The organism is Nocardia sp., from assembly GCF_025465275.1.
Taxonomy (GTDB): Bacteria; Actinomycetota; Actinomycetes; order Mycobacteriales; family Mycobacteriaceae; genus Nocardia.
The window spans coordinates 1-56,321 of the sequence record NZ_JAODNK010000010.1 but is presented as its reverse complement, the minus strand read 5'-3'; the positions used below and the strand labels follow the sequence as shown (position 1 = coordinate 56,321).

The window sequence follows — 56,321 nt, the reverse complement described above, 5'->3', positions numbered from 1 at the left end:
GGCGTGGAGCATCTGCTGGCGGCCCTGCTTGCCGAGTTCGCTCAGCCCGGCGACGACGCTGAGCGCGCGCTGGTGCTCGCCACTCTTGCGCAGCTACGACGTCGAGACGGCAGCACGACCGATGCTGTAGCGCTACTCGAGCGGGCGCTGCGCGCCGACTACGCGGCAAGGGCGAGCAGCCAAGCGGCCCAAGATCACCACCAACTGGCGATCGCCTCGGCCGAGCTGGGGAAGCCGAAGGACGCGGCGTTGCATCTGTGCGCCGCGGCGATCATTCGCACCAGGGTGTCGAAGGGCTTGTTCCTGTTCGTTCAGCAGCCTCCGGTCCTCCTCTCGATATGGAGCCTCAAGCTGCTCGTCGCCCGCCGACCCGACCTCCTGCCCGACTCGTACGCGAGCCTTCGGACTCAACTTGCCGAGCTGCTCGGAAATGAGCTGGAGACATTGCTTTCCGACTCGCCGCGCTTCCCGCTGAGCATCACGACCGAAGGATTCTTGACGGTTGAATGGGGAGCACTTCCCGACAAGGTCGATGGGGACTCGCTCACCGACGTGCTGGCTCTCGCACACGCCAACCCGAGCCCCTCCCAACTGCTCGATGTGGAATACATTGCCAACCATTGGCAGGAGACCATCAGCGCCGTGGGAGCGCGGGACCGGGTTCAGGAGGCACAGCGGGGAATCGATGTTCTTCGGGCGGCGGGGTGGACGGAGTTGGCAGCGGCACTGCAGCGGGTCATTGCCGGCGCGGGGGCGGAGGTGCTGGAGGGGCTCGTGGGCATAGATTCGGAGATCGTCAGGCGGACGCTCGCGCAATCCCGGTACCGCGCACCATAGTTCGATCAGATCAGGCCCGGTTTCGGCCGGGCCCTTCTGCTGTTCCGGGCGTCTTGTCCCGTATCAGTGCGCGGAGAGACTGCTGAGTACCCCGCCGGCGTAGCCGCCGCCGAACGCGCTGCCGAGTGCGGCGGCCGTACTGCCGGTGTCCACCGAGCCGGTGCCGATCGCATTGCCCAGGTCTGCGGCAGAACCGGGGGTGATGTCCACCTCCTGGGCGGTGACCGGAATCCCTTCTGCGGCAGCCGTGCCGGCGGCACCACCGAGAAGGGCGAAGGCGGTGGCACCGATCAGAATCGTTCGTTTCATGAAGTTGTCCTCTTATCCGTTTGTAGAGGCAGGAGCAGTGTTCTCCCGCTCTGCCGGTGAGAGCATATGAAATATTATTGGTTCAGATGATCGTTTTGGAGCACCCGGAAATGGGGGCACCGTGGGATTGCCGAAAGCCTTTCTCGGCGTTCATAATTGGCGATCCGGCGGCGGCAGCCGGTGGGCTACGGCCGGGATGACGCCAGCAGGGCCGAGCGGGCGGCGTCCGGGGAGGACCGACGAGCCGCCCGCCGGATCACACCCGCAACCTCCCTGCGGGGCGCATAATGACGCGACAGTGTTGCATCGCTTGGCCGGAGAGTCCGCATGAATGCAGAATCCCATGGACGTTTGTCAACAATTCTTGCCATTTCGACATTGATTATCGCGTTTACGGCCGGTTGCTCGGCGAGTAGCTCAACTCCCAAGCCATCACTCACAGCATCGAGCAGTACCCCTGGGCCGACCTCAATTTCGGCCACGGCGACCGGTACTACTTCAGCGGTCCCGCCGGCGACATCAGGGATCCTCACACAAAGTTTCGTCGGCACCGGTTCTGTAGGGCACGTGAACTACGGATTCATCGATCCCGGCTCCGGAAAGTACTCTCAGGTCGCATCATTCGACGTCTCCACATGCGCGAATACCTGCGATACCGGCAATACCCTCTCCGTGTCGCCTGATCTCAAAAGGTTCGCATTCACGAAGAAGGTCGATGGGCATGACAGTGCTGGATGGATAGATGCCAGTGGGACATTCACCAATGTCACGCCCGCGTCCGCGCTCGGTCCATTCGGAGGTACGCAGCCGGATTTCGAGTCCATCGGATTCGATGGCGCGAGTAACTTCTACTACCGACAGCCCGGATCACCGGTAGACAATTACTACGAAATACCGGCTGGAGCGACGAGCAATCCGCAGGCCGTGGCGCACGGACACCTCGGCGGCCCTTACCTCAACTACGACGGCACCATCGTGTTCCCCACGGCAGACTGCGGAACGCTGATCTGGCTGGGTGGACCCAATAAAGTAATAGATGCCAAGGACACTCAGGTATACCGGTCCGACGTCGTCAAGGATCCGGCGACCAATTGCTTCACGGCCAGCAACCGGACCCCACTACTGCCCACGACGAACACCGCCGTCCTGACGAACCCCGTGAGCAATCACGACGGCACACAGATCGCCTTCAAGTACCTCGACCCCCAGGGCACCGGCCAAACCTCCGTCTACGTCATCACCGTCGACGGAAGCAGCCCCCCGAAAAAGCTGGACCTGCCAACGATCACCAACGCACAACTCTCGAGCATGACCCTCATGAAATGGCTGTAACCCAACACATTCCCCCCACCCCCGCCCGAATCCTCCCCTCGCACAACTGAAACGACATCCACCAGGAACTGGTGGCGGTAAACGCCGAGAAGGCCCCGCCACCAGTTCCTGGTCGAGGTGGCTCGACTGGAGTCGCCGGCGGACCTGGTGCAAGCGATCGAAACTGCGGGTGGTTCATATGCTCGAGTGATGGGCGAGCTTGTAGGAATCCGATGATCGCGAGCTATCGGTGGGCACGGAGGGCTGCGGATAGCCAGGCGAAGGCGGGGACCGCGGGTGGGGTCGGTGGGTGGCCGTTGATCAGGCCGAGTAGCTCCCAGTAGCGCTCCACTTCGGGTTCGGCCACTGCGTCGAGCCAAGCGACGAGCGCGGCGGTTTCCGTTGCGGGGAGATCCGGGGGAACGATTCGGCTCAGGATCGGCTCGGCTGCAAGCGATTCCGGTGGGATGCCCGTAGCTATTGCCGGGGCTGCGTGTTCGAGGATCAGGGGGCGGATGGTGAGGCCGAATTCGATGCGGTTGTCGGGGGTGCCGGTGAGGACCATTCGGCGGAGGGTTTGCTGGAGGGAAGTGTCGGATACCAACTCGGCCAGCTCGATCCAGGCGTCGACTTGGGCGGGGGTGGGGTCGTCGGGGAGGGTCGGGGGTAGGTCGCGCATGAGGTCGGCGATGGCTGTGCTGTCTTCGTCGGTGACGCCGGAGAAGGCTTTGTCGACAAAATCGTTGATGATCTGCTGACGTTCCTGGGCTGAGAGTGTGGCCAGTTTGTGCATCAATGTCAGTTCCTCGGTGGTGGATTCGCGTTTGGTTACGGTGCGGAGGACGGCGCAGCGGAGGCGGAGGGTGCGGATTTCGGCTTCCAGTGCGTGGACGTGGGTTTCGGCTACGTCGGACAGGGTGAGCTGGTTTCCCAGGATCTGGCGGACGGTTTCCAGGCCGAGGCCTAGTTCGCGAAGGGTGCGGACCAGGTCGAGACGGCCTACCGCCTCGGCGTCGTACAGGCGATAGCCGGCCGCGGAGCGGGTTGCGGGGGTGACCACGCCGGTGTCGGACCAGAAGCGGATGGTGCGGACCGGGAGGCCGGTGCGTTGGGCCAGCTCGCCGATCGTGTGGAGGTCGTCGGTCATGGCAATACGCTGCACCTTCCACCCACTGGAGACGCAAGTGGTTAAGTGATCGAGGTGTTCGATAGGCGGGTCTTCGGGGCGGCTGTGGGGTTGGTTGCCGGGGTCGGATTGTTGGCGGCCGCGACGCCGATTTCGGTCAGCCCGCGGGTGCGCCTGACGTTGCCGGGGCTCAGTGGGCGCTATCCGGTGGGCACGGTGGATCTGCATCTGGTGGATTCACGGCCGGATCCTTGGCAGCTGAGCGAACGGCGGGAGTTGATGGTTACCGTGACCTACCCCGCGCAAGGCGGAGGGGAACTCGCTGACTGGATGTCACCGCGGGTAGCGAGTGCGTTCGATCAGAGCGTGCCCGACCCGACATTTCTGGATATTCCTGCGGGCGTGGCTGATTGGGGTGGGACCAAGCGGCCGGCGATGGTGTCGGCCGGGGTGGATCGTACGCAGGAGATGTGGCCGGTGGTGTTGTTCTCGCACGGTCTCGGGATGCTGCGGGAACTCGATACGGTTCTCACCGATGATCTGGCGAGTCACGGCTATGTTGTTGTCTCCCTTTCGCATCCGCATGATTCGGCGGCGGTCGAGTTCCCCGACGGCCGGGTTGTCACCAGCAGTGCCGAGTCGAGTGTGGAATTCCTGCAGCGGACGATGGAAGCCCGCATTGCCGATACCCGATTCGTGCTGGATGAGCTGACGCGCTTGAATCGGGGTGACAACCCTGATGCCGAGAGACACCCGCTGCCCACGGGTCTGGTTGGGGCGCTGAAACTTTCGGTGATGGGCATGTTCGGCCACTCATTGGGTGGGTGCACGACAGCCGAGAGCATGTACTACGACCGGCGGATCGGTGCCGGGATCAACTTCGACGGTGGGATGTCGCCGGGGAAGGTCGGGGAAAGCGTGCAATACGGCTTGGATCGGCCGTTCCTGCTGGTGGGCTCCGACTTCGTGTACCCGGCGACAGGCGACACGCTCGAGCACTCGCACACGAGTACCGATATCGACCCGTCGTGGATGGAGTTCTGGACCTATCAGCGGGCATGGAAACGGGATCTGCACTTCGACGGCGCCGCGCACAATGGGTTCACCGACCTCCAGGTCGTGGTCCCGCAGCTCGCGCGGGTGCTGAAGCGGGGTGCGCAACAGCGGGAGATCGGGCGGATCGACCCCGAGCAGTCGGTGAGCGCCCAACGTGCCTATGTCGCAGCGTTTTTCGATCTGCATCTGAAGCACAGCGACAGCCACCTGTTCGACGGAGACAACCCGCTCTACCCGAACACGCGCTTCATTCCTTAGGGTTGAGATCTGCGCCCGGAGGGTTGAGATCTGCGCCGGGCGGGATCATTCGAGTGCGGTTGGCTTGCAACCGTTCACGGTCCGCCGGGGTCATTGCGGCGAAGGCATCCTCGCGGCGTTTCAACAGTGCCGCAAACTCTTCCGCGCTCAAACTCCGCGCGAATTCCGCACGCTGCCGGATCAGCCGGGCGAATTCCTCCGGGGTCAATGGTTGATTCATGGTGATGGTCTCCTCTATCAGTCGCAGGAACTCCGAGGTCGACGGCTCTACCGCTCGGTCAAGGGCTTCGAGTGCGTCGAGCAGGCGGTTTCGCAGCGCATCGGCTCGGGCGATGCGGTCTTCGACAAGCGTCAGCTGTTGCCGGATCAGGTCGCGGGGGTCCTGGTCGGGGTCGGCGTGCAGGAGGGCCGCGATGTCCTCGAGCGGAAATCCGAAGCCCCGCAATGCCACAATGCGGTGCAGGCGGTGGACGTCGGACTCGGTGTAGCTGCGGTGGCCGCCCGAGGTGCGCGATGAGGGCACCAATAGGCCGAGCTGGTCGTAATGGTGCAGCGCCCGGACTGTGACGCCGGTTTCGCGGGCCAGGCCTCCGACACGCCATACCTGTTCTGCCACTGTGCCCTCCTGTCGAATCAGCGGGTTGCGAGTATTGCGGCCATGCCCGTTCCGCTGCGCCAGGTGTTGTGCAGCGCCATTTCGGTCAGTTTCCACCCGTCGCCGGTACGCGTTGCGCGGACGTCGAATACACCGCCGGCGAGGAAATGGGTTTCCAGCGAGTGGGAATCGGACTCCTCCGGAGACCAGAGATGCATGGCGGTCAGGTTGGCTCGCATTCTTGCCGTGCCGCCGTCGATTTCGACAAGGTGGTCGCCGGTGACGTGGTGTGTCGCTCGAAAGCGGGCGAAACTCGCGGCCTGACTTTCGAGGATGTCCTCGTGTCCGATGAGAGCGGCCCCATTGGGGCGGACGATACGGCCGTCTGCGGCGAAGGTTGTGGTCACGACGGCGCGATCGAGCCGTTTGTCGTCGACTGCCGCCAAGTAGGCGCTCAGCAACTCGACGATCTCCGTGCGGTCGGCCAATTTCTGCAGGTCAGTGCTCATCTACTTCTCCTCATATCGATGTGCACCACCCACGCTAAAACCTAACGTTACGTCTGTTTCAAGGGTCAGCGGGATTTTGCTGTCAGCCGTTTTCCCGAACACCCCGTCGGGCCGAAATCGCCTGTCTCGCAACCGCACAGCCCACGTCACGCCCGCGCAGCCCACGTCTGGACGGGCGCAGCCCGTGCACGTGTTGTGCCGTGCGCAGACGGCTGTGGGATGCAGTGCGGAGACGCGTTGTGCGGAGGCTGGACGATAGGAAGGTATGCGGAGCGCGGCGGTTCGCGGTCAGAGTTCAGGGAGGTGACCGCAGTTTGCGGACCACACTGGGACCGCAGGATGTGCTCCCGGACGGCCGGGTGGCGGCTCGCGGCGGATCCCACGAACACATCCGGCTTGCCGGGCGTGAAATTGCCGCATATTCCTTGCGCGGCAAGCCAAGCCGTGCGCGGCAGGTCGAACCATGCGCGGCAGGTCGAACCATGCGCGGGAGGTTGAGCTGTGCGCGGGAGGTTGAGCTGTGCGCGGGAGGTTGATGTCCGGATCCGAGCTGGAATCGGATGGGCTGGTGGTGGGGCTGGTGCCTATGTCGGGGTGGTAGTTACTTTGGGGCTTGCAGTTTGACCATGTCGGGGGGGAAGGCTGTGGGGGATTGGTTTCTGTTGGTTTTGGAGGTTAGGTCGGGGAGTTGGAAGCGCCAGTCGTCGGCGGACCAGACGACGGTGAGGAGGGTGGCCAGGATGCTGTTGTCGGTGAGGGTGCTGTAGACGGTTAGGTCGGTGCGGGTGGAGGTGTAGGTGTTGATTTTGTAGCCGGCTATGTGGGCGGTTGCGGCGGGGTTTGCGGGGGCGGTGATCGAGATTTGGGCTCGGGCCAGGACCCAGGAGTCTTTGGCGGGGCCGGGCATCAGGGATTCGGCCGCTATGTCCGGCCACGCGCCGTCGGGGGCCAGGGTGAGGCGGACGTTCTGATTGATGGCGGCGAGGGCCGCGCCCTGCGGGGTGTGGGAGTAGCCGGCGGCGGTGGTGCTCAGTCGCGTCGGGCCGTCGTGTGCGCCGATCGGTAGCTGGAAGCCTTGGTATGCCTCCCAATGGATATCGACGGGCGGGCGCGCCGGATCGGGGGGTGCGATGGTGGTCGTCGAGGGAGTGGAGGTGAGGCCGCCGCCGCACGCTGTGAGAGTCAGGGCTGCCGCGAGAGTGAGCAGCAATAGCGAAAAGTGTGCTGCACGTAGACGCATGGAGCTTCCTTCCGAGAACCGGCGGACGCACGAGAGATAGTGCGGCGCAAGGTTCTTGCGGGGCGGAAGTGATCTTACGGTGCGATTCGGCGGGGCAGCGGAATTCGTTCCGACTGATTTATACAAGAATTCGTCCCGACTGACCCGTATCAGGTTGTGAGCGGCACGGTTACGGGTACGATCGACCCAGCAACATGATCATCGCACGGTGGTGGGGTTTCGTCATGGGTCAGCTGCGGTTCATGCGGCCGGAAGCGCGGAAAGCGCTGGTCGGTAGGGGGTTTCGGGCGGGTCGTCCCGCTGCCGACCGTTCTGATGAGGGGAATGGGCAATGAATTCCAAACGTACTTCGCTTGCATTATCGGTATTACCGATAATGCTGGTGGCCAGCCAGGGAGTCGCTTCGGCCGCTCCCGGGCAGCCGGGGCTGGCAGTGCCCGGCGAAGGCCAGCCGGGGTTGAGCACCACACCGCAGCCTCCCGCTGCCGCCGCCCCCAGCCCTGCGGATTTCATTCCGGATCCGCCTGCGCCGCCCGCGCGGCCGCGTCCTAAACAGCAGACCCAGCCGCCGATGAACACGCTGGTGCAGCCGGAGTCCACACCCGACGTCTCGGTACAGCCGGAAGCTTCGCAGCCGCAAGAGGCTAACAACCCAGCACCCGCAGTGGTGCCGGTAGATCCGCACTTGCTCCGGGTCGGCTCCAACGCCGTCCAGCTGCCTGATTTCGTCGATGTGAAGACACGAGACAAGGCACAGTCCTACGTCGACTACGCGGAGTGGCAGGTTGCCGCCACTTACGACCGCCTGGGTTTCCCGACAGACCAGTCGGATCGATTGGCCGCCTCGAGCTTTACGGGAGCCGGCATCGGCTTGGCCGCAGGTGGATTGGCAACTGTGGCTTTGGTGCCAGTGGGTTGTGCAATCGGAGCTGTTGTCGGAGGCGTCGCGGGCGGACTGATCGGCGGCGTGCCCACTGCTGGGGTCGGAGCTCCTGCGGGAATATTGGTCGGCGGTGTGACTGGATGTCTGGCAGGCGCTGCGATCGTCGGAGTTCCCGCGGTCGGCATCACCGGAACGCTGGCCGCAATAGTCGGTGGTGCACTGGGCGGGGGCAATGCGAACCAGCCCGCACCGCCTGCTCCGACTCTCATCGATCAGCCTGTCGCAGCTCCGGTTTCGGCCCCTGCTCCTGCGCCGATCATCCCCGCCATCGCTCCGATCGTTGCCCCGCAGCCCATCGCGGAAGCGGTCGCCCCGGTTGTCCAGCAGGTCAACACCGTTGTCGACCAATCAGTCAAACAGGTGTCGCAAGCCGTCGATCAGGTCAAACAGCAAGTCGATACCACCGTCGACTCGCTGCGCTCCGCCGTCGCCGCGATGCCTCCACTAACCCCCGAAACCTTCCTGGCGGCGCTAGCGCCAGCTCCAGGTGCCTGACGGAAAAGACATGGGTGACGCCGTGATCGAACAGGAAGACCTCACGGCGCAACGCCCCGCTATGCCCGCGTTGCCGCCGACCAATCCGGGCCGCCATCGTGCGGACGAGCCGGATACCACTCCTGCCTGGGCGCAGTGGCTCGATGAGGACCACACGCCGGACAGCGAGGCCACCACCCGAATCCGGCGGGTCACGTCCGCGGAAGCCGATCTGCTGTCGGATGATCCGATGGCGCCGCTGGTACTGGCGGCACGGGAGCGCGCGGCTCAGACGCGGCGGCGGCGCGAGGTGCGCGAACGTTCGGCACTGGCCGCCATCGTGGTGGCGGTGCTGGCCGTGATCGCACTGATCGTGTGGGTGAAGGTCACGCCGGACGATTCCGCGCCGCAGGCCCTACCCGCGCCGACACTGGTTCCGGCGGGGGCGAATCCGAGCCAGCCCGCAGCCCCGGGCGCATGGTGCCAGGCTGCCGAGTCCGCCGATCGGGTGAGTGGTTCCAGCTCAGGCAATCTCAATACCGCGCCCGGTGTCATCCTGCACCTGGAATACGCCTGGTATGTGCTGCGTGATGCCACCGTCGTGCGCAGCCTGCTCACCCCCGATGCCAAGGCCGCGCCGGAACAGGCCACCCGGGACGCGATTTCGGCCGTTCCGGCCGGAACCCAGCACTGCGTCACCATCTCCCGGCTGCCCGCCGATCACTGGGATGTGAATATCGATGAGCGCCGCCCGGACGGCACGAAGAACTCGTGGCAGCAAACCTTCACCACCACGACCGGCGGTGATGGCCGGGTACTGATCAGCTCGATCATTGCGTCAGGTGGGTGAGCGATGGTCGATATCGACGATCTCATCCGGCGCGTGACCGAGCCGCCCGCACCGGAACCCGTGCCGCACACCCCCACCGGATCGCCGACCGATCCGGTACCGCTGCACGGCGGACAGGGCCGCCTGGTGCGGGCCGTGCTGCCGTCGGTGCTGGTACTGGGCGGGTCCGGATCCGCGGGATCGTCGACCACCACACTGGGATTGGCCGCCGCGGCGGCCGTGGACGGTGAGGGTGAGATCTGGCCGGTAGCCGTGGACGCCACGCTCGGCGGCGGCGATCTCGGGCTGCGCGGCTGCGATGCCATGCCGGCGGTGAGCACCGTCCAGAACTGGCTCACCGCAGAGCATCCCGAACTGCCCTCCACCGTCGGCGCGTGCTCGGGTCAGACCACCACCGGAGTGCGGGTGCTGAGCCGCAGCCCGGATCCGATGCCGCGCCGGGAGACTCTGGTGTCGGTCGCGCGGCACCTCGAAACCGCCGGACTGCTGGCTGTTTTCGATGCGGGCGCACCGGTGACCAGCCGGCTGGCCGCTCCCCTGCTGTCGGATCCCCGCGTGGGACTGGTGATTACCGTCGCCGCACGACCGGATGCGATCAATCGGCTGCAACCCTCGCTGAGCTGGCTGGACGAGCACTTCAGCGAATTCGTCGTCGGCGATGCCGTGATCGTGCTGACCGAGCAGGTGCCCGACTCCGGCGCGGCCATACTCGAGCATGTGCGCGCCCATCTCGGCTCCTGGGTGCGCGCAGTCATGCTGGTCCCCTTCGATATTCACCTCGCCGGGGGCGGGCTCATCTCGTGGCATCGGCTCGCGGCCGAGACCCGCGATGCCTATCTCGCGCTCCTCGGGGAGCTGCGATGACAACCCTCAGCCTGCCGCCGGTGCCCATGTGGCATCGCGCCGTGCCGAATCGGCCCGACCGGCCGCCGCTGCTGTGGCTGGTCGGCGTGCACGGCGGTGCGGGCCTGAGCAGTCTGGCCGCCAGCATGAGCTGGGCCGGTGATGCCGGGCAGCGCTGGCCCGCACGCATAGGCATCGGCGCGGATATGGATTCGCCGCTCGTGATCCTCGTGGCCCGCACCCATATGCGCGGGCTGAACACGCTGCATCGCGCGCTGGTCTCGCACGAGCAGCAGGCCACTCCGGCGGGCAGTGAAGTCGTCGGCATCATCACCGTCGCCGATTCGGCACGGCCCCTGCCCATTCCCGCCGACGAACGCCGTCACGAAGCCGAGAACCTCGCGCACGAACTCGGTGCGGAGAGCTGGCGGCTGGGCTGGCTGGAACAGTGGCGCGCCCTCGAACCACACGATATGGCGGCGTGGAATCCCACCGTCACCAGCTCACCGCTGGATGACGGCGACCCCACACGCACACCACCACAACCGGTTCGGCTGCTGGCCGAGCAGATCCTCACGGCGGCCCGCACGGCCGGCGCGCGGATCACCGCACGCGCGCACCCAGGCGCGCAGACCGCGAGTCCATGATCTGAACGAGGTGCGGCGTGGTCCGGAAACTGCTGCTCATAACCACCAGCGTCTGCCTGTTCACGGCAGCGACCCTCAGCGTGGCCGACGCCGGCCCACCCGATACCAGCCTGGCCATCGACACCTGTCCGGCGCTGTACGCGCTCGGGATCCAGGGCACGGGTGAGTCCTCACCCGATGCGGCCGTCACCACCGATACCGGAATGCTCTCGACAGTGTTCCGGCCCATGATGTCCGAGGCCAGCGATGCCGGGCTGGTCGACCGGGCGTATGTGCCCTATGAGGCGTCGTTCGGCGGGGCTGTGTCCACCGATAAGACGACGTACTCGAAATCCATCGGCGACGGCCTGAGCACCTTGCGGTCCATGGCGAAACAGGTCACCGATCGCTGCCCCAATACTCGGCTGGCGATTGCCGGATATTCGCAGGGAGCGCATGTGGCCTCCTTGTTCGCGCAGGAGGTCGCCGGAGGGACCGGCGTGGTCACGGCCGATCGGATCGCTGCGGTCGCACTGTTCGGTGATCCGACGCGCCCCGCCGGGGCCGCGATGTTCCCCGGCAAGCCCGGGCAGAAGCAGCCCGATCCCGCCCCGGGCACCAATGGTGAAGCGGTGGCGAAACTTCCGCCGCCGCCGCAGTCCGATCAGCCTCCCGCCGGATCGGGAATGGGGACCGCTATCAGCAACAGCTCCATCAGCACGATCTCCAACACGCTCGGCACCGACGGGGGCACCGGTACGGGCAGCGCCAATTTCGGCAGCCTCAGCGGGCGGGTCGCGAGCTTCTGCGCCGACGGTGATCTCGCCTGCGACGCACCGGCCAATGCGCCGCTGCTGCGGGCGGTCGCCAATATTGCCGGGCAGGTGGAGATTTCGGGTGGTGATCCGATCGCCTCGCTGAAATCCATTGCCGAGGCGCTGGCCTACACATCCATCAAGACCGTCACCAATGTGGTGAACAACGATATCTCCGGCACCTCGCTCACGGATCTGTCGATCCAGCCGCAGAAGTCGCTGTCGCAGCGGATCGCCGAAGCCTCCGATCCGAACAATGCGGTCGATCTGCCGGGGGCCATGCAGGCGCTGGTCAAGGTGGGCACCATTGCCTTCAATTCCGTGGTGGCCGTGGTGAAGAACGTGCTCACCGCGACCAATATCGCCGAGATCGCGGCCGCTGGACTGGCCAATCCCATTGCCGGACTCGCGGTGCTCGGCACCAAACTCGTCGGGGCGGTGGCCGATCTGGTGCCGCCGACCACCATCAGCAATCTGACCACGTCGGCGTTCACCGCGCTGGTGCAGAACGTCACCGACAATAAGGATCTGCTGGACGTCACCACCTGGGTGCGGTACTGGAACACCGCGGCCAAACATGACTACACGCATGCGCAGGGCGGCGGATTCGGCGACAGTCCCACCCAATTCGTCGGGACGTGGTTCGCGGCGCTGGCGCACGACCTGTCCGGGGTGGCGGCGCCCGGCGCCACTCCGCGCGGCGGCAGTGACAAGCCCAGTTCCGGATTCGATTTCGCACCCTCCAGCACGGTGACCACCACCGTGCCGAACGGCGGCCAATTCCCGCTCGGCGGAGGCGATTCCACGGCGCCTACCACCAGTGGTGATGCGCCCCTGATCACCTCCGTCGCACCCACCAGTGCGGCACCGCTCATTCCGAACCTCTCACCGCAGGCGACGCCATGACCACCTACGACACCGAGGCCTCGACCGCACGCAATGACGGACCGCTGGGGCCGACCGAAGACGAGGACGAACACACCGGCAATTGGGCCGACTGGATCGCCAGCGCGCCCGCGCCGGAACCTGCCCGGTACGAGGAGGATTCGGGCTACGACGACTACTACGACGAGGACGAGGCGGACGGTTACACGCCGTCGCTGCGGCCGCATCTGGGGGCGGCACGGCATCGGCGGGCGACACTGCCGTCCAAGCCGCGGCGCGGATCGTATCCCGCTTGGGCGGCACCGTTATTGGGTGTGCTGGCGGTGCTCGTGGTGACTGCCGCCGTGGCGGTGCAGATCGCCAAGGTGAGTCCCGCCGATGACAAGCGGCCGATGCCGACTGTCGCCGCTCCACCGGTGGCGCCCACCTCGTCGGCGGTCGCGCCGGCGGCAGCCGATAATCCCGCGCTGTGCCCGAACGAGATGAACGGCACCACCGTCCGCGGCAACGGGCCCGGGAGTACTCGCACCGCGCCCGATGTAATCCTGGCGCTGCAGAATCGCTACTACGTGGAACGCAACGGTCAGCGTGTGCACGAGATGTTCGCGCCCGATGCCACCGCGCCCTCGGTGGCCGATATCCAGGCGGGTATCGACTCGATTCCGGCGGGGACCACCTACTGCGTGCAGATCATGCCGGGGCCGTTCGCGGGGCAGCAGATCATGGTTGTCAGCGAGACGCATCCGGACGCTTCGCGCAAGGTGTGGCCACCGCAATTGGTGCTGACGTCCACTGCCGGGGATCGCACGCTGGTTTCGTCGATCGTGCCGCTGCCGGAGGACACCACACCGCGTTAGAACCGGTGTGCGGAGCACAGGAAAGGGGGCAGTTTGGTGGTTCGGCAGCGCGTCGGCTAATGTCTTTTCTCGCACGCCGGACAGCGCCGCAAGGCTCCGAAGGACGCGCAAGCGGATGTAGCGCAGTGGTAGCGCATCACCTTGCCAAGGTGAGGGTCGCGAGTTCGAATCTCGTCATCCGCTCAACGAACGAAAGTTCAGCTCTTCCGGAACGCATGTTCCGCCTGCATCACTTCGATGTCTCTTATCGCTCATCAGCGTACAGTGCCCTTTTTGCACCGTACGAAAGTCCCTCCCGCGCAGTAGATCTCGCGCACATTCCCGCGCATGTCACCCGGTTTTCGGGGTAACGTCATGCGGGTGACTCCCATGCTCAGCGCCTTCCACGACACTGTGCTCGTTCATCTGAGCAGTCCCGTGCTGGCTCAGATCAGCAATCCGACGCCCGAGACGCCACCGGTGGCCGACAAGCTCATGAAGCTCGTACGGTATTTCACCTGGTTCGTGCTGCTTTCCGGGGTGCTGGGCATTACCTTCGCGGGCGGTCGCTTCGCCTGGGAGAAATGGTCCGGCAGCGGCCTCGCCTCGCCGAAGATGGTTGCGGGCGCCATGATCGGCGGCATCATCGCCACCAGCGCCGGAACCATTATGAACGCAGCCATCGGCTGAGTGTCGTCGCTCGAGCTGTCCAACGGCCATCGGCTGGAACAGCTTTCGCGGAGTATCCGACCGGCTCGGTGATCGGGCCGGTAATGCTGCGATAGTGGGCTGGTGCGCGTATACCTGCTCGGGCCACTGCTGCTGGATACGGGAAACGGTCCGGTGAATGTCGGCGGGCCACGGCTTCGGGCGCTGCTGGCTCGGCTCGCGCTGGATGCGGGGCGGGCCGTGCGGGCGGAGGTATTGGTCGAGGCGCTGCGCGACGATGAGCCGGCTACCGACGAGACCAATGCGCTCCAGTCGCTGGTGTCACGGTTGCGGCGGGTCCTGGGTGATCCTGTGCTGCTCACTTCCGGGCCGGGTGGGTACCAGTTGGCCGTCGAGGCGGACGTGGTTGATGCCGTGCGGTTCGAACAGCTCGCGCGGGTGGGGCGAGAGCTGCTTGTGCGGGGGCAGGCCGCGGAGGCTGCCGCCACGCTGCGGGAAGCGCTGAGTCTGTGGCGTGGGCCGGCACTGGTGGATGTGCGGGGCAACGGGTTCGCCGATGCCGCGGCACAGCGGCTCGAACGTACGCGAGTGACGGTGCTGGAGAACCGGATCGAGGCCGACCTCGAATTGGGTGGCTCGCATGAGTTGATCGCGGAGCTCGAGGCGCTCACCGGCGAACATCCGCTGCGAGAACGGTTGCACGCGCAGCTGATTCGGGTGCTGGCCGGATATGGGCGTGGGACCGAGGCGCTCGGGGTTTACGACGACGTGCGCGGGCGGCTGGCGGAGAAGTTCGGTAGCGACCCGGGGCCGGAGTTGAAGGCCGCGCACCTCGCGGTGCTGCGGGATGAGATACCACTCCGGCTGGAAATGCGGCCAATTCGATCGCGCCGGGCAGCAGGGAATGCTGCCGCAGCAGGTAACAGTGCCTTGGACGAGCACAGCGGAACCTTCGGCGAGCGCGGCCACACTCCGGGCGACAGTAGGTGGACCGTCGGCAAGCAGCACGGGAATTCGGGTGAGCGCAACGAGAATTCGGGTCAGCGGCGCGGGAATCTGGATGCGCCGCTGACCAGTTTCGTTGGGCGCGAGGACGATATCCGGCGGGTGGTGGCGCTGCTTGGATCGAACAGGCTCGTCACGCTGGTCGGGCCTGGTGGAGCTGGGAAGACTCGGCTGGCGAGTACCGCGGGGAGCGAACTCACGACTTCCGGCGGGGTGTGGTTGGTCGCGCTGGCGCCGGTCGGGGCTGAGGACGTGCCCGGGGCGGTGCTCGATGTGCTCCGGCGGCGCGGGATAGGGCTGCCTGCGCGCTCCCCCACGCCGAGTGGAACCGAGATTGTCGAGAGTTTGATCGGCGCGTTGATCGGCGACGATGTGGTCCTGGTGCTGGACAACTGTGAGCACGTCATCGATGCTGTTGCGGCGCTTGCCGAAACGCTGCTCACCCGGTGCCCCCAGCTGCGTGTCTTGGCTACCAGTCGTGAACCGCTGCGGATCGATGGGGAGGCCCTGCACTCGGTGCGGTCGCTGGATCTGCCCGCACCCGGTGCGACCGAGCAGCAGGCGCGCGATTGTTCGGCGATCCAATTGTTCTATGACAGAGCACGTTCGGTGCGGCCCGAGATCGCTGCCGACTCGGTAGCGGCAGTTGTCGAGATATGCCGGCGTCTGGATGGGCTCCCCCTCGCGATCGAACTTGCGGCGGCGCGGCTGCGCACACTGCCGATCGAGACGATCGCGGCCCGACTGGACGATCGATTCCGGCTGCTGACCCGAGGTAGCCGGACCGCGCTGCCTCGGCACCAAACGCTGCGGGCCGTAGTCGAGTGGAGTTGGCAGCTGCTCGATACCGACGAGCGGACGTTCCTCGAGCGACTGGCGGTGGTGCCCGACAGCATCACCGAGGCGGCCGCGCACGCTATCGGGCTCCCCGACTCCTTGCCAGGTGACCTGCCCAACTCCCAGCGCGGCGGTTTGCCGGATTCTCGGCCCGGCATCCTGTCACCCTCTCGGCACGACGCCCGGCCCGGCGACGTGTCACCGTCCCGGTGCGACTCCCGGCCCGGCGACCTCTTGTCGGCGCTCGTCGACAAGTCACTGCTGCATCTTGCTGGGGTCGACGAGGCGGGTGAACCGCGGTATCGGATGTTGGAGACGATTCGGGAGTACGGGCTCGAACGGCTTGCCGCGCGGGATGAGGTCGATTTCGGCCGGGCTCGGCATACTCGGTATCTGCTCGAGTTGGTCGAGACTGCGGAGCCGCGGTTGCGGACGGCTGATCAATTACTTTGGCTTGCCAGGATTTCGGCTGAGCGGGCGAATTTACTGGCGGCGATTCGAGGGGCCGTCGACGTGCGGGACGGCGATACCGCAGTTCGGTTCGGCATTGGGCTGTGCTGGTTCTGGTTCATGCGGGGAAATCCGCCGGAGTCGCAGGAACTGCTCGCTCGCATTGTCGAGGTGTCCGGAGCGGCAGCTCAGGCAGCTCAGGCGGATCGGGCGTTGATCGGCACGGCATATGCGCTGGCGATAGATGCGCTCGAACCTGGAAACGCTTACGCCGAACCGGTCGAGATCGCCTGCGGCATCGGCCCTTACGCACATCCGATGTTCGCATTAGCCCGACTGGGAGCCGCTCTCGCAGCGCCTCAGGTCGCGGCCGAGCTGTCGGAGTTCAGCGGTGTATCGGACGACGGGCGGCAGGATCCGTGGGATCGGGCGTTCGAGCTATTGCTTCGCGGGCTGTTCGCTATGAACACCGGAAACCTCACCGTGGCACAGGAATTACTGCTGCGTGCGGTGGCGGGTTTCGAGGAACTGGGCGAACGGTGGGGAATCGCAACGGCATTGAGCAGCCTCGGCGGGGCGTTGCGGCTGTCCGGCGATCAAAGCGGTGCACTCGCTATGAACGAGCGGGGGACGCAATACTTCCTCGAACTCGGTTTGCGGGACTACACGATCGAGAACGATGTGGGGGCCACGCTGACAAGAGCTCGGGGCGGGGACATCGACGGGGGCCGACTGCACCTGGAGGGTCTGCTGCAGAAGGCATCCCGGGTCGACTCCGCCGAGTGGACGGCACATGTGCGGCTCGGGCTCGCCCAATTGGAGTGCTGGGCCGGGCAATACGATCGAGCTCGAGAGCACGCGCTGGCCGGGCTGGCCGATCCGCCTGCCGGAGAGGCGATTCCAGTGCCCCTGACCGCACTATTGCTCGGTATGCTCGCGCAGGCCGACACTGCGGACGGCAATACGGAAGCCGCCCTGCGCAGCCTCGACCACCCAGCGGTGCATCTCGCCTCCACCTGGTACACACCGATCGCCGCCTCGATCGCGGTCGTCGTCGCCGGGATCGAATTGCGGCGGGACCATCCGACCGACGCGGCACGGCTACTCGGAACCGCCGCCGCGCTGCGCGGTGCGGATGACCCCGACGACATCGACGTGCGTCGAATCACGCAGCAGGCCAACGCAATTCTGAGGGAGTCCCCGTTCGCAACGGCGTACGACGACGGCGCGCGAATGCCACGTACCGAGGCCTGGAAGCTCATATTCGCAGTCATCGAGAGTCGACGTCGGAGTGCCGACACCTGACAAACGGTCAGCAACGCATCCGCTCGGCGGTCGGCCACGATGTCTCGTGTCTTGAAGGCCATTTCAGAAGACGAAGCCGCGCAGTGCCAGGAAGCGCAGGCCGCCGACCACCGCCATGACGACGATCATGGCGGTCGCCTGTGCGATCTCGCCGAGGCCGGGGGCCCAGAACTCCAGGCCGGCCAGGGCCGCTGTGCTGATCAGCAGGCCGATCATGGCCAGCGCGCCGCCTTCCCACTGTGCGCTGAACCAGCCGACCCGGCCGGACGCGCGGAAGGTGAGCCGGCGGTGCAGTTCGTTCGCGATCACCGTGCTGACGATCGAGCCTGCGATATTGGCGACCAGCGGGCTGACCCCGTTCATGGCCGTGAACAACACGACATAGGCGATATTGCTGGAGCCGCCGACCAGAGCGAAGCGGATCAGCTGGGCGAACGCGTGATCGCCGCGCAGATACTGCGCCACGCGGTCGAAGCGGGCGAGCCATTCCGTGCGCAGCATCGGGTAGCCGGCACCGATAGTCAGATCGATGCCGTCGAGGATCGAGGTGTCCGCGTAGGCGTTCCGCATCCCGGGAGCTGCAATTGCTGTGCTGTTCACAATGGATACTGTCGCCAGCCGGGCTTACACCGACCTGACGTCGCCCTGACACGGTCCTGGCGCGGCCCTGACGCACGAGATCAGCTGTCCGATTCCTGCAAGACTCAGGTCGGCGTGGGCAGCCATCCTGTACCGGGTGCATCCGGTTCGATGAGCCGAGCACGAGTCGATCGAAGACGTGGAGGAGGTCGATATGACGGCGAATATCGGGGCCGTGACGCTCGGGGTGCGGGATCTGGATCGATCGTTGCGGTTCTATCGGGAGGGGCTCGGGTTGAGCTCGCCCGGGATCATCGGCACCGAGTATGCCCGCGACGACGACAATCCCGGGGGCGCGGTCGCCATGTTCACCCTCGACAGTGGGCTCATTCTGTCGCTGTACTCGCGTGATGATCTGGCGAAGGATGCCGGCGTCCCCATCGAACGGGTCGCCGGGTCACCGATGAGCCTCGGTTACTTCGTGGACAGTCGCGAGGATGTGGACGGCGTTCTCCAGCGTGTTCTCGAGGCCGGCGGCACCGTGGTGCGCGCACCGCTCGAGCGGCCGTGGGGGATTTATGCCGGGTACTTCGGGGACCCCGACGGGCACCTCTGGGAGGTGGTCTATTTCCAGCCGGGCAATCGGCCAGGCTGATCGGCCGCCAGCGCGGACACTCCCCCGCTAAGAATTAGCTCGCGCGTTGATCTCGCGGGGCGTGAGCACGCGAGTGTCCGACCCGGAGGCCGCGACCGCGATCATGGCGCGGCCGATCTCCCGATTGTCATTGACCGCGTTCGGCGCCAGCCGTTTGAACAGCGGAATCAGCGGCCCGGTAACCGCATACGCGGCGCGATACAGCGGGGTCTTGGAGATGACGCCGTCCATCGGCTGCACAAATCCGGGCCGGAACATGTACGCCTGGAAGGGAAGTGCGAGCAGATCGTTCTCGGTCTTCCCCTTCACGCGCGCCCACATCGAGCGGCCCTGCTCGGTGCTGTCGGTGCCCTGCCCGGAGACATAGATGAACGTCAGCTTCGGGTTCGCGGCGGCCAGCGTGCGACCGGCCTGCAACGCGAGGTCGTAGGTGATGCGGCGGTAGGCGTCCTCCTTCATGCCGACGGAGGAGACGCCGAGGCAGAAGAAGCACGCATCGAACTCCGGCAGCTCACCGGCGATCGCGGAGAGATCGGTCGGATCGGGCTGGACCAGCTCACGCAGCTTGGGATTCTCGATCCCCAGCGAGCTGCGCCCAACGGCGAGGACCTGCTCGACCCGCTCGTCCCGGAGGCACTCATTGAGAACCCCCTGCCCAATCATGCCGGTCGCGCCGAAGAGGATTACCTTCATGCCACGCATCTTGCCTCAGCAGCAAGGGGATTGAGGGGATCTCGCGGATGAGTGTGCCGGTGAGGTGATTACGTCTGATCCGGCTCCGAATCGCCGTCGTGTCCGAAGATTCCCCGATAAATATCCAGGGCGTGGCTCGTGGTAGCAGGCGCACCGGTTTTCAGTCGAAAGGTTCGCGAACCATCGGGTAACCGCTCCGCACGAAGGAAGAGGTCGGTGGCTCGCTGACGGTCCGACAGCCCAGCCGCGAAATCGTACAAGTGTGTCACCACAATCACTTTCACGCCCGAGTCGAGCAGCGCCGCGGTGATCGGCGCCAGGATTTCGGTGGCCTCGCGCTCACTCGTCGAGGCAAACGGTTCGTTCCACAGCACCATGGACGCCGGCTTGATCCGATTCGTGAGGTCGCGCATCCGCACCAACTCCTCCTTCAACCTGCCGTAGGTCATCGAGGAGTCGTCTTGTAGACGAAAGTGGGTGAAAATTCCGTCCCTGATGTCTGCTTCATAGGCTTCCGCAACTACGAACATGCCCGCTTGCATCATGATCTGGGCTGCGCCGAGACTGCGGAGGAAGGTCGACTTCCCACCACTATTGGCGCCCGTGACGACCGTCAGCTGTCTGCCCCGGCCGTCGACCGAGTTCCCCTCGACTGCCGATACGCCGGACAGGCAGAGCGCCGGGTCTCGCAACGATCGAAAGCTGAAGGATGCGCCACTGCCCTGCGGCAACGGGTGTGGAAAGCACACCGCATACCCGTCACCCTGTAGGCGCTCGGAGAGGTTTACACAACCGACGAAGAAGGCCAGCTCCGTGCGTAGAGCTTGAAAGAAGTCGACGATCACATCGGTGACATGGGCGACCACGTCGGCAACACGATCGAGGCTCTTTCCGACAAGACGCCAGACGAACTGCTTGGCGCTCTCGTCGGTGTCGGTGACCTCTATTGTGTGACGCTCCCGCTGGCCGAATACCGATTGACGGCGTCGAGGTTGCGTCCGCGGTTCATGCAATACGGTGTTGGCAATCCCGCCCTCCGAACCGAGCTCTGCGCTGATCTCGAAACCGTGTTCGAACTGAAGGGCATCGAGGTAGCGCTCGAGTTCTGTCAGATATTCTTCTCCGAAGGTGCCGGCGAGCCTATCGGCCAATCCAGCCAATCCCTCCGATCGGAAGGACGAGGAATTCAGTTCGCATCTGGATCGCACCAGCCGCAAAAAGCCGATGAGCTTGGTGAGCGGCTCCAGGGATAAGTACAGCTTTCCACGCGCGCCACGATCGCGCCCGACCGTCCACCGTCGCGCGCCGACGGCGTCGGTCGCGATGGCATAGAGCTCCCGGACCAGCTTCGGATTCGCACAGCTGTCGATCACGACCCGCTGCCGGTATTCGATGGCATTCGGATCGGTCAATGATCTCGGAATTACATCAGCGACGACGGTGCGGATGAACTGGTCTGCACCTGCCATCACGCCGTACACAATGGACAGCTCGAGATCGTCGGCGACGGTTTTGCCGTTCTCCCCGACCTGGGACAGACCCCACCCGGCCGGCCCGAGGAGATTCACCCTCACCGTGCCACCCTCCCGACAATGGCGTCATAGGACAGGTCGAACTGATCTGCCAGGGCCACCGCATATGCCCGGCCATCCGCCGGTTTTCGTTCCAACCTGAACGTCCGGAGCGTCGGATCGTCGCCGATGCCGGCAACCATGCTCACGACGCCATCCAACCCCGATAGTTCGTCGAGAAATGTCACAAAAATTGCGATGGATTTACGCTCCGATATTTTTCTCAGGACTTTTTCCCCGATATGCTGCGCATCCACGGTGGTGGTCGAGCTGAAACTCTCGTTCAGGATGATGATTGTGCGGTCGGTCGAGTATTTGAGTGTTTCATTGATCGCCGTCAGCTCACTCTGAAGTTTGCCTGCCGCGTCGGACGATTCCTCACGCCTCTCGAAATGAGTATGTATTCCGTCGGCGAGCATTATTCTCGCTCGACGCGCCGGAACCGGACAGCCCAGAGCCGCAAGATAGGCCACCTGGCCGAACATTCGAGCGAAAGTACTCTTGCCGCCTTGGTTCGGGCCGGTAACCACGATGATGCGTTCACTGCCGGAAAGATGATAGTCATTGGCGACAGGCACCTCGCCTTCGTCGACACATTTCAAGGCGAGCGCCAAATCGTACGCGCCCTGCACTCGAATGCTGTCGAACGAATCGGTAACCTCGGGAAGGCAGAACTCCAAGCCGCGGGCAGACAATTTATCGACCAGATGGAGATACGAAAAGTAGAATTGAAGTTCATCATCGACCCGATCGATCACCGGATCCATGAATTCACCGCCGGACTCGGAGTGTTCGATCATCCGGCGAAACGGGCGCGGAAATATTTGAACAAGCTCGTCGAGAACACGCTCCTCGACCGGGTGCACGCTCGTGGACCACGGAATGCCGTCCAGACCGGCAGGCGCCCAGCCGCGCAGGAACGGCTCGAACACACGCTCGACTGCCGCGGCGTAATCGGGCGCGCCACTGGCCGCACCGATCACTATCCGATGATCGTCGATTCGCATCGAGTAACGGATTTCCCCGAGGCCGGCGAGTACCTCTTCACATCCCGATACGAGCTCTCCGAACTCGGCACGGGCGACATAGATATTCAAGTAATCTCGCCACGCCGCCAGCCCACGCGACTCGAGTACCACTCCATCCAGGCCCTGACGCAGGGTCAGCACGGTCTGGCAATAGGCATGCAAGACATCCAGGCGAAGCCGGCACCTGAGGACCGTGTGGCGGACCGTCGGCAATTCGGAAAGCTGCTGCCGGATATTCGACATCGACCGCGAAAACGCCTCGAGTTGCGCACGCAGGGCCAGCGATGAAAGGTCCTGGAAGACCTCCCGGCGGTACTCGACATCCTCGCTGTGCAGCAGTGGCGTGCGCAGGAGATGATCGACCGATTCGCTGCTACCCGGCCCCGCGATTTCGGCAAAGACGCGTTCGAGATTCAGGTCGGAAATCATGGCGGCATCGGGCTGCACGGTGATTCTGCGCTCGGCTTCACGCCACAGCACACTCGGCAACCGCATCATCGAACCCTCTCACCTCCGCTGCATCCAGCGGACGCACCTCTCAGTCCTTCGCCAGCCTACTGTTCGCCGATAATCACCCTCCGGCTACACGTCGCCTCTCCCCACCAACCCGGTGCGGCCGCCCCATCACGCCAGCGATCGATCGGCGGTCGCGGGAACGTAGCTCCAGACCCGTTGGGGCTCGGAACATCTGCTGCGACTGCGGGGCACGTGCGCTCGGGGCATGGCCGAAACATCTTGACGCACTAGGATTCACGGGTATGAGCTCTCGGGGGACCCGGTGGGTACGTTTGGTTGCCGGAGTCATATGTGCCGTACTGATGGCATTGTGCCTCTACTACGTTTTCACACGCGGGCTGGGCGATAGGACGTCGATTCACTATGCGCAGGCATGTGTTGGCGTTGCCTTCCTCTCCATAGCTTTGCGGGCTGTGTTGCGGAAGTAGGGTGGCAGTCTGCGGCTATATGCGTTGCGGGAGAAGCGAAGCGACGTCCCAGGCCGCCTCGATCATCCGGAAGATCTCGTCCACTGCGGCGTCCGGATCGGCCGCCTCACGGGCCAGCGAATGGGAGTCGACCACAAATCTCGCGATGGTCCGGCAGGCCGTTGTCGGCTCCGGCAGGTTCAGATCGGCGGCGATGGCTGTTGCCAGGGAGTCTGCGTGACGCAGCCGCATCGACTGCTCGTAGGTCCGCAGGGCAGGTGATTCGTCGATCATGCGCCAGATCGGGGCGGCGGTGTCCGATGCGCAGTGTCGCACCATGGCCTGGATCTCGTGGCGCAGGGCGGGGATGAGCGGCTCGTGCGGTGACCGGGCGGTGACCGCTTGCGCGAGGCGGTGCTCGAAGTCTTCGTCTCGCTCGAATATCAGGGCCTCTTTCGAGGCGAAGTGGGAGAAGAGCGTGGTGACGGCCACGTCGGCCTCGGCGGCCACGTCACGGATGCCCACCGCGTCGTACCCGCGTTCCAGGAAGAGCCGCAGGGCGGTGTCGGCGATGTTCTGGCGGGTCGCGGCCTTTTTGCGCTCACGACGGCCGGACGGCACGGTCATCGGTTGATGCTATCAGATACAAATCTGTAGCTGGTTCAAAACACTAACCGTTAGTGTTACCGTCGATCGTATGAAGAAGGTGAGCTTCGCCGAGTTCGGCGGTCCGGACGTTCTGCAACTCGTGGACGCCGAGGAGCCCCACGCGGGATCAGGTCAGGTACGCATCGCTGTGCGAGCGGCGGGCGTGAACCCCGTCGACTGGCGGATCCGTGAAGGCCAGTTCCAGAAAGTCCATCCGATCGAGTTGCCCGCCGGAGTCGGGCTGGACGCCTCGGGGGTGGTGGACGAGGTCGGTGCGGGCGTCGAAGGAATCGAGGTCGGCGACCACGTGTTCGGCGAAGGGTCGAGCACCTGTGCGGAGTTCGCCGTGCTGTCGGCCTGGGCCCGCATGCCCGAGGGGCTGACGTTCGAAGAGGCGGCCGGGTACCCCTCGGTGGTGGAGACCGCGCTGCGCATCATCGACCAGGTCGGTGTGCGGTCCGGGCAGACGCTGCTGGTCAGCGGTGCGGCCGGAGGGGTCGGATCGGCGGTGCTGCAGATCGCCCGCGATCGTGGCATCACGGTGATCGGGACGGCCGGGGCCGCGAACCAGGATTATCTGCGCAGCCTGGGTGCCGTTGCCACGACGTACGGCGAGGGCTGGGTCGAACGGGTGCGGCAATTCGGGCGGGTCGACGCGGCTCTCGATCTGGCCGGATCGGGCGTGATCCGCGAGCTCGTCGAGCTGACCGGGGATCCGCAGCAGGTGATCTCGATTGCCGATCTCGGTGCGCCGGAGCTCGGTGTCCGATTCTCCGGGGTGGCCGGGAGCGTCACGGACGCGCTCGTCGAGGCTGCCGACCTCATCTCGCGGGGGAAGCTCCACCTCCCGGTCGAGAAGTCGTACAGCCTCGCCGAGGCCGCGGCAGCGCACATCGACAGCCAGGCCGGCCACACGCGCGGACGGCGAGTTGTGATCGTCCGAGGCAGGTCATCAACCCCCTCGACCGTCGAATTGCAGTAGCGGACAACGGTTTCAGCGACGGTCGCCGCATCGTCTGCCGCGACCGGCCAGGAACGGCATGACCCGTTCCTCGGCCAAGGGCATATCGACAGGATGAAAGCTGATGCCGTAACCCATATTCGGCCCCCGTGGTGGCTGTTCTATGGCAGTCGATGTAGCCACCGTGACCGCCATGTTTCGGCGGCGACAGTTTCGGGACCCACCGATTCCGCGTGAACGCAGACCTGCATGATGGGCGCATGCTCCCCACCGACCATCTGGCCCAGGCAGACCGTCGCCCAGCGGTGATCGACACGCCCCTCGGCACCGTCGGGTTCTCCCTCACACTCGGATCGGACGCGCTACCGGCTGCGCCGAATACCTTGTGGCGCTTGCCGAATGGGTCGCATCTGCATCGGTGGCAGCATCGCACCGCAACGGTCGATCTGCTGATCGGAAGCATCGAGATACCGGCCTGGGACGGCGGCGCACCGGTCCCGGTGTGGGCCGGAATCTGGCAGGTGCAGGCGCGGGCCCGGGTGTCCGGACTGGTCGTCTCGGCCGAACTGACCGACCTGCCCGCCGATGCCTACGGCGGCCCGGACTCCGGGGAATGCCTTGCGGCCGTGAGTGTCGAGAACGAGCACTTCATGGTGTCGATCGGCGGACCGGATTCCGAACTGCTCGCCATGCAGGCCGTGGACGGGCGGCTCATGCCCACCAGCTGGGCGCGCCAGCTGCCGACCGGCGACGATGAATCCGAATACGGTGTGCGATACGCGGATCCGGCTCGAATCGCGTGGCATCTGCCCGGTCTGGCCACCACGGAAGTAGCCCGACTGTGCATCGCGACCGCCTGGTGCCCTCGCGATGACGATCGGCCCGCAGCGTGGTTCGCGGTCGACATTCCCCTCGACACCGCATACCTGCAGCTCATCGCCGATCCGGCCTGACTGGCAGACTGTCGTACGCACACCACCGCGATATCCCGAGTCGAGATCGGAGCGATTGATGAAGGCCGTCCGTTTCAGCCGGTTCGGGGGACCTGAAGTCCTCGAGATCGTCGAGCTTCCCGATCCGCATGCAGGTCCCGGCCAGGTCCGGATTGCGGTGCGCGCCGCCGGGATCAATCCGAGCGACTGGAAGAAGCGCAAGGGTCTGATGGATGAGGAGCTCCCGCAGACCCTGGGCTACGAAGCCGCGGGTGTTGTCGACGAGCTCGGCGCAGGCGTTGCGGATGTGGCCGTCGGCGATCGCGTGTTCGGTTTCTCCGACGAGGGCATGGCCCAGGCCGAGCTGGCGGTGCTGTCCCACTACGCACCGATTCCGCCGTCGCTCGACTTCGCCGGTGCTGCCGCGCTGCCCGCCGCTATCGAGACGGCCACGCGCGCGCTCGACCAGCTCGGTGTCAAGAGCGGCACGCTGCTTATCAACGGCGCCTCCGGAAGTGTTGGCAGCGCTGCGGTTCAGCTCGCGGTGGCACGTGGAGTGCGCGTGATCGGCACCGCCAGTGCGGCAAACCACGAGTACCTTCGCGCGCTGGGGGCCGTGCCCGTCGCCTATGGCGAGGGCCTCGTCGAGCGGGTTCGCGCGCTCGCGCCCGATGGTGTCGACACCGCGCTCGATGTCGCCGGGAGCGGCGTGCTACCCGAGCTCATCGGGCTCGCGGGCGGGCCGGAGCACGTGGTGACGATCGCCGACTTCGCCGGCGCGCAGGAGTACGGGGTGACGTTCAGTCGCGGAGATGGCGGGCGCGCGGTGCACGTGCTCGGCGAGATCGGCGAGTTGGTCGAGTCCGGGCACTTCTCGCTCCCGGTCGCGCAGATGTTCCCGCTGGCCGAGGTCGCGGAGGCGCAACGCGTCAGCGAGGACGGTCACGTGCGCGGGAAGCTCGTGCTGGTGGTCGACTCCCCCAGGTGACGCATGCGCACAGGACAATTGCGGCGAGGTAGGTGAGGGTGAGCTCGGTGTATCGGGTGGCCGGGGCGCGGCGCTAAATGTCGGCCCGATTCGGGCCGTGGCGTCACACTCTTGGCATGGAGATCACATCGGCCGTCGCGGCGATACTCGGCGCCTTCGGGCTCTCGGGGGCAGCGGGGCTCAATGCCTGGTTGCCGCTGCTGGTCGTGGGGGCCGCCGATCGGATCGGATGGATCGATCTGGGGAGCTCCTACGGCTGGCTGTCATCGACTCCGGCATTGATCGGGATCGGCGTGGTGTTCCTCCTCGACCTTGTCGGGGACAAGATTCCGGCGCTGGATTCGGTTCTGCACGGCATCGGAACTCTTGTCGCGCCGACCTCCGGGGCGATACTTTTCACGGCCGAGACCAGTCTGTCCTCGCATCTGTCGCCTGCCGTCGCCGCTGTGCTCGGGGCTGTCACTGCCGGCAGTGTGCATGTCGGGCGGTCGGTGGCGCGACCATTTGTCACGGGAACCACTGCAGGACTGGGGAATCCGGTGGTTTCCACCGCCGAGGACGGAACCTCGCTGGTGCTCACGATTCTGGCGCTGGTGGTGCCGGTGGTGGCGTTCATCGCGGTGCTGATCTTGCTGATCGGGCTGGGCTGGTTGGCCTTCCGGGCGGCTCGGTGGCTGCGCAGCAGACGAGGACGGCGCGCGGCCGAGCCGACGCGATAGTCCAATTGTGTGGGATTCACAGCAGATTGGCACCGAAGTTCGACCTTCCTCGCACCCTCGCCTGGTTGATTCGGGTTGAGGGTGCGCCGGTCCGCGGCGGCCCGGATGGTCGTAGGAGAGCTGTTGTCCACTTCACTCGTGCCCCGCTCCAGTCGAATTCTCGCCGCAGTTCTGATGGCCGGTGCGCTCGCATCAGCGCCGGCCGTCGCCGCCGCCGATGCGACCACCGGTGACCCGGGCGGCGGCGCATCCACTACACAACCGTTGTCGTTTCTGAGGCGATTCCGTAGACCTGAGCGGGCGGTAGAGCCCATGATCGGCGGGGACGGTCGGATGCTGTTGACAGGGTGAGGAGTAGAGATGGTCGAAGCGTGGAGCAGTCAGAGTGGGCGTGGCCCATTCAATGTCAAATTCGACGGCAGCGTCTACAGGAACCATTGGCGGGTGAAATCCAGCCATGGCCCCGGCCACGTGGCATCGGCCCCCGAAGGAAATCCGTGGCGCTTTCCGCGGGAGGCGACCACGGACGAGATGAACACCATCGGCAACCCGACGTCATGCGCTCCGGAAAAATCGCCGGACTGACGGCCGTTCCGGTCGAAAATAGCGATCCACGCTGTTCCGTGCAGGGTTCCGGTGAACCCCGCTATCTGGAATGTGCCGTAATGCACTGGAGGCCAGTGCATTACGGCACATTCGCTGTTTCTGCTACTCGGCGTAGCTTGCTCGAGCGGGCACCGGTGTTGACGTAGAGGGCGTTTGGGCACCAAGCCCAACGTCGGCGCACTCATCGTCCTGCTCGGGTGAGCTTCCGCTGACCGAGAGCGCGCCGACCACAACATCGCCGCGCCGGATCAGCCGAGAGCCCGCGCCGGCGATGATGGGCATCCCTGCTACCTGATCTATCTGCGCGAACACGACAGGCCACGCCTGCTGCATCCTCATCAGGTCAGCGCCGTCACGACGGAACAGCGCGACGCTTGACGCCTTGGCCGGAGCGACGCGAGCCGACAGCGGCGACGCCCCGTCCATGCGATCGAGAACCTGCAAGTGCCCGCCGCCGTCGACGACCGCGACCGTGACCTGCACACCGAGCGCTTCGGCATGCTCGCGCACACGAAGGCTGACTGCCCGAGCTTCGTTCAGAGTGAGTGACATATTTCCAACTTCCATTATCCTTGGATCAACCAAGCTTGGTTCGACCAAGGATAGCTGAATTAGTGGGAGCGACCAAGCGATTGGCTAGAATTCGTTCATGGAGATGGACGCCCCCACCCGACTGCGCAGCAAACCCAGCTGGCTGCTCAACAAGGCTTCGACAAGGGCACATCAGCTCGTCAAAGAAGCGATGGCCACTGCGGGCGCCCACGCCTACCACTTCGCGATCCTCGCCGCGGTGGAGGAGTTCGGCCCGAGCAGTCAAGTGCAGATCGGCCAGCGGTGTGGAATCGACCAGAGCGACATGCACGCCATGGTCGCCGAACTGGCTGAGCAAGGTCACGTGGAACGTGCACCAGATCCCACCGACCGACGCCGCAACCTGATCACGCTCACCGAAGCGGGGCGACGGCGACTCGACGAATGGGACGTGACGCTGAGCGCGGTCCAGGACAATCTGTGCAACGCACTATCGGCGACCGATCGAGACAGTCTTATTGTGCTGCTGACCCGCGTTCTGGGACTAGCGGAACCGATGCGGACCGGCCGATAAGGGACGACGGGTCTAAAGGAAACCGAGCCTGCAGACCGAAGAATTTTAGGAATAGCCCGAAGCCCAGCCGAGTAGCCCGGACTTGTCCTGCACAGCACCGCATCCAGCAAGGTCACCTACCTATGGGACCTTCCCTTCCGCGCTCGTGGCGCACTTAAATCTCAAGCTCAGACTTGGGCGGGCTCTGCATCGGGCGTGGCGTCCTGGTCCTGCGCTTGCGGGTTGGGTCGGCCCGGAAGCAGGAGGCAGAGCGGGACAGCCGCGATGGTGAACGCGGTTGCCCACCAGAAGGCGGCGCCGAAACCCGAGGCCAGGGCTGCGGGGGTGTGGGCGCCGGTGGCGGTGCGCTGCAGGATCACAGCGAGGATCGCGGTGCCCGCGGAGCCGCCGACCTGCTGGGCGACGCGGCTGATGCTGGAGCCCTGCGGAATCTCCTCGGGTTCGAGCCCGACGAAGGCGCCGCCCATCAGTGTGATCATGGCCGCGCCGAGTCCGGCGCCGCGCACGAACAGCACGGCCATCAGCGCGATATTGCTCGTGGTCGCGGTGACGAAGCAGAACGGCACGGTGGCCGCGCAGGTCAGAACGAAGGCGACGATGGCGACCGGGCGCGCCCCGAAGCGGTCCATGTACCGGCCGGCCAGCGACCGGGAGACAAGGGTGCCCAGGCCCTGCGGGATGAGCAGCAGTGCGGCGCCGAGGGCGTCCTCGCCACGCACCTGCTGCCAGTACAGCGGGAGCAGCAGCATGGTTCCGTAGAGGGCACCGCCGGTGAGGAAGACCAGCGCCGATGATGCAGCGAGGGAGCGGTGGCGGAACAGCCGGATGTTGATCAGGGCATCCGATCCGCGCCGCAGCGCCCAGCCGACATAGCCGGCCAGCAGGGCCGGCCCGGCGATCAGGGGCAGTCCCACCTCGGGGCTCGCGAACCCGCCGGATCCGCCGAGCTGTGTCAGGCCGTAGATGACGGCGGCGATGCCGGGCGACAGCAGCAGCATGCCGACGATGTCCAGGCGGGCGCGGGAACCAGGGCGGGGACTGTCGGCGGGGAGGTTGCGCGCGGCCAGGTAACCGCCGATGACGCAGAAGGGCACATTGAACAGGAAGATCCAGCGCCAGTCGCCCAGGTGCAGAATGATGCCGCCGAGGACCGGGCCCAGGACCGGACCCAGGGCGGTGGGCACGGTGATGAGGGACATGACCTTGCCGATACTGCGGCCCTTGGCGGCCTGCATGATCAGCGTGGTCATCAGCACCATCATGATGCCGCCGCCGATGCCCTGGACTACGCGAAAGGCGATGAGGCTCGGGACATTCCACGCCGCGGCGCACAGCAGTGACCCGATGAGGAACATGCCAAGGGCGGCGATCCACAGGCGTTTGCCGCCCAGGACCGACTGCGCCCACCCGACCGCCGGCATCGTGGCGGCCAGGGCCAGCAGGTACGCGGTGCTCACCCACTGGATGGTGCCGAGCGAGGCGTGCATCTGCCCGGCGAGGCTGTTGATGGCGACGCTCATGATCGTGGTGTCGAAGATGACGGCGAGCGCGCCGATGATCAGGGTGAAGGTCATGCGCCGCAGTGCCGGGTCGATGCGGTCGGGGTCTGCGGCGAGGGATGGCTGGGCAACGCGGGCGTTCACGTACAGCTCCTTAAGGTAGAGAGTTCTATCTTATTGCCGCCACGGTACCGCGCTAAGATAAGATAGACAACTCTATCCAAAGGAGAATTGCAGATGCCCGAGCGACGCCGCGGAGCCGAACTGGAGAAGGCGCTGCTCGACGCGGCCTGGGACGAGCTCACCGACAGCGGCTACGCCAGGTTCACCGTGGACGCCGTCGTCAAACGCGCGGGCACCAGCCCTTCCGTTCTCTACCGCCGCTGGGCCGATCGCAATGAACTCATCCGGGCGACGATCGTCCACATTCTGCGCAAATACCGCCTCGGCGTCCCCGACACGGGAAGTCTGCGGGGCGACGTCCTCACCCTCATGCGGGAGATCAACGCCACTCGCGTCCAGCTTTTCCTCGTCATGAGTGTGCAGCTGGCCAGCTACTACCAGGAGACCGGAATCAACCCCAGCGACCTGCGCGACCCGCTCTCCACGGGCCGAAAGGACGCTGTCGATGTACTCTTCGACCGCGCCGTGGCCCGCGGTGAGATCGCACCGGAACACCTCACCGAACGCATCAAGTCCCTCCCCTTCGACCTGCTGCGCAATGAATTCGTCACGACCTTCACCTCGGCGCCGGACCATATCCTCGAAGAGATCGTCGACACGATCTTCCTCCCCCTCGTGCGCTGACCGCGGCAGCACGATCGGGCGAGCGGTGGCGGCACGGAGACCATCCGGCGGAGGACTGAGCACAGGGGACCGAGTATGGCCGAGGACATGATCGTGACTCGAACGCTGGTGATACCTGCGTCCGAGCTGCGTGAACGGTTCTCACGTTCGTCCGGTCCGGGAGGGCAGCACGTCAACACCACGGACAGCCGAGTCGAGCTGTCGTTCGACCTCGCCAACTCGCCTTCGGTGCCAGAGGTGCTGCGTACCCGGATGCTCGACCGCCTGGCCACCCGGCTGGTCGACGGGGTGCTCACGATCGCCGCATCCGAGCAACGCGCCCAGCTGCAGAACCGCGCGGCCGCCCGCGAACGCCTGGCCTCGTTATTGCGCGACGCTGCCGCAGCGCCACCACCGGTTCGCCGCGCCACCAAGCCTTCACGCGGAGCGAAGGAACGTCGCATCGCCGCGAAGAAGCGTCGTGGTGTCACCAAACGCAACCGCCGCGCCTCCCCCGACGACTAGCCAGACGTTCTTGTGTGCGGGGATCGACGGCCATGGCCCCCTAGCGACCCCGCCTTTATGGTGGACCGATGGCGTCGGTCAAACAGATCCAAGTCACCTTCGACTGCGCAGAACCTGAGCGCGTCGCTCGTTTCTGGTGCGAGGTATTGGGATACGAGCATCGGGGTTCAGCGGGCGTTGATCCCTCAGGTGTGGGCCCGCGCTTGTACTTCCAGCGGGTACCCGAAGGCAAGGTCGTCAAGAATCGGCTGCATCTCGACGTGCGGGTCGGCACAGGGCTCGTGGGTGAAGCGCGCGTGGCCGCACTCGAGGCCGAATGCGCACGACTGGTCGTGCTCGGCGCGGTACGTGTGCGACTACTGCGTGCCGATGGCGTCAACGAGTCGTGTCTGGTGATGCAGGACATCGAGGGCAACGAGTTCTGTCTCGACTGACGAGCTCGAAGATCAACGGGCAGAGATCATCTCACCGACTCTCTCGTGACGGCGGTTGAGCGCCAATGTGATTCGCTGAACGCCTTCCCGGACCCGTTCTCGGAGCACTGGCCTGAGTTTCGAGAGAGGAAGTGTTGTGCGCCCCAGGACTCGGGTATTACTCGGGTTGTGAGGCCGCGCGGGTTTCGATGACCGTGAGTGCGAACTGGGCCCAACGAAGGTTCTCCTGTTCGAAGGCGATGCCGCGCAGCAATGTCAGGTAGGGGCCGATGCGTTCGGCTTCGGACAGGTAGGCCTGCTCGCTGCGGCCGGCGAGCAGGCGAAGCCGAAGGCGTTCGTAGCGTGCGAGTTTCGCGGTCGCCCGCGCGGCGAGCTCGGCTACCGAGGTCTGTACCGCGAGACTGTCTTCGGTGGCCATTGCCTGCACCTTGACCATCAGCTCATCGCGAATGGCGGTCGGTTTGGACGGTGCCGCAATGAATTCGCGCAGAGCGGCTCGGCCTGCGGGGGTCAGTGAGTGCAGGCGCTTGTTCGGCCGGCGTTCCTGCTGCACCACGCGGGTGGCGATGAGTCCGTCGGCCGCCATGCGGTCGAGCTCGCGGTACAGCTGCTGGGGTGTGGCCATCCAGAAATTGGCCACCGACGCATCGAACCCTTTGGCCAGATCGTAGCCGGACGATTCACCATCCAGAAGCGCGGCCAGCACCGCATTGCGTAGGGCCATCGCCGAAGAATATCAGAATGGCATTAGTCAATAAATTGCTTACCTCGCCACCCGGAGTGCGGTCGGCGACGTATTCACTTCCGGACCTGCAACGGCGCGACCGGCGAGAGGGCCGGACGCTTCGGCAGGCGACCGTCGCCCGAGGAACGACCGAGCACACGGCGGCCGAGCCAGGGGCCGAGGAAGCCTGCGGCCCAGCGCAGTTCGGTGGTCACCGCGCGCAAGGAGTCGACGCGGGGGCCGGGCGGGAGCGGTCGTGTCCAGGCATCATCACTGCCTGGCAGGCCCAATGCCTCAGCCATCGCGTCGGCGATGCGCTGATGCCCGAGGGAGCTGCAGTGCAACCGATCCGAACTCCATTGCCTCGGGTCCAGCGCGGCGTCGTGTCCGGCGATTTCGGCGACATAGACACCGTGCGGTCGAGCAGCCGCTCGAATGCGTTCGTTCAGCTCGACGATCCGATGCCGAACAGGCCGGGCCAGCGGCGTGATCCGCGACAGATCGGGGAAGGTCAGGGTCGCCACCACGGTGCCGTGTGCCGTCAATGCGGCGAACATGGACTCGAGGTGACCGACGACCACCTCGAGATCGCAACCGGGGCGCAGGATGTCGTTGGCCCCGGCCACGACGGTGGCGATATCCGGGTTCAAAGCGAGCGCCGCCGGTAACTGCTGCTCGTGGACCTGATGTGCCAGCCGGCCACGTACCGCAAGGTTCGCGTACAGCAGCTCGGGATTCTCGGTGGCCAGCTGCCCGGCAAGCCGATCGGCCCAACCTCGCAGGCCGGTGGCATCGTCGCCGTCGCCGACACCCTCGGTCTGACTGTCTCCCAGGGCGACATAGCGGAAATAGGTACCGGTCACATCCGCCATCACTTCTGCTCGTCCGTCGCGCTCGAAGCGCCTTGCGATCGACAATAGGCCGGAACGATCATATAGGCAACTAGTTGACTATCTCCAGGTGCGCGGGCGCGTACAGAAGGGTGCGGGTCGTCTTCAGTCATCGAGCCGGAGCGGATCAGCGGGATCTGATTTGCAACCGGATGTTCCGCCGGTGCCAACGCCCCGGCAAGACGTACCGAAACTCCGCTTTTACCAAGGCTGACTTGCCTATTCATCGCCGGGCGGTGGGTCGGGGGCACCGGACGGGCACGATTCACAGCATGATGGTGGGATGGCTGAGCGGGTGAGTGCATGCGCGGATTGTTGATACTGATCGTGCTGCTGGGGATCGGGGTGGTTATCGGCGACCGGGTCGCGGTGGGGATGGCGCAGAACGAGATCGGGCGCAAGATCGCTGCCGACTACAACCTTCCGCAGCAACCGAGTGTCACGATCGGCGGCGTGCCGTTCTTGACCCAGGCCGTTGACGGCAAATATCGGGACATCGGGATCCGTGTCGGCGATTGGAGCGGGCAGAACCTCACTGTCCACAATCTCGATGTCAAGCTGACCGACGTGTCCGCGCCGCTGACCGACCTGCTGCACAACCGCACATCGAACCTGGTCGCGGCCACGGCCACGGCGACGGCCGTGGTTCCCTATGACACCGTGAAGGGCTTCGCGCCGTCGGGGGTGGAGTCGATCTCCAACAGCCCGGAGGGGCTGCGCGTTGCGGGAACATTCTCGGTGGAGGGCATTTCGGTGCCCGCGACAGTCGTCGTCACCGTCGCGCCGACCACCGACGGGATCGAGGTGACACCGGTCTCGGTGCAGGCCGCGGCGGGTGGGCCGGCGATTCCGCTGGCAATGCTGCGCCAAACGCTCACCTTCACCGTGCCGCTGCAGCGGCTGCCGCTCGGTGCGCAGCTGACGGCCATCCAGCCGAGTGCCGATGGTCTCCACGTGACCGCCGCGGCTCGCGACGTGCACTTCTCCGACCTGCAGTGAGCGCGGTTCCGGTGCGCCGCAGCTGAATACTCAGTTGGGGTTCTGTTCGGCTGGTTTGTCGAACATGACGCAGAGTGTGGAGGTGTACAGGGTCTTGTATGCCTCGGAGAGTTTCGGATCGCCGGCGAATTCGAAGGGGAAGTCGGTGGGGACCAGGACGCTGGCGGAGCGCTGGCCGGTGTCGTCGGTGAGATTGACGCTGGAGTAGCCGGTGATGCCACCCTCGTGGGCCCAGATGGTTCCACAGGACGTTGAGGCCGTTTGGATGCCCAGGCCTGCGCGGGGAGCCTGAGGGTTGTCCGGATCCATCGATACCGTGGTGCGCATTTCCGCCAATTGGGCTGCGGGCAAAAGCTTTCCAGACATCAGCGCGGTGTAGAAGACGGGCCAGTCCTGGGCCGTGGAGACGATCGCGCCTGCCGCGCCGCCCCAGCTCGGGTTGTTAGCGGAGACGTCCACGTAGCCGTCACGGGGCGAACCCGTCACCTCTCGATACTCGGCGGGAACGTCCGCAGGCATGTGAGCCGGATCCGGTTCGTAGCCATGGGCGTAGCGGCCCTGCCAGGTCGCGTCGGCGGGGAAATAGGTGTGCTGCAGGTGCAGTGGTGCGGCGATTCGGTCATGGATCAGTGCGGCAAGGCTTTTGCCGGTCACCTGCTCCAATAGTGCGCCGACCACGGTGTAGTCGGTATTGCTGTAAGACCACTCGGTCCCGGGAGCGAACAGCGGCTCGTGTTGTGTCGCAAGAGCAATCAGCTCTGCCGAGGCCCACTGTCGCTGATCCTTGCCCAGCATCGAGGCCAGGACAGCCGGGTCATTGGTGTAGTCGAACAGCCCGCTGGTGTGGTTCAACAACATTCGCAGCGTGATCGCCTCGCCGTTCGGAACCTGACCCGGCAACCATCGCTGCACCGGGTCGGTCAAAGCGAGCTTGCCCTCCGCGACCAATTGCAGTGTGAGAGTGGCCAGCAGCGTCTTGGTGTTGGAACCCATCCGGAATTCGTCGCCAACGTCGAGCTTGCCGTCCGGCTGGGTCCATGGGGCCTGTTCGGCGATTTCGACAGTCTTGCCATGGCCATCGGTCACTCGCACGATGACACCCGGCGCACCGGCGTCCACCAGTTGCCGCGCCAGTTTCGTCAGTTGGGTCGTGGTGGCGTCCGGGGTCGTCGTGGTCGAGGTGCACGCGGCCAGCCCCACCACCAGAGACGACACCGCCGGAAGCAACCACAGCCGACGTGACCACACCGCACGATTCGGCGAACAAGCAGCTCGGGACATTGATCAGTTCCTTCGGGCCGTGGGCGACTCGGACGATCCCAGCTTCCGTGCGGCCGCTGCCAAGTCGCGCACAACACGCTGTCAGGACCCCTCGTGCCGCTGCCGACGGCTGGCGCCTCCCCCGCTCTGTCGGCTCGCACCGCTAGGCTCGTCGAACAGACTGGCGAAACGGCAGGGGCCACTGTGACGAGTAGTGAGCGGACGAGCGAGCGCGAAGCGATCTCCTTCGGGTTGGAGGATATCGACGAGGTGCTGGCCGCGATGGCCGGTGAGCAGGCCGTCGATCGGCCGCGCGAAGGTGAGCTCATTACCTGCCGGCTCGGGCTGGACGGGGAGCCGCCGGAGACGCTCACGCTGCTCGGCGCGCGGTTCGGGGTATCGCGGGATCGGGCGCGGCAGCTGTACACCCGGGCGGTCGGGAATATGGTGCGGCAGGCGCAGAACACGGGGGTGCATGATCTCGGTGTGTTCACCGAGCGGTATCCGGTCGGCTGGAGCGATGAGCGGCTCGTCCGCACGCTGCTCGCCGAAACCTATGCCACCGACAGCGATATCGCCGCACAGGACCGCGCGTATCTGAAACTGCGGCTCGCGGGGCACGAGCTGCAGGAATCGAAACGGCTGGCGGGCTTCGTGTTCCAGCGCATTGCGGGCTGGCAGCAGAAGGGACGGTGGCATCTGCTGCCGCCGCAGCAAGCGGACGAGGTGCCCGCGGGTGTCTGGAATCCCTGGCTGCATCGGGTCGAATGGGGCGACGGGACGCCCGATGCGCTGCCCGCAACACCGGCCCGGACGCTCGACCTCGGCGATGACGGGCGCGGGTTCATGTACTCCGAAAAACTCGGCCGGGAAACAACTTTCGATACCGGGTTGCAGGCGCGGCTGTTCCGGCTGCTCGACGGGAGCGAACGGGTCGAGACCTTTCAGGAGTACCCGGTCGAAATCGGCTACGAGATCGACGGGAGCGAACGACTGCACTACCCCACCGCTGCCGTCCGCTTCACCGATGGCCGGGTTGTACTCATCGACGTGATACCACTGGGCCACACCGCCTTTCACGTCAACCGGGTGAAATCGACCGCTGGACGCGCCTATGCCCATGCGCACGGCTGGGGATGGCTGGTGTGGACCGGGACCGACTGGGGCGTCACGGACCTCGCACAGCACGATGTGGCGGCACGGCACGAGAACATGCTGCGGAACCGGCTGGCCAAGGGGCCGGTCGACTGGACGGAGCTACGCCGGTATCGCGACGAGACCGGCATACAGCTGCTGGACCTCGCCGCCATGGTGCTGCGGCACCAATGGCGTTGGGACCGTGGGCCGTTCCGGCTCAGCCGCTAGCACGCGCTGCGGGCCACTCGCCGCCAACGCCGACCTGCCGGACCTGGACTGGACCTGGACCGACTCTCGTCATCCCGGTGCGCTTTCGGCCGGGGTCCACTGTGGATCCCGGCCAAAGACATGCCGGATGACGGGCGAGTGTGTGCCCGAATAACGGGGCAGCGCATGCCGGGATGACGGGTTTTGGGCTGCGAGGGGTTATTTGATCAGGATGCCTGCACCGATGAAGGCGACGATGATCAGTACGGCGAACCAGGAGATGAGTTGCCAGTGGGCCAGTGCGGTTTTCTGGGCTGCCACGGTGATTCGGAGGGTGGCGTCGACTCGGGCGTGATCGGCGAGGCGGCGGCGGACCTGGGCCAGGTCGTCGGCCTGCTGCTGGGCTGATACTTCGGCGCGCTCCAGGCGGCCGGTCAGTCTCAGCATCTGCTTGGTCTTGTCGCGGGTGGCCTTGCGGGCCAGGGCAAGTGCGGTGCGCTGGTTCATGAGTTCCTGGCGCTGCCGTGCGATGACCGTGGCCTGTGTGCGCGTGTGCCGTTCCCAATCCGTCACCATCGCCCAACCTCCCGTGTGCTCGTCGCGGAAGCCGTACGCGAGCTCCTGCGCGACCCATCCTGTGATGAACTCCCGCAATTCACAGGCGGTTTGGCTGGGTGACACCACCCCACCGGGGCCCGCGGCCAGCAGGCCGCCCAGCGCACGATAGTCGCAGGAGGCGGGGGCGAAGTCGTCGAGGCCCAGCGCGGGCAGCTGCGACGTCCAGAATCCGGGCGGTGTGATCCATAGCACTTCGCTGCAGCCACCGGTGCGCAGTGCCACGGTGAGCTGCTTCGCGCGAGCCAAATCCGGTGGTGCACTGGATACCTCGATAGCGCATACACGATCGTCCATGCGCCACAGCAGATCTGGGGTCAGCGTTCCGATCGGAGCATCGACCTGCACATCCTCCACGCCGGCGGCCAGCAGCCGGGCGCGTAGCCAGAACTTCAGCCGCTGTTCGTCCCAGCGGCAGTCCGGGCAGCCGGGTTCCCGGCAGCGGTCCGCCGGCCGGTGCCCGCGCGAATCCGTCACCGCCGATTTCTGATTCGGTTCCGGATCGGCGAGAGCCACCGATTGCCCGCGCGGAACTGCCACTCGCCTCGTGCTCACACGATCACCGCCCCAGCCACTTCTCCATGGACCGCTCCCGATGTACCCGGAAACCACCGGCCCACGCCGTACCTCCAGAGTGCCGCAGTGCACAGCCCCCTCGGCAGCAAAGCGGCAAGATTCGTTATCCAACCGCGAGCGGTACGTGATGAAGTGCCGCGTGGATTGTTACCGGTGCCCGGGATGCCGGACTGCTTTGCCGCCGCTACTCTTTCGGGATGCTCCCCCCGCAGACCACGAACCCGCTGCTCCGCGCGGCGCGTGCCGCGAATTCGGTGGCCTTCGCGCTGCAGGGATTCTTCCTGGCCGTCGTGCTGACCGAACTGCCGCAGCAGCGTGACAAGTTCGGCCTGACCGATACCTTGATCGTGGCGGCAGTGGCGCTTCTCTCACTGCTCGCGGGCGTCGGCAGCATTACCGCCGAGAAGATCGCGCTGCACTTCTCCAGTCGCACTGCACTGCGCATCGGTCTGCTGCTCATCGCGGCGGCCGGTGTCGGAGTCGCGTTCTCTCCGAACAAGATCGTGCTGTTCGTGACGCTGGGCGTGTACGGCCTCGCGGTCGGCATCGTCGACGCGGGCACCAATATGCAGGCGGTATTCATTCAACACGGCTATGGCCGGTTCGTACTGTCCTCGTTCTATGCGGCGTGGAGCGCCGGGTCGATCACCGGCGCGCTGTTCGTCGCGGCCTTCGAGGGTCTGCACGTATCCCTGCGCATCTCGATCCTGACGGCTGTGCTGGTGGTGCTGGCCGGAGCGCTGCTCGCGGGACCGCGACTGCTCGGCACCCAGCAGGCCGAGGCCGGACCCGAGGAGCCCGAGCCCACCGCAGCGGTGCCCCTGCGCATCTTCCTGGCCTTCGGCGTCATCGTGGCGCTCGCCTTCGCCATCGACTTCGCGGTCGGCAACTGGTCGGCGCTGTACCTCACCGATGTGCTGCTGTCTTCGTCCGCGACGGCCGCCTTGGCGCTCGCCGCCTATCAGGGTGCGTCGCTGGTCGGCCGCCTCACCGGCGATCTGTGGGTGCGGCGCTTCGGACCGCGCGCGGTGGTGCGCGGTGCGGCCGTCGTCGGTTCGATCGGCTTGCTCGTCGTGGTCACCGCACCCGTCCCGATTGCCGCCATTGCCGGATTCCTGGTCGCCGGTATCGGCCTGCCGCTGATCGTGCCGCTCTGCTTCAGCGAGGCCGGACAGCTCACCAGCGGACGCGGCCTGGATGCCCTTATCGCCCGGCTCAACCTCTTCAATTACGGCGGCACCATCGTCGGCGGCGTGGTGGTCGGCGTGATCGCGGACGCCTCGAATCTGCGCGCCGGATTCGTGGTGCCGCTGATCTTCGCGGTCGTGCTGATCGGCTGTGCGCGGGCCTTCCACACCCGCACGGGAGCGGCAGAGGTCACAGCGCAACCGGTGGCCGGTCATGTTTCACTGGACGGGTGAGCAACTTCCCAGTCACTGTCGAGCGGGCGGCACCCGCCGACGCCGCAGAGCTAGGTGAAGTCGCGGCCGTCACGTTCCCGCTGGCCTGTCCGCCGGAGTCGACACCCGCCGATATCGCCGCTTTCATCGACGACGTGCTGTCCTCCGCGCGCTTCGGCGATTACCTCGCCGACCCGGATCGCGTAGTGCTCAAAGCGGTCGCTGACACACAGATCGTCGGCTACTCGCTGCTACATGCCGCCGACCCCGCCAATCCTGATGTCGCCGCGCTGATCGACCTGCGCCCGGTCACCGAGATCAGCAAGATGTACGTGCTGCCCGGACACCACGGCAATGGAGTCTCCGGGGCGCTCATGGGTTCCGCCCTCGATCAGGTTCGCGACGCCGGCCGCGCGGGCGTGTGGCTGGGCGTGAATCAGCAGAATGCGCGGGCCCAGCGCTTCTACCGCAAACACGGGTTCGAGATCGCGGGCACCAAGACCTTCACCGTCGGTTCCCAGCTGCACCAGGATTACGTCATGCAGCGGAAGTTCTGAGCCGCTGCACGGTCAGGCGGGGTGCGCGCTCGCATAGCGGGCGAGGCCGGCGGCGAAGGATTCGAACATCGGCTTGAAAACTGTTCGCACCAGCCGGGATTCGATGGGGCGCAGGGCTACGGCCGGATCCAGGTGGACCTGCCAGATCAGCTTGCAATGATCGGCGTCCACCGGCTCGAAGGTGATGTCCTCGATCATCCTGTGCGCCAGGGGAATCGACATGGCATCGGTAGAGAATGCGAACCTGACACCGGGCTCCCACGCCAGGAAGCGCTCCCGGACCGTGATCCAGCGCAGGTGGATGTCGCGCACCGTGGCGGCATCGTGCGGAGCTGCGCCGTACCAGGTGGTGGCCCGGTAGCGGTCCGCCCACTCCCGCTGGCCCTCACCGGCGGCGAGGACTGCGAAGGTGCGCTCCGCCGACGCCGAGACCACACGTTCGCTGTGCAGATGGTGGCGCATTGCCGGGATATCGTCGAAATAGCTGGGCTGTAGGGCATACATGATTACTTGGCCCCCACCAGTTTTCGAGTCACCCGAATCGTCGCCCGGCGCGGGAGCAGGAGCGGCAGCCGGGACGACCAGCGGTTCGCGCAGCCGGACACCACGCTCGGCGGCTGCCTGCGCTGATCCAGTGCGCGCATGGCCGTCGCGACGACCTGCGCCGGGGTCTGGCGCTTGCCGACGCTCGCGGCTTCGCCTGCCACATCGAAGAATTCGGTATCGGTCGCGCCCGGGCAGAGTGCCAGCGCGTCGACTCCGGTGCCCTCCAGTTCACCCCACAGCGCCTCGGTGAACGAGAGGACGAACGCCTTCGTCGCACCGTAGACGGCCATGAACGGGATGGGCTGGAATGCCGCGGTGGAGGCGATGTTCACGACGGCTCCGCGGCCGCGCGACACCATCCCCGGCAGCAATGCTCGCGTAAGTGCCACTACCGCAGCCACATTGACGGCGACTTCGTCGTTCATCCGGGCCGCATCCTGGTCGGAGAACCCACCGTGGGTGGCGAATCCGGCGTTGTTGACCAGCACGTCGATCGGGGTGCCGGACGCGGCGAGGGTCTGCGCGAGCCGATCCACTTCCGAACGTAGCGACAGGTCGGCGCTCACCACTCGCACCTGGACGCCGTATTCGCCCTCGATGCGGGTGGCGAGTTCACGCAGCCGATCCTCGCGCCTGGCGACGAGCACCAGATTGCACTGCCGCTGGGCTAGTGCGGCGGCGAACTCGGCCCCGATGCCGCTGCTCGCGCCGGTGACTACCGCGGTCGAACCGTTCCATTGATCCATGATCTTCTCCTGAAGGTGAACGGGTGTTCAGTGAGTTAAACTTAACACCTGTTCAGCGATCGCTGTCAAGGAGGTTCGATGAGTACTGCGCGACCACGACGGGTACGCGGCGAAGGCGAGCAGTTGCGCGGAGAGCTGGTCACGGCCGCTATCGACCTGCTGCTGGAGCCGCAGGCGCTGCCCGCGCCGTCGCTGCGGGCCATTGCCCGCGCCAGTGGAGTCGCGCCCAGCGCGGTGTACATGCACTTCCCCTCACAAGAAGCGCTGATGTACGCCGTCACCGAGGAGCTGTTCGGGCGGCTGCGCACGGCACTCGACGCCGGCGAAGCAGGCGAGGGCACACCTGCGGCACGGCTGCGCTCGCTGATCGGCGCGTACCTCCAGTGGTCCCGCGACTACCCGGGCGCGTACCAGCTGCTCTTCGAACGGCCCGATCCCGCAATCGATTCCGGCACGGGACCGGGCCTGGATCTCCTCGATCGCTTCGCCGACCTACTCCAGGTCGCGGGCGCCGGCGCCGACCGCACACTCTCACTGCGGATCTGGAGCGTCTTGCACGGCATCGCCTCGCTCCGAATCCACAAACCCACCGCCCCTTGGACATCCACGCCCGAGGACGAAGCGTGGGCGATCATTCAGACGATCGGCGAACTGCCCTGAATAACCGCACCCCGGCTACGTTGCGCGGTGAAGGTTCTGCGCCGCAACCATTTCCAGGCGTCGACCCCGGAACTGCGCCCGCATCCTGCGGTCGTGAATGACCAGGACGACCGCACCCGCATATCCGGTCAAGGCCGGCTCCAGATCCTCCACCAGTGCCGGAGACCCGAGCCGGAGCGACCGTCAAACGACTATTCGCGCCCACCACTCAGTAGCTGCACGATGGCGCGGACGAAACCTTCGACCCGCCGCTTGGGATACTCGTCCGGCTCGCCGACCGCGAGCCCGCCCAGCATCTCGGCCACGGTGAGCAGCGAATTGGTGAGCAGGCCGGAATCGACTGTGGCCCAGCGCGGATCGAGCGCGGCGCCCATGCGCACCAGCGCCTCCGCCTGTTCGAAAATGCCGGTGCGTGAGCTGCGCAGCGCCGCACGGTATTCCGCGGGCGCACTGCCGGGGCTCGCCAGGATCAAGCGCCAGCGTGTCGGATTGGCCAGCACCACACCGACAAACGCCTCGACCGCGGACGAGGCCGCCACCACCGGGTCGGCGCCCAGCAGATCCGTCGGCAGCGTGGTCACAACCTGCTCCAGCGCCAATTCGCGCTCACGCTCGAGCAGTGCCTCGACCAGATCGGCGCGGGTCTTGAACACGGTGTACAGCACCGGTTTTCCCACGCCCGCCGCCTGCGCGACCGCCTCCATGCTGAGTTCGTGCAGCTCCACCCGGGTCAGGACGGTGAAGGCGGCGTCGAGTAGCTGCGCCCGGCGCTGCTCCGGTGGCAGGCGCGGGGCATACCGACGCCTCGGCCGTTCGGTCGCCGTACCCGATTCCGTCACTGCTGTCACACCTCCGCCGACTCGCCTTCCGGAGGAAATCCTACGCGACCGTTGTATTCCACGCGACCAATTGCTACGGTGGCGTTGTATTCGCCGCTGAGGCGGGCAGCGCACAAGGGAGTGAACCGATGGGCTTCGATCCGACCACCCTTCGCAGGGACGACTACGGGTTCTTCGGGCCCGGCTCCCCGAGCTGGAAGATCTGGACCGCACCGACCGCGGTCATCGGGTTCCAGCGCGCGGTAGTCCTCGAGCACTTCGACCCGTTCCTGACCGCGGCGGTGGCCGATACCCGCCGCATCTACACCAACCCGCGGGAGCGGCTCGACCACACTTTCGCGTACTTCCTGCTCGTCGCGATCGGCGACGGTCGCACGGCTATTCAGGCGTCCGAGCACCTCATGCAGATCCACGCCCCGCTGACCGGGATCGAACCGATCACCGGACAGCGGTACGCCGCCAACAGCCCGGAAACCCAGCTGTGGATCCACATCACCGGCTGGCACTCGGTACTCAAGGCCTACGAGGTGTACGGGCCCGGACCGCTCAGCCCCGAGGACGAGCTGCGCTACTGGGAAGAGTGCGCGATCGCGGCGGAACTGCAGACCTGCAAGTCCGAGGATGTGCCGCGCACCCGCGACGAGGTCCGCGCCTACTTCGAGCGCGTGAAGCCGCGCCTGTGCAGCTCGGTCCGCGCCGAGGAGGGCATGCACCAGCTGCTGCGTACTTCACCGCGCAATGGGGCGGGGATCATCTACGCACTCGGCAGCATCGTGCTATCGCTCACGACCTCCGCGCTCACCCCGATGTGGATGCGAAAGCTGGGACGCTACAACGTGCCTCGCATCTCCGACCCGCTGGTGAAGTTGCCCGCGAAGATCATTGTGTGGCTGTTCACGCTGTTCGGGTCGTTCGGGTTGCTCACGGCCGCGCCGTTCATCGCGCCGATGGCTGGGCAGATTCTGAAGCAGCATCTCTCGGGTGAGCAGCCGACGGCGCTGGAGACGATTACGCCGGCTCGGGCTCGGGAACTGTATAGCTTGCGGGGCAAGCGAACTCAGGTTGCCGAAGCCAGCTGAGGTCGCCTGCTGCCTGTGCTGATCCCAGCCAAAAGCATGCCGGGATGACAGGGTTGGCTTACGCCTGAAGTTGACAGGGTTGGCTTACGCCTGAAGTCGTGCCGAAGCGAGGAGTACGCGAAAGGCCAGGACGGAAAGTGGTTTCCGGCCTGGTCTTTTCGTTTGTCAGATGGTGAAAGCTGGTGTCAGGACAGCAGTTTCGCCTTCAGGGCCGAGACATCGGCATCGGTGAGCTTCAGGCCCTCGTGCACGTAGTTGTCGAAGCTGCCGTAGCTCTGGTTGACCTGGTCGAATGCCGCGGCCAGCGCCGAGGCGGTGACGCCGTTCAGCATGTCGCCGTCCTTGGCGCCGCGGTAGTAGTTCGACAGCAGATAGTCGTACTGCACGGTGTCGTGGTCGACGCCCAGAATCGTCAGCAGCACAGCCGAAGTCCAGCCGGTGCGGTCCTTGCCGGCGCTGCAGTGGAACAGCACGGCACCGTCGTTGTAGGCGATATCGCGCAGCACGTCGGAGAAGCCCTGGCTCGCGCCCGGCGCGGTGATGAACGCGCGGTACAGGTCCGTGCCCGCCATCAGCGTGGACGCCATGACCTGCGGCGGGGCCTGGCCGATGATGTCGTTGTGGTACTCGGTGGCGCCGGCCGGAACCTTGTCCACGCCCATGAACTGCTGCTCGTAGCTGGTGCGCAGATCGTGCACCGCCTTCACATCGCGGCTCGTCAGGTCGGCCAGGTCCGCATCGGTGGACTTGCTCAGATCACCGGTGCGGTACACCAGGCCGGTGCGCACGGTGTGGCCGTCGGCGGTCTTGTAGCCGCCGGCGTCCCGGGCATTCACCACGCCCTGCAGGTTCAGCGAGCGGTCCGCGATGTTCAGGACCACATTGCCGGTGGCCGCGGGCGGTTGCACCGCGGCGGGCGCGGGCTGGTCGGCCAGCGCCATGGCAGGCAGCGAGCCGAAGGACAGCGCGGAGGCCAGCACCAGCGAAGCGCCGAGCAGACGAGGTCGGATCATACGAACTTCCCTTTCTCGAGCACCCGGCACACGCGGCCAGGCAGGCATCCCGCAGCGGACAACGGGACGAACGGATTACGAAGCGGCCGCCGGGGTTTCGAACCGGGACAGCGCCAGCAGGCGCGAAATGGCACGCAGATACTTTTTGCGGTATCCACCATCGAGCATTTCCTGCGAGAAAATCTGGTCCAACTTGGCTCCGGATACGGTGACGGGAGTCCCCGCGTCGTAGAGCCGGTCGGCCAAGACCACAATACGCAAAGCGACCGCTTGGTCGGTCACGGTGTGCACGTCGGAGATGAACACCGCCGACACGCCCTGAATGAGCGCGTTGTACTTGGACGGGTGCAGCGTGCTCAGATGCTTCAGCAGCGCATCGAAATCGTCGAGCGTGGAACCCGGTGTGGCAGCGGCCTTCTCGGACAGATGCTCGGGCGCGGTCGGCTCCGGGGCGGGCGGCAGATCGCGGTGCCGGTAGTCGGGTCCGTCGACGCGAATGGGCTCGAACAGCGAACCCAGCTTCTTGATCTCGCGCATGAAGTCCGAGGCGGCGAAACGGCCCTCACCCAGCTGGCCGGGCAAGGTATTCGACGTTGCGACGATCGACACACCACGCGCGGTCAGCTCCGCGAGCAGACGTGAGACCAGCATGGTGTCGCCGGGATCATCGAGCTCGAATTCGTCGATGCACAGCACGCTATTGGCCGCGAGCCGGTCGACGGCATTGTTGAAGCCCAGCGCTCCGACCAGATTGGTCACCTCACCGAACGTGCCGAAGGATTTCGGCCCCGGCACACTGTGATAGATCGAGGCCAGCAGGTGGGTCTTACCCACGCCGAAGCCACCGTCCAGATACAGGCCGATGCCGGACACCGGCTTCTTCTTGCCGAACAGGGGCTTCTTCGAGGCAGCCTGATGCAGCTTGGTGACCTTGACGGCGAAATCCTCCGCCGCGCGCACGGCAGCCGCCTGCGACGGCTCCTTCGGATCCGGGATGTAGCTGGCGAAGCTCACCTCGTCGAAGGTCGGCGGGGGAACCATCTGCGCCACGAGCTGGTCTGCCGGAACCTCCGGATGGCGATCGACAAGGCGTTGTTGCACGGCGACAGCGTAGTTACGTGGTGGAATCGGTTCTCATGCAGCGTATGCCCAATGCGATCCAGCTCACAGAACTCAACCACGACGACCTGCTGGCGCTGTACGCGTACCCGGCCGGGCCTTCGGCGCCGTGGATTCGGGTCAACTTCGTCACCAGCATCGACGGGGCGGTCACCATCGACGGCCGGTCCGGAGGTCTGGGCACGCCCGCCGACAAGAAGATCTTCCAGATCCTGCGGGATCTGGCCGATGTGGTGGTCGTCGGCGCGGGCACCGCGCGGGCGGAGAAATACGGCGCGGCACATACGGATTCGCAGCTGCGCATGCGGCTGCACCATCACGGATTCGGCGGCGACCCGACCGGCGCGGCGCCGCGCATCGCGGTGGTGACCGCCTCCGCCGACCTCGATCCGACCAGCCGGCTGTTCACCGACACCGGTGCGCGGCCGATCATTTTCACCACCGCCGCCGCACCCGCCGATCGGAAGAAGGCGATCACCGATGCGGGTGGCGAAGTGATCGAAGCCGGCGACACCAGCGTCACCGCCGAGGGGCTACGCAACGCCCTGGAAGAACTCGAGATGAGACGGGTCCTGTGTGAGGGCGGGCCCGCGCTGTTCGGTGATCTCATCGTCGCCCAGGCCGTCGACGAACTGTGCCTCACACTGTCTCCGATGCTGGTCGCGGGGACGGAACGGCGAATCGCCGTGTCCCCCAATGCCATGCCCACGCCCATGACTTGCCGCCATCTGCTCTTCGACGAGGACGGCACCATCCTGACGCGCTGGGTGCGCCATCACACCCTGTAGCTGAAACCGGACGCCGGACCTGGCAGGCTGTACCGCATGCGCTGGACTCGGGCCGCTCTGCTGGCGTCCACACTTTCGATCCTGGTGACCACCGGCTGTGGCGCCGGGCCCTCCGACCGGCCCGCCGTCGCCGTGGAACGCCCCCATCAAGCGGGGGTCGCGGTCACCGCCGCGCCCGGACCCGCCGCCCCGCCCGCACCCGAACTGCCCAAGACCGATCTGGCGTGGCACGACTGCACCGCGCCGACCTTCAGCCTGCTGTCACTGGGCGCACCGCCGCAGGGACTGATTCTCGAATGCGCGGAATTCAGCACGGAGGTCGATGCCGGGGGTGGGGTCGGCGGCAATTTCCGCACCGCGGCCATGCGCGCCCGCTATGACCGGACCCCGAAAGATGCCGTGCCGCTGGTGCTGACATCGGGCTACGACCGCGCCTCCACCGCCACGCTGGCGGGGCTCGCGGCCAGTCCGGCCGGAGTGCTGCTGGCGACGCGGCCCATCGTGGCCATCGATCGGCGCGGTATCGGCAGCTCGCAGCCGGTCAGCTGCCTGACCGACGACATTCGCCGCACGCTCACCGATCAGGCCCAATTCACGCACGGCACAACCGATCCCGTCGACGCGGTGGCCAAGGCCAGCCAGGACGCCACCATCGCGTGCCTGGACTTCCTGTCCCCCGCGCAGGGGACCTTCGATGCCGCGCACGCCGCCGATGACATCGACCAGTTGCGCAAGACCTGGCAGGTCGATCACATCGCGCTGATGGGCACCGGCAGCGGTGCGACCGTCGCGCTCAGCTATGCGCACAAGTACGGCGATCACCTCGGCCGGATGGTGCTCGATTCGCCGCAGGCGGTGGGTCTGGACGCCATCGGGCGCAGCGAGCAGCAGGTGCGCGGGGCCGAGGCCGCACTGACCGGATTCTCGCAACGCTGTGCGGCACTGAACTGTTCACTGGGCAGCGACCCGCACGCCGCCATCCTCACACTGGTCAATCGGGCCGGTAACGGCGAATTCGGGGATCTGTCGGCAGCGGCGCTGGTCACTACGCTCAACGGCTACCTCAGCGATCCGCGCACGCTGCAGAACCCGCAACTCACCGAATTCGCCGATGCGCTTTCGGCTCTCGGGCGCGGTGACCGCGGGCCGATTACGCCGATCGTGCTGCGCCAAGCCGCGGCCGTCGCCAATGACGGCGAATTCGTCAACCGCTGCAGCGACAATCAGCAACCCACCACCCCGGTCCGTGCCAAAGAGCTCGTGAGCCAGTGGGCGGGCAAGTACACGGTGTTCGGCCGGGTCGCCGCCATCGATCTGATGGCCTGTTCGGCCTGGCCGAGCGCCACCGCGGTCGCCATGCCGGACAAGTTCGATCGACCCGTGCTGGTGGTCGGCGGCGACGCCGACCCGGTCGCCGGAGTCGACAGCCGGCCCACCGTCACGGGCGCGCTCGGCGCGGCCGGGGCGCGCACCTCCACCGTGGAATGGCAGGGCTGGGGGCACCCGGCCTTCGCGCACTCCGGATGTGTCCAGCAGGCTGTCACCGACTACCTGAAAGATGCGACACTGCCCGAGGACGGCACCGCCTGCCCGGCCTAGCTGGTTCTACTCGGCCGCCGCTCCGGAACGACACGACCCGCCAGCATTTGACGGAACCTGTCGCGGCGGGTCCGCGCAACGGTGACCGGGGTATTCGGTGTACCGTGCCCGAGTGTTCCTTCGCCAGCTCGAGCCCCGCACCGCTCGCACCACCGCCGAGGTCCTGAACTTCGCTCTGTGGCCGTTAGCGGTCCTGACTGTGCTGAACCGGGTCTTCATCAAGGCCGTCAATGTGACGATCACCGACGACTTCAAGCCCGTGTACAACGCATCGCTGGCGTTCCTGAACCACAAGGCGATCTACGGCGCGAACTTCGCCTCGACCGACCCGCACTACCTGTACCCGCCGAGCGGGACGCTGATGATCGCGCCGCTGGCGATCATCGACCCGGAGAAGTCCCGCTGGTGCTTCATCCTGCTCAATGCCGCCGCGATTATCGTTGCCTGGTATCTGCTGCTGAAGCTGTTCAACTTCACCGTGAGCTCGGTCGCCGCACCGGCGCTGCTGCTGGCCATGTTCATGTCGGAGACGGTGGTCAACACACTGGTCTTCACCAATATCGACGGCTGCCTGCTGATGGCGATGGTCGCGTTCTTCCACCTGCTGCTGAAGCGGCGGGATCTGTGGGCCGGTGTCGCTCTGGGATTGGCGATTTCGGTGAAGGGCCCACTGGTCGCCCCGCTGCTGCTGATCCCGCTGGCGCGCGGGCAGTGGAAGGTGCTGATTACCGCGCTGGGCACTCCGGTCGTGCTGAACCTGCTCGCCTGGCCACTGATCGTGGACTACAGCCAGTTCTGGAGCCACACGCTGCCGTACCTGACGGAGTCGCGGGACTACTTCAACAGCGCGATCGTCGGCAATGCCGGGTACTACGGCGTTGCGGACTGGCTGACCTGGATCATCCGGATCGTCCTCGGCGTCGCGGTGCTGATCACGCTGTGGCTGCTGTACCGGTACTACCGCGACGACGAGGTCTTCTTCATCTGCACCACCTCCGGCATTCTGTTCGGCGGCACCATGCTGCTCGGGTCGCTGGGCCAGATGTACTACTCGATGTTCCTGATCCCGATGCTCATGACTGTGGTGCAACGCAATTCGGTGATGCGGAACTGGCCGGCCTGGGTGGCGGTATTCGGATTCATGTCCTACGACAAGTGGCTGTCGGACCGCTGGCAGAGCGTCGGGCGGATGCTCGACTACCTGCGCGTCACCTTCGGGTGGGGACTGCTGCTCATCGTGGCGTTCTGCGTGCTCGGCGACCGCTACCTGGCCGCGCGGCGTGAGGGACGGTTGCAGGTCGGCAAGACGCTCGACCCCGCGTGGATGCATCCTGAGACCGCCCCGACCGACCAGGCCAGCGTGCACAACGGGCACGCCCGGCACGCTGTTCCCGAGACGGTCACAACCTGACCCGGACATCCTCGCGAGCAAGGTATTAGCGTGGAGCCATGAGTTCCGACGCTGATACCTCGCTACCGGCACCGCGCATTCAGCTCAGCCCTCAGGAATGGCGAGCCAAGCTGAGCCCGGACGAATACCGCGTCCTGCGGGAGGCCGGCACCGAACGTGCGTACACCGGGGAATACACCGATACCGAAACCGGCGGCATATACGAGTGCCGGGCCTGTGGCGCCGAATTGTTCCGCAGCGGTGAGAAGTTCCATTCGCACTGCGGGTGGCCGTCGTTCTTCGATCCGGCCGAGTCGGAGTCAGTCATCCTGCGGGCCGACGACTCGCTCGGCGCGCACCGGGTAGAAGTGCTGTGCGCCAACTGCCACAGCCATCTGGGCCACGTGTTCGAGGGCGAAGGTTACCCCACGCCCACGGACAAGCGGTACTGCATCAACTCGATCTCGCTGCGACTGCACCCCTCGGACGACGCAACAAGCTAGTCGCAGAAACACTATGGGGCATACACGGTTTCGTGCATGCCCCAACTTTTCCGGGCAGCGGCCCGGCTAACAGACGGTTACTTGCGGCGGCGTCGATACTTTCTACGGCAGAGCGGCGATGAGCTGCTCGACCTCGACGCGCGGGCCCGTGAAGAACGGGACCTCTTCGCGCACATGCAACCTCGCCTCGGTGGCGCGCAGATCACGCATGAGATCGACGATGCGGTGCAGCTCCGGAGCCTCGAAGGCCAGGATCCACTCGTAGTCGCCGAGCGCGAACGACGCCACGGTATTGGCGCGCACATCCGGGTAGCCGCGGGCGGCCTTGCCGTGATCGGCCAGCATCTTGCGACGCTCCTCGTCCGGGAGCAGATACCAGTCGTAGGAGCGCACGAACGGGTACACGCAGATGTAGTTGCCCGGCTCCTCGCCGGTCAGGAATGCCGGCAGATGGCTCTTGTTGAACTCCGCCGGGCGGTGCAGGGCCGCATTGCTCCACACCGGATTGGAGACCGAACCGAGCTCGGTGACGCGGCGGAAATCGGAGTAGGCGGCCTGCAGATCCTCGATCCGTTCGGCGTGCCACCAGATCATGAAATCGGCGTCGGCGCGCATACCGGCGACGTCGTACAGCCCGCGCACCACCACCCCGCGCTCTTCCAGCGAATCGAAGAAGGCCCGGGCCTCCTTGATGGCAGCCGCCCGATCCTCCCCCAGCACACCGGGCTCCACCTGGAACACCGAGAACATTAGGTAGCGGATGGTGTCGTTCAGGGACTTGTAGTCGAGTCGCGCCATGCCCCCATCGTGCCATTCGACCGCACCGGCGGCGGCAGCGGACCCGGCGGATTCGGACAGGCTCAGCGCGCGGTGGCGGCCCAGGAGTCGATGAGGCGGCGCAGGCCGTCGCGGAACGGATCCTCGGAGGTGACAGCATCAGCGACGGCGTTCATATGCGCTGAGAGCAGCGGATACTCGTCCGGATCCAGGGCGGCGAGGTGCGTACGGGTGCGCAGCTGAACGGCTTTCAGATCCGCGTGCTCCACCAGTGCGGCGCAACCGAGCGTGAACAGGTACATCTCCCGATACGCTCGGAGGGCATCGGTCACGTCGAGACCGAGCGAAAGATTGTCGGCCACTTGGGGTTCGGTCAGTCGAGCCAGCAGGCGGGGGCCGAGCAGGGGGCGCCTTTCGCGCAGCAGCACGAGCACCGGATGGGCGGCGATCAGGGCGTACCAGGAACAGAAACGCTGCTCGGTGGCCTGCGCCCAGGGCAGCGAGCCCGGGGCGATATCGGGCAGATCGGCGGCGAGATGATCCGCGAGCAGGTCGAGCAGGCCATTGAGATCGCCGCCGCCGCGCCGCACCACCGTGGTGTGCGAGACCTTCAGATACGACGCGATGGCACGGAAACTGAGCTGCGCGGCGCCGTGGGATTCGATGATCGCCAACCCGGCGCGGGCGATCGCCTCCGGGGTCGCCTGCTCGAGCGTCTTCGAGGTCCTTGGCATGAAACCAGCGTAAGTTACAGTGTAATTATCCGCTCCAGCGACCCGCCCGAAGCGATCCAGCGAAGGAAGTGCAGTGCATCCGACTTACGCCGACGTGAAGGCGGCCACCGACCGCATATCGGCACATGTGCGACCGATCGTGCTCACCCCGGACGAAGCGGGCCAGGGCGGCCGGCAGTGGCGACTGGCACTCGAACACCTGCAGCATTCCGGCAGCTTCAAGGCCCGCGGTGCGGTCAATTTCATGCTGGCGCACCGGGAACGGGGACTGCTGCCCCGGGTCGGGGTGACCATCGCCTCGGGCGGCAATGCGGGAGTCGCGTGCGCGTGGGCCGCGCACATGGTCGATTCCGCGGCCACGGTATTCCTGCCCGACTCCGCACCGCCGGTGAAAGTGGCGCGGCTGCGGGCGCTGGGCGCACAGGTCATGTCCGGTGGAGAGTCGTATGCCGATGCCGCTTCCGAATGCGAAAGGTACGCCGCGGCAACGGGAGCGCTGCGGTCACACGCTTACGACGACCCCTACATTGCGGCCGGAGCGGGGACGCTGCTGGAGGAGATCGTCGCGCAGGCCCCGGATACCGATACGGTCGTCGTCGCGGTGGGCGGCGGCGGGCTGCTGACAGGGGTCGCGACAGCTGCTGCGCACCACGGTATTCGAGTGGTCGCCGTCGAACCCGAGTACTGCCGGGCCTTCAATGCCGGTCTGGCAGCAGGACATCCGGTCGATGTGCCGATCGACTCCATCGCCGCCGACTCACTGGGCGCACGACGCACCAGCGAAATGGCGCTCGCGGCCGCAGCCGCCGGTGACGTGCGGTCGGTGCTGGTGACGGACGAGCAGATCATCGCGGCGCGCCAATTCCTGTGGGACGACCGCAGACTCGCGGTCGAGCATGCGGCGGGGACGGCGCTGGCCGCACTGCGGTCGGGGGCCTATGTGCCGGAGCCGGGCGAGCGGGTGACCGTGGTGATCTGCGGAGCGAACACCGATCCCTCCGATCTGGTCGGATAGCAACAGCGGGCAGCCAACTGCTCGATCAGCCCGATAGCAGTAGCGGCCCGGCACCTGCCCCGTCGGTAGCGATAGCTGCCCGGTCGATCCAGTAGCGGAAGCGGTCCGCGTACCCGTCCGGCGCGATCGGATAGCGGTAGCCGTCAGGCCCACTACCTGGTCAGTCCAGTAGTGGTAGCAGTCCAGCCGCCGGACCGGTAGCTGTAGCCCTCAGGCCCACCTACTCGGTCAGTCCAGTAGCGACAGCAGTCCGGCCACCGGTCCGGTAGCTGTCACGCCCACCTGCCCAGTCAGTCCAGTAGCGACAGCAGTCCGGCCACTGGACCGGTAGCTGTCACGCCCACCTGCCCAGTCAGTCCAGTAGCGACAGCAGTCCGGCCACCGGTCCGGTAGCTGTCAGGCCCACCTGCCCAGTCAGTCCATTAGCAGTAGCAGGTCCGGTCGGGTCGGGGTAGCCGTCGGGCCCATTTGCCTGGCCGGTCCAGCAGCGGTAGCTGTCAGGCCAACTGCTCGGCGATGCGGGTGGCGGCTGCCGTGCCGGAGGCTGCGCATGCTGGGACACCCACGCCGTTGAGATACGCGCCGGCCAGTGCGAGGCCATCGAGATCGGCTGTGGCAGCGCGGAGTTCGGCGATGCGGGCGGTATGGCCGGGCGCGTACTGCGGGAGGCCGCCTGGCCAGCGCTGCACGACCGCGCTCAGAGGACTGATGTCGGCACCCGTCACCGTGGTGAGATCCTCGACTGCGGCCTGGATCAGCTGCTCGTCTTGCCAGGACAGCATCGAATCGTCGCCGAAGCGGCCGAAGGATGCTCGGACCAGCGCTACCTCGCGGGCGGCCAGGTGCGGCCACTTGCGGCTGGACAGCGTGAAAGCCTTGGCACGCAACGCTTCACCGGTGGCGACGAGGATGCCGGAGTTGTCGGGGAGCGCGGTGTCCTGTGGGAGTGCGAGCGCCACCACCGCAGACGACGACAACTCGATTCCGGCGGCCAGCTCAGCGGCTTGCGGGGCTACCGCTCGCAGGAGTTCGGCGGTCACGGGAGCCGGGGTGGCCAGAACTACGGCATCGACCGCGCCGATCGGGTCGAGTTGCCAGCCTGCGGCGGTGCGCGTGAGTCGCGTTACGGGAGTATCGGTTTCGACCTTCACATCGGCTGCGGCGCGGAGGGCATCCAGCAGCACGCGGTAACCGTCGCGGATACCGCCGAACACGGGAGTGCTGGACGGCGGGGGGAGGGCGTCTTCGACCGCCTGCGAGAGGCTGCGCGCCCCGGCATCGAGTGCTGCGGCCAGGGTGGGGAGAGCGGCCCGGACGCCGATCCAGCCTGCGGTGCCGGCATAGACGCCGCCCAGTAGTGGATCGACGCTCCGGCGGACCACCTGTTCGCCGAACCTGTCCGCGACGAGTGCTCCGACGGAGATATCGCTGCCGCGCTCCCAGGTCAATGGCCGATTCGGTTCGGCGGCAATGCGGGCGACCGTCTCGGCGTCCACCAGGCCGGACATGCTGTCAGGGGACGCCGGGATGCCCATGAGGGTGTGCTCCGGCAAGGGGTGCGGGGCGCCCTCCGACCAAACCAGGGGTCGGCGACCAGCGGGGTGTACCAGCTGTTCTTCGATGCCCAATTCCCGCATGAGCTGCGGGATTTCAGGGCGGCGACCCACGAACGCCTCGGCTCCGAGGTCTACCGGATCGCCTTCGATGTCTGTGGTGCGGAGGATGCCGCCGAGGCGGTTGCTGCGGTCGACGAGGATCAGCTCCGGGGCTGGGCCCAGCGCCTTACGGAGCCGGTAGGCCGCTACCAGGCCGCTGATACCGCCACCGACTACTGCGATCCGCATTGATCACTCCTCGTTCGTGTGGGCTGTGCTGTTTGCAACCTACCTCTGCGGTTGGTGTGAGCTGTGTCCGGTGTTGCTCCCCCGGTGTCATGCAGAACAAGGAAGAAGTGCGGGAACCCCGAGTGCCGTACCCGACGTGGGTCTCTATTGCTGGAAAGCCAACGCCGGAGGTCAATCGAGACGACTCCAGGATGCTCAGTACGGCCATCTCGGGCCTTGCCGATACCCCTTTGCTGCCCGGCTGTGTCCCGGACGCAAGAAACCCAGGTGCACTGACTGTTTCGGCATCGAGTCCGTCCGATGCGGGGGACGGAACAGCGGGTGTCTCAGCGGCACAGTCGTTATCGGGTCTGTGCCGTGGATGCACCTGCTGTGGTCCGGGAGAAGGGTTGTGTGGTGCCCGCTTTGAGGGGATTCGATGCCGCGACAAGTCGGTGCACCTGGGTTTCTTGCGACTGAGGGGGGTATTGGGTTCCCGGGTGCGGGCAGAGCCCGAGATGGCCGTGCTGGGCACGTCAGGAGGGGTACCCGATTTACCTTCCGCAGTACCGGGGGATCCTGCGGTACCGGCCGCAGGACTGGCTGTGGTCCCGTTCTCGAGAACAAAACCCGAAAAGACAAGAACCACAAGACCAAGAACCCGAAGAACCAACCCGCACAACGACCTGTAGCACCGGCGGGGCTGGAGTCCGGCGGTGAAACAGGTCGGTGGAGAAGACCTACTGGCGGAAGCGTTTGAGTTCCCGTTCGTTGCGGGCTCGGATGCGTGCCAGGGCGGCGGCCTTCTGCTCGAGAGGGTGGTGAACATGGTTCACCTGCGGTATCCCGGTCGGGTTGATGTGTGGTGGCCCGATCCACCCGGTCCGCCCCGGG

The 56,321-nt window shown here is 65.9% G+C and carries 56 protein-coding genes and 1 tRNA gene (1 of these 57 running past the window's edge); 33 read left to right on the top strand and 24 right to left on the bottom strand.

Features of this window, described 5'->3' with window-relative positions:
- On the top strand, nt 1-837 hold the end of the coding sequence (locus JWN03_RS03120) for a CHAT domain-containing protein (RefSeq protein WP_297609362.1). Its footprint begins 2,985 nt before the window's first position; 837 of the gene's 3,822 nt are visible here — the last part of the coding sequence; its start codon lies off the left edge, out of view; its stop codon occupies nt 835-837.
- 63 nt (nt 838-900) lie between these two features.
- On the opposite strand, the gene JWN03_RS03115 is transcribed toward JWN03_RS03120, so the two are convergent.
- Complete coding sequence (locus JWN03_RS03115) at nt 901-1,146, bottom strand: hypothetical protein (RefSeq protein WP_297609359.1); 246 nt, start codon at nt 1,144-1,146, stop codon at nt 901-903.
- 327 nt (nt 1,147-1,473) lie between these two features.
- Here JWN03_RS03115 and JWN03_RS03110 point away from each other — a divergent pair, with 327 nt between their 5' ends.
- Nucleotides 1,474-2,478: a hypothetical protein gene (locus JWN03_RS03110; RefSeq protein ID WP_297609356.1), complete on the top strand. Its 1,005-nt coding sequence runs from the start codon at nt 1,474-1,476 to the stop codon at nt 2,476-2,478.
- Between the two features lie 223 nt (nt 2,479-2,701).
- Here the strand turns inward: JWN03_RS03110 and JWN03_RS03105 are convergent, their stop codons facing one another.
- Nucleotides 2,702-3,604 (bottom strand): helix-turn-helix domain-containing protein, encoded by a 903-nt coding sequence (locus JWN03_RS03105; RefSeq protein ID WP_297609354.1) that lies wholly within the window; start codon nt 3,602-3,604, stop codon nt 2,702-2,704.
- 54 nt (nt 3,605-3,658) lie between these two features.
- On the opposite strand from JWN03_RS03105, the gene JWN03_RS03100 reads away from it, so the two are divergent.
- Nucleotides 3,659-4,897 carry an alpha/beta hydrolase family protein gene (locus JWN03_RS03100; RefSeq protein ID WP_297609350.1) on the top strand — a complete coding sequence of 413 codons (1,239 nt, stop codon included), beginning with the start codon at nt 3,659-3,661 and terminating at the stop codon, nt 4,895-4,897.
- On the opposite strand, the gene JWN03_RS03095 is transcribed toward JWN03_RS03100, so the two are convergent.
- The 3 genes from JWN03_RS03095 to JWN03_RS03085 form a co-directional block, all read right to left on the bottom strand.
- Nucleotides 4,887-5,513, bottom strand: coding sequence for a MerR family transcriptional regulator (locus JWN03_RS03095; RefSeq protein ID WP_297609347.1), 627 nt, complete (start codon nt 5,511-5,513; stop codon nt 4,887-4,889). The genes JWN03_RS03100 and JWN03_RS03095 overlap by 11 nt on opposite strands.
- Before the next feature lie 17 nt (nt 5,514-5,530).
- Entirely contained in the window at nt 5,531-6,001 is a 471-nt protein-coding gene (locus JWN03_RS03090; RefSeq protein ID WP_297609344.1) for a nuclear transport factor 2 family protein, read from the bottom strand.
- 601 nt (nt 6,002-6,602) lie between these two features.
- Nucleotides 6,603-7,241: a hypothetical protein gene (locus JWN03_RS03085; protein WP_297609341.1), complete on the bottom strand. Its 639-nt coding sequence runs from the start codon at nt 7,239-7,241 to the stop codon at nt 6,603-6,605.
- Nucleotides 7,242-7,623: 382 nt separating this feature from the next.
- Here JWN03_RS03085 and JWN03_RS03080 point away from each other — a divergent pair, with 382 nt between their 5' ends.
- The 9 genes from JWN03_RS03080 (at nt 7,624) to JWN03_RS03040 (ending at nt 17,779) form a co-directional block, all read left to right on the top strand.
- Nucleotides 7,624-8,679, top strand: coding sequence for a hypothetical protein (locus JWN03_RS03080; protein ID WP_297609338.1), 1,056 nt, complete (start codon nt 7,624-7,626; stop codon nt 8,677-8,679).
- 10 nt (nt 8,680-8,689) lie between these two features.
- Nucleotides 8,690-9,508, top strand: coding sequence for a hypothetical protein (locus JWN03_RS03075; RefSeq protein ID WP_297609336.1), 819 nt, complete (start codon nt 8,690-8,692; stop codon nt 9,506-9,508).
- 3 nt (nt 9,509-9,511) lie between these two features.
- Complete coding sequence (locus JWN03_RS03070; RefSeq protein ID WP_297609333.1) at nt 9,512-10,372, top strand: hypothetical protein; 861 nt, start codon at nt 9,512-9,514, stop codon at nt 10,370-10,372.
- Entirely contained in the window at nt 10,369-10,998 is a 630-nt protein-coding gene (locus tag JWN03_RS03065) for a hypothetical protein (RefSeq protein ID WP_297609331.1), read from the top strand. The genes JWN03_RS03070 and JWN03_RS03065 overlap by 4 nt, the downstream gene beginning before the upstream one ends.
- A gap of 17 nt (nt 10,999-11,015) precedes the next feature.
- A complete protein-coding gene (locus tag JWN03_RS03060) occupies nt 11,016-12,698 on the top strand; it encodes a cutinase family protein (protein WP_297609328.1) in 1,683 nt (560 codons plus the stop codon).
- A complete protein-coding gene (locus JWN03_RS03055; RefSeq protein ID WP_297609325.1) occupies nt 12,695-13,534 on the top strand; it encodes a hypothetical protein in 840 nt (279 codons plus the stop codon). The genes JWN03_RS03060 and JWN03_RS03055 overlap by 4 nt, the downstream gene beginning before the upstream one ends.
- A gap of 111 nt (nt 13,535-13,645) precedes the next feature.
- A tRNA-Gly gene (locus tag JWN03_RS03050) sits at nt 13,646-13,717 on the top strand.
- 186 nt (nt 13,718-13,903) lie between these two features.
- Entirely contained in the window at nt 13,904-14,203 is a 300-nt protein-coding gene (locus JWN03_RS03045; RefSeq protein WP_297609414.1) for a hypothetical protein, read from the top strand.
- A 102-nt stretch (nt 14,204-14,305) separates the two neighbouring features.
- A complete protein-coding gene (locus JWN03_RS03040) occupies nt 14,306-17,779 on the top strand; it encodes an AfsR/SARP family transcriptional regulator (RefSeq protein ID WP_297609322.1) in 3,474 nt (1,157 codons plus the stop codon).
- 63 nt (nt 17,780-17,842) lie between these two features.
- Here JWN03_RS03040 and JWN03_RS03035 read toward each other — a convergent pair whose 3' ends face one another.
- Entirely contained in the window at nt 17,843-18,379 is a 537-nt protein-coding gene (locus tag JWN03_RS03035; RefSeq protein WP_366914361.1) for a GtrA family protein, read from the bottom strand.
- Nucleotides 18,380-18,572: 193 nt separating this feature from the next.
- On the opposite strand from JWN03_RS03035, the gene JWN03_RS03030 reads away from it, so the two are divergent.
- Nucleotides 18,573-19,013, top strand: coding sequence for a VOC family protein (locus JWN03_RS03030; RefSeq protein WP_297609319.1), 441 nt, complete (start codon nt 18,573-18,575; stop codon nt 19,011-19,013).
- Nucleotides 19,014-19,040: 27 nt separating this feature from the next.
- Here JWN03_RS03030 and JWN03_RS03025 read toward each other — a convergent pair whose 3' ends face one another.
- From JWN03_RS03025 to JWN03_RS03010, 4 genes are all read right to left on the bottom strand, one after another.
- Nucleotides 19,041-19,706 (bottom strand): epimerase, encoded by a 666-nt coding sequence (locus JWN03_RS03025; RefSeq protein ID WP_297609317.1) that lies wholly within the window; start codon nt 19,704-19,706, stop codon nt 19,041-19,043.
- 68 nt (nt 19,707-19,774) lie between these two features.
- Nucleotides 19,775-21,187 (bottom strand): MutS-related protein, encoded by a 1,413-nt coding sequence (locus JWN03_RS03020; protein WP_297609313.1) that lies wholly within the window; start codon nt 21,185-21,187, stop codon nt 19,775-19,777.
- Between the two features lie 89 nt (nt 21,188-21,276).
- Nucleotides 21,277-22,803, bottom strand: a complete 1,527-nt coding sequence (locus JWN03_RS03015; RefSeq protein ID WP_297609310.1) for a MutS-related protein — start codon at nt 22,801-22,803, stop codon at nt 21,277-21,279.
- 461 nt (nt 22,804-23,264) lie between these two features.
- Nucleotides 23,265-23,855 carry a TetR/AcrR family transcriptional regulator gene (locus tag JWN03_RS03010; RefSeq protein ID WP_297609307.1) on the bottom strand — a complete coding sequence of 197 codons (591 nt, stop codon included), beginning with the start codon at nt 23,853-23,855 and terminating at the stop codon, nt 23,265-23,267.
- A 70-nt stretch (nt 23,856-23,925) separates the two neighbouring features.
- Between JWN03_RS03010 and JWN03_RS03005 the strand changes: the two genes are divergently transcribed.
- The 5 genes from JWN03_RS03005 to JWN03_RS02985 all read left to right on the top strand — a co-directional run bounded on the left by JWN03_RS03005 (nt 23,926) and on the right by JWN03_RS02985 (nt 28,061).
- On the top strand, nt 23,926-24,858 hold the full coding sequence (locus tag JWN03_RS03005; protein ID WP_297609304.1) for an NADP-dependent oxidoreductase: 933 nt from the start codon (nt 23,926-23,928) through the stop codon (nt 24,856-24,858).
- Between the two features lie 212 nt (nt 24,859-25,070).
- The gene (locus tag JWN03_RS03000; RefSeq protein ID WP_297609301.1) at nt 25,071-25,790 is read left to right on the top strand and encodes a hypothetical protein; all 720 of its coding nucleotides are present in this window, start codon (nt 25,071-25,073) and stop codon (nt 25,788-25,790) included.
- 58 nt (nt 25,791-25,848) lie between these two features.
- The gene (locus JWN03_RS02995; RefSeq protein WP_297609298.1) at nt 25,849-26,757 is read left to right on the top strand and encodes an NADP-dependent oxidoreductase; all 909 of its coding nucleotides are present in this window, start codon (nt 25,849-25,851) and stop codon (nt 26,755-26,757) included.
- A 116-nt stretch (nt 26,758-26,873) separates the two neighbouring features.
- The gene (locus JWN03_RS02990; RefSeq protein WP_297609296.1) at nt 26,874-27,476 is read left to right on the top strand and encodes a DUF4126 domain-containing protein; all 603 of its coding nucleotides are present in this window, start codon (nt 26,874-26,876) and stop codon (nt 27,474-27,476) included.
- Between the two features lie 360 nt (nt 27,477-27,836).
- Nucleotides 27,837-28,061 carry a hypothetical protein gene (locus tag JWN03_RS02985; protein ID WP_297609294.1) on the top strand — a complete coding sequence of 75 codons (225 nt, stop codon included), beginning with the start codon at nt 27,837-27,839 and terminating at the stop codon, nt 28,059-28,061.
- Nucleotides 28,062-28,184: 123 nt separating this feature from the next.
- On the opposite strand, the gene JWN03_RS02980 is transcribed toward JWN03_RS02985, so the two are convergent.
- On the bottom strand, nt 28,185-28,634 hold the full coding sequence (locus JWN03_RS02980) for a GlcG/HbpS family heme-binding protein (protein WP_297609291.1): 450 nt from the start codon (nt 28,632-28,634) through the stop codon (nt 28,185-28,187).
- A 97-nt stretch (nt 28,635-28,731) separates the two neighbouring features.
- Here JWN03_RS02980 and JWN03_RS02975 point away from each other — a divergent pair, with 97 nt between their 5' ends.
- A complete protein-coding gene (locus JWN03_RS02975; protein ID WP_297609289.1) occupies nt 28,732-29,187 on the top strand; it encodes a MarR family winged helix-turn-helix transcriptional regulator in 456 nt (151 codons plus the stop codon).
- 167 nt (nt 29,188-29,354) lie between these two features.
- Here JWN03_RS02975 and JWN03_RS02970 read toward each other — a convergent pair whose 3' ends face one another.
- Nucleotides 29,355-30,830: an MDR family MFS transporter gene (locus JWN03_RS02970; RefSeq protein ID WP_297609286.1), complete on the bottom strand. Its 1,476-nt coding sequence runs from the start codon at nt 30,828-30,830 to the stop codon at nt 29,355-29,357.
- Between the two features lie 93 nt (nt 30,831-30,923).
- Between JWN03_RS02970 and JWN03_RS02965 the strand changes: the two genes are divergently transcribed.
- The 3 genes from JWN03_RS02965 to JWN03_RS02955 all read left to right on the top strand — a co-directional run bounded on the left by JWN03_RS02965 (nt 30,924) and on the right by JWN03_RS02955 (nt 32,431).
- Nucleotides 30,924-31,493 carry a TetR/AcrR family transcriptional regulator gene (locus tag JWN03_RS02965; RefSeq protein ID WP_297609283.1) on the top strand — a complete coding sequence of 190 codons (570 nt, stop codon included), beginning with the start codon at nt 30,924-30,926 and terminating at the stop codon, nt 31,491-31,493.
- A 75-nt stretch (nt 31,494-31,568) separates the two neighbouring features.
- The gene (arfB, locus tag JWN03_RS02960; RefSeq protein WP_366914360.1) at nt 31,569-31,997 is read left to right on the top strand and encodes an alternative ribosome rescue aminoacyl-tRNA hydrolase ArfB; all 429 of its coding nucleotides are present in this window, start codon (nt 31,569-31,571) and stop codon (nt 31,995-31,997) included.
- A 68-nt stretch (nt 31,998-32,065) separates the two neighbouring features.
- Nucleotides 32,066-32,431 (top strand): VOC family protein, encoded by a 366-nt coding sequence (locus tag JWN03_RS02955; protein ID WP_297609280.1) that lies wholly within the window; start codon nt 32,066-32,068, stop codon nt 32,429-32,431.
- Nucleotides 32,432-32,588: 157 nt separating this feature from the next.
- Here the strand turns inward: JWN03_RS02955 and JWN03_RS02950 are convergent, their stop codons facing one another.
- Together JWN03_RS02950 and JWN03_RS02945 are read right to left on the bottom strand one after the other, a co-directional pair.
- Nucleotides 32,589-33,155: a PadR family transcriptional regulator gene (locus JWN03_RS02950; protein WP_297609278.1), complete on the bottom strand. Its 567-nt coding sequence runs from the start codon at nt 33,153-33,155 to the stop codon at nt 32,589-32,591.
- A 74-nt stretch (nt 33,156-33,229) separates the two neighbouring features.
- The gene (locus JWN03_RS02945; RefSeq protein WP_297609276.1) at nt 33,230-34,027 is read right to left on the bottom strand and encodes an SGNH/GDSL hydrolase family protein; all 798 of its coding nucleotides are present in this window, start codon (nt 34,025-34,027) and stop codon (nt 33,230-33,232) included.
- A gap of 321 nt (nt 34,028-34,348) precedes the next feature.
- Between JWN03_RS02945 and JWN03_RS02940 the strand changes: the two genes are divergently transcribed.
- Nucleotides 34,349-35,044, top strand: a complete 696-nt coding sequence (locus JWN03_RS02940; protein ID WP_297609274.1) for an LmeA family phospholipid-binding protein — start codon at nt 34,349-34,351, stop codon at nt 35,042-35,044.
- A 30-nt stretch (nt 35,045-35,074) separates the two neighbouring features.
- Here JWN03_RS02940 and JWN03_RS02935 read toward each other — a convergent pair whose 3' ends face one another.
- Nucleotides 35,075-36,325 carry a serine hydrolase domain-containing protein gene (locus tag JWN03_RS02935; RefSeq protein ID WP_297609272.1) on the bottom strand — a complete coding sequence of 417 codons (1,251 nt, stop codon included), beginning with the start codon at nt 36,323-36,325 and terminating at the stop codon, nt 35,075-35,077.
- A gap of 183 nt (nt 36,326-36,508) precedes the next feature.
- Here JWN03_RS02935 and JWN03_RS02930 point away from each other — a divergent pair, with 183 nt between their 5' ends.
- Nucleotides 36,509-37,669 (top strand): hypothetical protein, encoded by a 1,161-nt coding sequence (locus JWN03_RS02930; RefSeq protein WP_297609271.1) that lies wholly within the window; start codon nt 36,509-36,511, stop codon nt 37,667-37,669.
- 198 nt (nt 37,670-37,867) lie between these two features.
- Here JWN03_RS02930 and JWN03_RS02925 read toward each other — a convergent pair whose 3' ends face one another.
- Nucleotides 37,868-38,818, bottom strand: coding sequence for a hypothetical protein (locus JWN03_RS02925; protein ID WP_297609269.1), 951 nt, complete (start codon nt 38,816-38,818; stop codon nt 37,868-37,870).
- 218 nt (nt 38,819-39,036) lie between these two features.
- On the opposite strand from JWN03_RS02925, the gene JWN03_RS02920 reads away from it, so the two are divergent.
- Entirely contained in the window at nt 39,037-40,260 is a 1,224-nt protein-coding gene (locus JWN03_RS02920) for an MFS transporter (protein WP_297609267.1), read from the top strand.
- A complete protein-coding gene (locus JWN03_RS02915; protein ID WP_297609265.1) occupies nt 40,257-40,796 on the top strand; it encodes a GNAT family N-acetyltransferase in 540 nt (179 codons plus the stop codon). The genes JWN03_RS02920 and JWN03_RS02915 overlap by 4 nt, the downstream gene beginning before the upstream one ends.
- Nucleotides 40,797-40,808: 12 nt before the next feature.
- On the opposite strand, the gene JWN03_RS02910 is transcribed toward JWN03_RS02915, so the two are convergent.
- On the bottom strand, nt 40,809-41,300 hold the full coding sequence (locus JWN03_RS02910) for an SRPBCC family protein (protein WP_297609263.1): 492 nt from the start codon (nt 41,298-41,300) through the stop codon (nt 40,809-40,811).
- A 2-nt stretch (nt 41,301-41,302) separates the two neighbouring features.
- Nucleotides 41,303-42,088, bottom strand: a complete 786-nt coding sequence (locus JWN03_RS02905; protein ID WP_297609261.1) for an SDR family NAD(P)-dependent oxidoreductase — start codon at nt 42,086-42,088, stop codon at nt 41,303-41,305.
- 78 nt (nt 42,089-42,166) lie between these two features.
- Between JWN03_RS02905 and JWN03_RS02900 the strand changes: the two genes are divergently transcribed.
- The gene (locus tag JWN03_RS02900) at nt 42,167-42,748 is read left to right on the top strand and encodes a TetR/AcrR family transcriptional regulator (RefSeq protein ID WP_297609259.1); all 582 of its coding nucleotides are present in this window, start codon (nt 42,167-42,169) and stop codon (nt 42,746-42,748) included.
- Between the two features lie 191 nt (nt 42,749-42,939).
- On the opposite strand, the gene JWN03_RS02895 is transcribed toward JWN03_RS02900, so the two are convergent.
- Entirely contained in the window at nt 42,940-43,587 is a 648-nt protein-coding gene (locus JWN03_RS02895) for a TetR/AcrR family transcriptional regulator (protein WP_297609258.1), read from the bottom strand.
- A gap of 128 nt (nt 43,588-43,715) precedes the next feature.
- Here JWN03_RS02895 and JWN03_RS02890 point away from each other — a divergent pair, with 128 nt between their 5' ends.
- Nucleotides 43,716-44,666 (top strand): oxygenase MpaB family protein, encoded by a 951-nt coding sequence (locus tag JWN03_RS02890; RefSeq protein WP_297609256.1) that lies wholly within the window; start codon nt 43,716-43,718, stop codon nt 44,664-44,666.
- A 185-nt stretch (nt 44,667-44,851) separates the two neighbouring features.
- On the opposite strand, the gene JWN03_RS02885 is transcribed toward JWN03_RS02890, so the two are convergent.
- Entirely contained in the window at nt 44,852-45,679 is an 828-nt protein-coding gene (locus tag JWN03_RS02885) for a tyrosine-protein phosphatase (protein WP_297609254.1), read from the bottom strand.
- 75 nt (nt 45,680-45,754) lie between these two features.
- Nucleotides 45,755-46,780, bottom strand: a complete 1,026-nt coding sequence (zapE, locus tag JWN03_RS02880) for a cell division protein ZapE (RefSeq protein ID WP_297609253.1) — start codon at nt 46,778-46,780, stop codon at nt 45,755-45,757.
- A 35-nt stretch (nt 46,781-46,815) separates the two neighbouring features.
- Between zapE and JWN03_RS02875 the strand changes: the two genes are divergently transcribed.
- From JWN03_RS02875 to msrB, 4 genes are all read left to right on the top strand, one after another.
- Nucleotides 46,816-47,586, top strand: coding sequence for a pyrimidine reductase family protein (locus tag JWN03_RS02875; RefSeq protein WP_297609407.1), 771 nt, complete (start codon nt 46,816-46,818; stop codon nt 47,584-47,586).
- Nucleotides 47,587-47,622: 36 nt separating this feature from the next.
- Nucleotides 47,623-49,185 carry an alpha/beta fold hydrolase gene (locus JWN03_RS02870; RefSeq protein ID WP_297609251.1) on the top strand — a complete coding sequence of 521 codons (1,563 nt, stop codon included), beginning with the start codon at nt 47,623-47,625 and terminating at the stop codon, nt 49,183-49,185.
- A 112-nt stretch (nt 49,186-49,297) separates the two neighbouring features.
- Nucleotides 49,298-50,596 (top strand): glycosyltransferase family 87 protein, encoded by a 1,299-nt coding sequence (locus JWN03_RS02865; protein ID WP_297609248.1) that lies wholly within the window; start codon nt 49,298-49,300, stop codon nt 50,594-50,596.
- A gap of 38 nt (nt 50,597-50,634) precedes the next feature.
- Entirely contained in the window at nt 50,635-51,078 is a 444-nt protein-coding gene (gene msrB / locus JWN03_RS02860; RefSeq protein WP_297609245.1) for a peptide-methionine (R)-S-oxide reductase MsrB, read from the top strand.
- A 102-nt stretch (nt 51,079-51,180) separates the two neighbouring features.
- Here the strand turns inward: msrB and hemQ are convergent, their stop codons facing one another.
- Nucleotides 51,181-51,876 carry a hydrogen peroxide-dependent heme synthase gene (gene hemQ / locus JWN03_RS02855; protein ID WP_297609242.1) on the bottom strand — a complete coding sequence of 232 codons (696 nt, stop codon included), beginning with the start codon at nt 51,874-51,876 and terminating at the stop codon, nt 51,181-51,183.
- A gap of 62 nt (nt 51,877-51,938) precedes the next feature.
- Nucleotides 51,939-52,589 (bottom strand): TetR/AcrR family transcriptional regulator C-terminal domain-containing protein, encoded by a 651-nt coding sequence (locus JWN03_RS02850; RefSeq protein ID WP_297609239.1) that lies wholly within the window; start codon nt 52,587-52,589, stop codon nt 51,939-51,941.
- Nucleotides 52,590-52,662: 73 nt separating this feature from the next.
- Between JWN03_RS02850 and JWN03_RS02845 the strand changes: the two genes are divergently transcribed.
- Complete coding sequence (locus tag JWN03_RS02845) at nt 52,663-53,604, top strand: threonine/serine dehydratase (RefSeq protein WP_297609236.1); 942 nt, start codon at nt 52,663-52,665, stop codon at nt 53,602-53,604.
- A 497-nt stretch (nt 53,605-54,101) separates the two neighbouring features.
- Here the strand turns inward: JWN03_RS02845 and JWN03_RS02840 are convergent, their stop codons facing one another.
- Nucleotides 54,102-55,448 (bottom strand): protoporphyrinogen oxidase, encoded by a 1,347-nt coding sequence (locus JWN03_RS02840; RefSeq protein ID WP_297609233.1) that lies wholly within the window; start codon nt 55,446-55,448, stop codon nt 54,102-54,104.
- Between the last annotated feature and the right edge of the window lie 873 nt (nt 55,449-56,321).

Bases quoted from the DNA above. Each gene is read 5' to 3' on its own strand.
- JWN03_RS03115 (WP_297609359.1), bottom strand. From the start codon at position 1,146: ATGAAACGAACGATTCTGATCGGTGCCACCGCCTTCGCCCTTCTCGGT.
- JWN03_RS03110 (WP_297609356.1), top strand. From the start codon at position 1,474: ATGAATGCAGAATCCCATGGACGTTTGTCAACAATTCTTGCCATTTCG.
- JWN03_RS03105 (WP_297609354.1), bottom strand. From the start codon at position 3,604: ATGACCGACGACCTCCACACGATCGGCGAGCTGGCCCAACGCACCGGC.
- JWN03_RS03090 (WP_297609344.1), bottom strand. From the start codon at position 6,001: ATGAGCACTGACCTGCAGAAATTGGCCGACCGCACGGAGATCGTCGAG.
- JWN03_RS03085 (WP_297609341.1), bottom strand. From the start codon at position 7,241: ATGCGTCTACGTGCAGCACACTTTTCGCTATTGCTGCTCACTCTCGCG.
- JWN03_RS03075 (WP_297609336.1), top strand. From the start codon at position 8,690: ATGGGTGACGCCGTGATCGAACAGGAAGACCTCACGGCGCAACGCCCC.
- JWN03_RS03070 (WP_297609333.1), top strand. From the start codon at position 9,512: ATGGTCGATATCGACGATCTCATCCGGCGCGTGACCGAGCCGCCCGCA.
- JWN03_RS03065 (WP_297609331.1), top strand. From the start codon at position 10,369: ATGACAACCCTCAGCCTGCCGCCGGTGCCCATGTGGCATCGCGCCGTG.
- JWN03_RS03055 (WP_297609325.1), top strand. From the start codon at position 12,695: ATGACCACCTACGACACCGAGGCCTCGACCGCACGCAATGACGGACCG.
- JWN03_RS03045 (WP_297609414.1), top strand. From the start codon at position 13,904: ATGCTCAGCGCCTTCCACGACACTGTGCTCGTTCATCTGAGCAGTCCC.
- JWN03_RS03030 (WP_297609319.1), top strand. From the start codon at position 18,573: ATGACGGCGAATATCGGGGCCGTGACGCTCGGGGTGCGGGATCTGGAT.
- JWN03_RS03025 (WP_297609317.1), bottom strand. From the start codon at position 19,706: ATGAAGGTAATCCTCTTCGGCGCGACCGGCATGATTGGGCAGGGGGTT.
- JWN03_RS03015 (WP_297609310.1), bottom strand. From the start codon at position 22,803: ATGATGCGGTTGCCGAGTGTGCTGTGGCGTGAAGCCGAGCGCAGAATC.
- JWN03_RS03010 (WP_297609307.1), bottom strand. From the start codon at position 23,855: ATGACCGTGCCGTCCGGCCGTCGTGAGCGCAAAAAGGCCGCGACCCGC.
- JWN03_RS03005 (WP_297609304.1), top strand. From the start codon at position 23,926: ATGAAGAAGGTGAGCTTCGCCGAGTTCGGCGGTCCGGACGTTCTGCAA.
- JWN03_RS02995 (WP_297609298.1), top strand. From the start codon at position 25,849: ATGAAGGCCGTCCGTTTCAGCCGGTTCGGGGGACCTGAAGTCCTCGAG.
- JWN03_RS02990 (WP_297609296.1), top strand. From the start codon at position 26,874: ATGGAGATCACATCGGCCGTCGCGGCGATACTCGGCGCCTTCGGGCTC.
- JWN03_RS02985 (WP_297609294.1), top strand. From the start codon at position 27,837: ATGGTCGAAGCGTGGAGCAGTCAGAGTGGGCGTGGCCCATTCAATGTC.
- JWN03_RS02980 (WP_297609291.1), bottom strand. From the start codon at position 28,634: ATGTCACTCACTCTGAACGAAGCTCGGGCAGTCAGCCTTCGTGTGCGC.
- JWN03_RS02975 (WP_297609289.1), top strand. From the start codon at position 28,732: ATGGAGATGGACGCCCCCACCCGACTGCGCAGCAAACCCAGCTGGCTG.
- JWN03_RS02965 (WP_297609283.1), top strand. From the start codon at position 30,924: ATGCCCGAGCGACGCCGCGGAGCCGAACTGGAGAAGGCGCTGCTCGAC.
- arfB (WP_366914360.1), top strand. From the start codon at position 31,569: ATGGCCGAGGACATGATCGTGACTCGAACGCTGGTGATACCTGCGTCC.
- JWN03_RS02955 (WP_297609280.1), top strand. From the start codon at position 32,066: ATGGCGTCGGTCAAACAGATCCAAGTCACCTTCGACTGCGCAGAACCT.
- JWN03_RS02950 (WP_297609278.1), bottom strand. From the start codon at position 33,155: ATGGCCCTACGCAATGCGGTGCTGGCCGCGCTTCTGGATGGTGAATCG.
- JWN03_RS02945 (WP_297609276.1), bottom strand. From the start codon at position 34,027: ATGGCGGATGTGACCGGTACCTATTTCCGCTATGTCGCCCTGGGAGAC.
- JWN03_RS02940 (WP_297609274.1), top strand. From the start codon at position 34,349: ATGCGCGGATTGTTGATACTGATCGTGCTGCTGGGGATCGGGGTGGTT.
- JWN03_RS02935 (WP_297609272.1), bottom strand. From the start codon at position 36,325: ATGTCCCGAGCTGCTTGTTCGCCGAATCGTGCGGTGTGGTCACGTCGG.
- JWN03_RS02920 (WP_297609267.1), top strand. From the start codon at position 39,037: ATGCTCCCCCCGCAGACCACGAACCCGCTGCTCCGCGCGGCGCGTGCC.
- JWN03_RS02910 (WP_297609263.1), bottom strand. From the start codon at position 41,300: ATGTATGCCCTACAGCCCAGCTATTTCGACGATATCCCGGCAATGCGC.
- JWN03_RS02905 (WP_297609261.1), bottom strand. From the start codon at position 42,088: ATGGATCAATGGAACGGTTCGACCGCGGTAGTCACCGGCGCGAGCAGC.
- JWN03_RS02900 (WP_297609259.1), top strand. From the start codon at position 42,167: ATGAGTACTGCGCGACCACGACGGGTACGCGGCGAAGGCGAGCAGTTG.
- JWN03_RS02890 (WP_297609256.1), top strand. From the start codon at position 43,716: ATGGGCTTCGATCCGACCACCCTTCGCAGGGACGACTACGGGTTCTTC.
- JWN03_RS02885 (WP_297609254.1), bottom strand. From the start codon at position 45,679: ATGATCCGACCTCGTCTGCTCGGCGCTTCGCTGGTGCTGGCCTCCGCG.
- JWN03_RS02875 (WP_297609407.1), top strand. From the start codon at position 46,816: ATGCAGCGTATGCCCAATGCGATCCAGCTCACAGAACTCAACCACGAC.
- JWN03_RS02870 (WP_297609251.1), top strand. From the start codon at position 47,623: ATGCGCTGGACTCGGGCCGCTCTGCTGGCGTCCACACTTTCGATCCTG.
- msrB (WP_297609245.1), top strand. From the start codon at position 50,635: ATGAGTTCCGACGCTGATACCTCGCTACCGGCACCGCGCATTCAGCTC.
- hemQ (WP_297609242.1), bottom strand. From the start codon at position 51,876: ATGGCGCGACTCGACTACAAGTCCCTGAACGACACCATCCGCTACCTA.
- JWN03_RS02850 (WP_297609239.1), bottom strand. From the start codon at position 52,589: ATGCCAAGGACCTCGAAGACGCTCGAGCAGGCGACCCCGGAGGCGATC.
- JWN03_RS02840 (WP_297609233.1), bottom strand. From the start codon at position 55,448: ATGCGGATCGCAGTAGTCGGTGGCGGTATCAGCGGCCTGGTAGCGGCC.